The 57374-nt window shown below is 54.5% G+C and carries 51 protein-coding genes and 1 tRNA gene (2 of these 52 running past the window's edge); 21 read left to right on the forward strand and 31 right to left on the reverse strand.

What is annotated here, in order from left to right; translation table 11 throughout:
- Positions 1-1458: the 5' portion of a M14 family metallopeptidase gene (locus tag ACYVC2_RS04165; protein WP_461101036.1), read on the reverse strand. Its footprint begins 1140 nt before the window's first position; only the first 1458 of its 2598 coding nucleotides appear in the window; it begins with the start codon at positions 1456-1458; its stop codon lies off the left edge, out of view.
- 181 nt (positions 1459-1639) lie between these two features.
- Between ACYVC2_RS04165 and ACYVC2_RS04170 the strand changes: the two genes are divergently transcribed.
- The 3 genes from ACYVC2_RS04170 to ACYVC2_RS04180 all read left to right on the forward strand — a co-directional run bounded on the left by ACYVC2_RS04170 (position 1640) and on the right by ACYVC2_RS04180 (position 3730).
- A tRNA-Glu gene (locus ACYVC2_RS04170) sits at positions 1640-1711 on the forward strand.
- A 422-nt stretch (positions 1712-2133) separates the two neighbouring features.
- The gene (locus ACYVC2_RS04175) at positions 2134-2874 is read left to right on the forward strand and encodes an SDR family oxidoreductase (protein ID WP_461101037.1); all 741 of its coding nucleotides are present in this window, start codon (positions 2134-2136) and stop codon (positions 2872-2874) included.
- A gap of 82 nt (positions 2875-2956) precedes the next feature.
- Positions 2957-3730 carry an SDR family NAD(P)-dependent oxidoreductase gene (locus ACYVC2_RS04180; protein WP_461101038.1) on the forward strand — a complete coding sequence of 258 codons (774 nt, stop codon included), beginning with the start codon at positions 2957-2959 and terminating at the stop codon, positions 3728-3730.
- Between the two features lie 106 nt (positions 3731-3836).
- Here ACYVC2_RS04180 and ACYVC2_RS04185 read toward each other — a convergent pair whose 3' ends face one another.
- Positions 3837-4472, reverse strand: coding sequence for a Crp/Fnr family transcriptional regulator (locus ACYVC2_RS04185; protein WP_461101039.1), 636 nt, complete (start codon positions 4470-4472; stop codon positions 3837-3839).
- 260 nt (positions 4473-4732) lie between these two features.
- Here ACYVC2_RS04185 and ACYVC2_RS04190 point away from each other — a divergent pair, with 260 nt between their 5' ends.
- Entirely contained in the window at positions 4733-6382 is a 1650-nt protein-coding gene (locus tag ACYVC2_RS04190; protein ID WP_461101040.1) for a 2,6-beta-D-fructofuranosidase, read from the forward strand.
- Between the two features lie 11 nt (positions 6383-6393).
- Here ACYVC2_RS04190 and ACYVC2_RS04195 read toward each other — a convergent pair whose 3' ends face one another.
- Positions 6394-7884 carry a glycosyltransferase family protein gene (locus ACYVC2_RS04195; protein ID WP_461101041.1) on the reverse strand — a complete coding sequence of 497 codons (1491 nt, stop codon included), beginning with the start codon at positions 7882-7884 and terminating at the stop codon, positions 6394-6396.
- A 355-nt stretch (positions 7885-8239) separates the two neighbouring features.
- Here ACYVC2_RS04195 and ACYVC2_RS04200 point away from each other — a divergent pair, with 355 nt between their 5' ends.
- Together ACYVC2_RS04200 and ACYVC2_RS04205 are read left to right on the forward strand one after the other, a co-directional pair.
- The gene (locus tag ACYVC2_RS04200) at positions 8240-9292 is read left to right on the forward strand and encodes an SDR family oxidoreductase (RefSeq protein WP_461101042.1); all 1053 of its coding nucleotides are present in this window, start codon (positions 8240-8242) and stop codon (positions 9290-9292) included.
- Between the two features lie 65 nt (positions 9293-9357).
- Positions 9358-10173 (forward strand): helix-turn-helix domain-containing protein, encoded by an 816-nt coding sequence (locus ACYVC2_RS04205; RefSeq protein WP_461101043.1) that lies wholly within the window; start codon positions 9358-9360, stop codon positions 10171-10173.
- A gap of 16 nt (positions 10174-10189) precedes the next feature.
- Here the strand turns inward: ACYVC2_RS04205 and ACYVC2_RS04210 are convergent, their stop codons facing one another.
- The 3 genes from ACYVC2_RS04210 to ACYVC2_RS04220 are packed head-to-tail and all read right to left on the reverse strand — an operon-like array spanning position 10190 to position 11571.
- Positions 10190-10765 carry a DUF4256 domain-containing protein gene (locus ACYVC2_RS04210; RefSeq protein ID WP_461101044.1) on the reverse strand — a complete coding sequence of 192 codons (576 nt, stop codon included), beginning with the start codon at positions 10763-10765 and terminating at the stop codon, positions 10190-10192.
- Positions 10766-10777: 12 nt separating this feature from the next.
- Positions 10778-11245, reverse strand: coding sequence for an SRPBCC family protein (locus ACYVC2_RS04215; protein WP_461101045.1), 468 nt, complete (start codon positions 11243-11245; stop codon positions 10778-10780).
- On the reverse strand, positions 11242-11571 hold the full coding sequence (locus ACYVC2_RS04220) for an ArsR/SmtB family transcription factor (RefSeq protein WP_461101046.1): 330 nt from the start codon (positions 11569-11571) through the stop codon (positions 11242-11244). Before ACYVC2_RS04220 ends, ACYVC2_RS04215 begins: the two co-directional genes overlap by 4 nt.
- Positions 11572-11949: 378 nt before the next feature.
- Here ACYVC2_RS04220 and ACYVC2_RS04225 point away from each other — a divergent pair, with 378 nt between their 5' ends.
- Complete coding sequence (locus ACYVC2_RS04225; protein WP_461101047.1) at positions 11950-12705, forward strand: SDR family oxidoreductase; 756 nt, start codon at positions 11950-11952, stop codon at positions 12703-12705.
- A 74-nt stretch (positions 12706-12779) separates the two neighbouring features.
- Here the strand turns inward: ACYVC2_RS04225 and ACYVC2_RS04230 are convergent, their stop codons facing one another.
- The 9 genes from ACYVC2_RS04230 to ACYVC2_RS04270 all read right to left on the reverse strand — a co-directional run bounded on the left by ACYVC2_RS04230 (position 12780) and on the right by ACYVC2_RS04270 (position 20326).
- Entirely contained in the window at positions 12780-14099 is a 1320-nt protein-coding gene (locus ACYVC2_RS04230) for a glycosyltransferase (protein WP_461101048.1), read from the reverse strand.
- Positions 14100-14295: 196 nt separating this feature from the next.
- A complete protein-coding gene (locus tag ACYVC2_RS04235; RefSeq protein WP_461101049.1) occupies positions 14296-15963 on the reverse strand; it encodes a sensor histidine kinase in 1668 nt (555 codons plus the stop codon).
- Positions 15947-16981 carry an ATP-binding protein gene (locus ACYVC2_RS04240; protein ID WP_461101050.1) on the reverse strand — a complete coding sequence of 345 codons (1035 nt, stop codon included), beginning with the start codon at positions 16979-16981 and terminating at the stop codon, positions 15947-15949. Before ACYVC2_RS04240 ends, ACYVC2_RS04235 begins: the two co-directional genes overlap by 17 nt.
- Positions 16974-17387, reverse strand: a complete 414-nt coding sequence (locus ACYVC2_RS04245; RefSeq protein ID WP_461101051.1) for an anti-sigma regulatory factor — start codon at positions 17385-17387, stop codon at positions 16974-16976. Before ACYVC2_RS04245 ends, ACYVC2_RS04240 begins: the two co-directional genes overlap by 8 nt.
- Complete coding sequence (locus ACYVC2_RS04250) at positions 17368-17766, reverse strand: STAS domain-containing protein (RefSeq protein WP_461101052.1); 399 nt, start codon at positions 17764-17766, stop codon at positions 17368-17370. The genes ACYVC2_RS04245 and ACYVC2_RS04250 overlap by 20 nt, the downstream gene beginning before the upstream one ends.
- A gap of 11 nt (positions 17767-17777) precedes the next feature.
- Positions 17778-18641, reverse strand: coding sequence for an STAS domain-containing protein (locus ACYVC2_RS04255; RefSeq protein ID WP_461101053.1), 864 nt, complete (start codon positions 18639-18641; stop codon positions 17778-17780).
- A 275-nt stretch (positions 18642-18916) separates the two neighbouring features.
- Positions 18917-19186 (reverse strand): hypothetical protein, encoded by a 270-nt coding sequence (locus ACYVC2_RS04260; RefSeq protein ID WP_461101054.1) that lies wholly within the window; start codon positions 19184-19186, stop codon positions 18917-18919.
- A gap of 151 nt (positions 19187-19337) precedes the next feature.
- Positions 19338-19598, reverse strand: coding sequence for a hypothetical protein (locus ACYVC2_RS04265; RefSeq protein WP_461101055.1), 261 nt, complete (start codon positions 19596-19598; stop codon positions 19338-19340).
- A 125-nt stretch (positions 19599-19723) separates the two neighbouring features.
- Complete coding sequence (locus ACYVC2_RS04270; RefSeq protein ID WP_461101056.1) at positions 19724-20326, reverse strand: RNA polymerase sigma factor; 603 nt, start codon at positions 20324-20326, stop codon at positions 19724-19726.
- A 200-nt stretch (positions 20327-20526) separates the two neighbouring features.
- Between ACYVC2_RS04270 and ACYVC2_RS04275 the strand changes: the two genes are divergently transcribed.
- Both ACYVC2_RS04275 and ACYVC2_RS04280 read left to right on the forward strand, forming a co-directional pair.
- Positions 20527-21243, forward strand: coding sequence for a LytR/AlgR family response regulator transcription factor (locus ACYVC2_RS04275; protein WP_461101057.1), 717 nt, complete (start codon positions 20527-20529; stop codon positions 21241-21243).
- A 19-nt stretch (positions 21244-21262) separates the two neighbouring features.
- A complete protein-coding gene (locus ACYVC2_RS04280; protein ID WP_461101058.1) occupies positions 21263-23176 on the forward strand; it encodes a sensor histidine kinase in 1914 nt (637 codons plus the stop codon).
- A 41-nt stretch (positions 23177-23217) separates the two neighbouring features.
- Here ACYVC2_RS04280 and ACYVC2_RS04285 read toward each other — a convergent pair whose 3' ends face one another.
- The 3 genes from ACYVC2_RS04285 to ACYVC2_RS04295 form a co-directional block, all read right to left on the reverse strand.
- The gene (locus ACYVC2_RS04285; RefSeq protein WP_461101059.1) at positions 23218-23931 is read right to left on the reverse strand and encodes a pirin family protein; all 714 of its coding nucleotides are present in this window, start codon (positions 23929-23931) and stop codon (positions 23218-23220) included.
- A 26-nt stretch (positions 23932-23957) separates the two neighbouring features.
- Positions 23958-24467, reverse strand: a complete 510-nt coding sequence (locus ACYVC2_RS04290; protein WP_461101060.1) for a hypothetical protein — start codon at positions 24465-24467, stop codon at positions 23958-23960.
- A gap of 120 nt (positions 24468-24587) precedes the next feature.
- Complete coding sequence (locus tag ACYVC2_RS04295) at positions 24588-25343, reverse strand: dioxygenase family protein (RefSeq protein ID WP_461101061.1); 756 nt, start codon at positions 25341-25343, stop codon at positions 24588-24590.
- A 353-nt stretch (positions 25344-25696) separates the two neighbouring features.
- Between ACYVC2_RS04295 and ACYVC2_RS04300 the strand changes: the two genes are divergently transcribed.
- Positions 25697-26125 (forward strand): OmpA family protein, encoded by a 429-nt coding sequence (locus tag ACYVC2_RS04300; protein WP_461101062.1) that lies wholly within the window; start codon positions 25697-25699, stop codon positions 26123-26125.
- Positions 26126-26345: 220 nt separating this feature from the next.
- On the forward strand, positions 26346-27116 hold the full coding sequence (gene xth, locus ACYVC2_RS04305) for an exodeoxyribonuclease III (RefSeq protein WP_461101063.1): 771 nt from the start codon (positions 26346-26348) through the stop codon (positions 27114-27116).
- A 74-nt stretch (positions 27117-27190) separates the two neighbouring features.
- On the opposite strand, the gene ACYVC2_RS04310 is transcribed toward xth, so the two are convergent.
- Positions 27191-27850, reverse strand: coding sequence for a superoxide dismutase family protein (locus tag ACYVC2_RS04310; protein ID WP_461101064.1), 660 nt, complete (start codon positions 27848-27850; stop codon positions 27191-27193).
- Between the two features lie 319 nt (positions 27851-28169).
- On the opposite strand from ACYVC2_RS04310, the gene ACYVC2_RS04315 reads away from it, so the two are divergent.
- Complete coding sequence (locus ACYVC2_RS04315) at positions 28170-28520, forward strand: hypothetical protein (RefSeq protein ID WP_461101065.1); 351 nt, start codon at positions 28170-28172, stop codon at positions 28518-28520.
- 145 nt (positions 28521-28665) lie between these two features.
- On the forward strand, positions 28666-29490 hold the full coding sequence (locus tag ACYVC2_RS04320) for an SGNH/GDSL hydrolase family protein (protein ID WP_461101066.1): 825 nt from the start codon (positions 28666-28668) through the stop codon (positions 29488-29490).
- 48 nt (positions 29491-29538) lie between these two features.
- Here the strand turns inward: ACYVC2_RS04320 and ACYVC2_RS04325 are convergent, their stop codons facing one another.
- From ACYVC2_RS04325 to ACYVC2_RS04350, 6 genes are all read right to left on the reverse strand, one after another.
- Positions 29539-30252: a DUF92 domain-containing protein gene (locus tag ACYVC2_RS04325; protein WP_461101067.1), complete on the reverse strand. Its 714-nt coding sequence runs from the start codon at positions 30250-30252 to the stop codon at positions 29539-29541.
- A gap of 195 nt (positions 30253-30447) precedes the next feature.
- Positions 30448-32022, reverse strand: coding sequence for a M81 family metallopeptidase (locus tag ACYVC2_RS04330; protein WP_461101068.1), 1575 nt, complete (start codon positions 32020-32022; stop codon positions 30448-30450).
- Between the two features lie 88 nt (positions 32023-32110).
- On the reverse strand, positions 32111-33628 hold the full coding sequence (locus ACYVC2_RS04335; RefSeq protein ID WP_461101069.1) for a sulfatase family protein: 1518 nt from the start codon (positions 33626-33628) through the stop codon (positions 32111-32113).
- A gap of 279 nt (positions 33629-33907) precedes the next feature.
- Positions 33908-34870 (reverse strand): quinone oxidoreductase family protein, encoded by a 963-nt coding sequence (locus tag ACYVC2_RS04340; RefSeq protein WP_461101070.1) that lies wholly within the window; start codon positions 34868-34870, stop codon positions 33908-33910.
- 114 nt (positions 34871-34984) lie between these two features.
- The gene (locus tag ACYVC2_RS04345) at positions 34985-36142 is read right to left on the reverse strand and encodes an oxidoreductase (protein WP_461101071.1); all 1158 of its coding nucleotides are present in this window, start codon (positions 36140-36142) and stop codon (positions 34985-34987) included.
- Between the two features lie 86 nt (positions 36143-36228).
- Positions 36229-36807, reverse strand: a complete 579-nt coding sequence (locus ACYVC2_RS04350; protein WP_461101072.1) for a Crp/Fnr family transcriptional regulator — start codon at positions 36805-36807, stop codon at positions 36229-36231.
- Positions 36808-37065: 258 nt separating this feature from the next.
- Between ACYVC2_RS04350 and yiaA the strand changes: the two genes are divergently transcribed.
- The gene (gene yiaA, locus ACYVC2_RS04355) at positions 37066-37464 is read left to right on the forward strand and encodes an inner membrane protein YiaA (protein ID WP_461101073.1); all 399 of its coding nucleotides are present in this window, start codon (positions 37066-37068) and stop codon (positions 37462-37464) included.
- Positions 37465-37589: 125 nt separating this feature from the next.
- Here the strand turns inward: yiaA and ACYVC2_RS04360 are convergent, their stop codons facing one another.
- On the reverse strand, positions 37590-39611 hold the full coding sequence (locus tag ACYVC2_RS04360) for an FAD-dependent oxidoreductase (RefSeq protein WP_461101074.1): 2022 nt from the start codon (positions 39609-39611) through the stop codon (positions 37590-37592).
- Between the two features lie 371 nt (positions 39612-39982).
- Between ACYVC2_RS04360 and ACYVC2_RS04365 the strand changes: the two genes are divergently transcribed.
- A complete protein-coding gene (locus ACYVC2_RS04365; RefSeq protein WP_461101075.1) occupies positions 39983-40573 on the forward strand; it encodes an RNA polymerase sigma-70 factor in 591 nt (196 codons plus the stop codon).
- Positions 40574-40621: 48 nt separating this feature from the next.
- Here the strand turns inward: ACYVC2_RS04365 and ACYVC2_RS04370 are convergent, their stop codons facing one another.
- Positions 40622-40999: a VOC family protein gene (locus ACYVC2_RS04370; RefSeq protein ID WP_461101076.1), complete on the reverse strand. Its 378-nt coding sequence runs from the start codon at positions 40997-40999 to the stop codon at positions 40622-40624.
- Between the two features lie 281 nt (positions 41000-41280).
- Between ACYVC2_RS04370 and ACYVC2_RS04375 the strand changes: the two genes are divergently transcribed.
- From ACYVC2_RS04375 to ACYVC2_RS04395, 5 genes are all read left to right on the forward strand, one after another.
- Complete coding sequence (locus ACYVC2_RS04375; RefSeq protein ID WP_461101077.1) at positions 41281-42315, forward strand: FecR family protein; 1035 nt, start codon at positions 41281-41283, stop codon at positions 42313-42315.
- A gap of 195 nt (positions 42316-42510) precedes the next feature.
- Complete coding sequence (locus tag ACYVC2_RS04380; RefSeq protein WP_461101078.1) at positions 42511-46131, forward strand: TonB-dependent receptor; 3621 nt, start codon at positions 42511-42513, stop codon at positions 46129-46131.
- Between the two features lie 23 nt (positions 46132-46154).
- Positions 46155-47885 carry a RagB/SusD family nutrient uptake outer membrane protein gene (locus ACYVC2_RS04385; RefSeq protein WP_461101079.1) on the forward strand — a complete coding sequence of 577 codons (1731 nt, stop codon included), beginning with the start codon at positions 46155-46157 and terminating at the stop codon, positions 47883-47885.
- A 143-nt stretch (positions 47886-48028) separates the two neighbouring features.
- Positions 48029-49258: a purple acid phosphatase family protein gene (locus tag ACYVC2_RS04390; protein ID WP_461101080.1), complete on the forward strand. Its 1230-nt coding sequence runs from the start codon at positions 48029-48031 to the stop codon at positions 49256-49258.
- Positions 49259-49396: 138 nt separating this feature from the next.
- Positions 49397-50194, forward strand: a complete 798-nt coding sequence (locus ACYVC2_RS04395; RefSeq protein WP_461101081.1) for an endonuclease/exonuclease/phosphatase family protein — start codon at positions 49397-49399, stop codon at positions 50192-50194.
- 95 nt (positions 50195-50289) lie between these two features.
- Here ACYVC2_RS04395 and ACYVC2_RS04400 read toward each other — a convergent pair whose 3' ends face one another.
- The gene (locus tag ACYVC2_RS04400; RefSeq protein WP_461101082.1) at positions 50290-51135 is read right to left on the reverse strand and encodes an alpha/beta hydrolase; all 846 of its coding nucleotides are present in this window, start codon (positions 51133-51135) and stop codon (positions 50290-50292) included.
- Between the two features lie 306 nt (positions 51136-51441).
- Here ACYVC2_RS04400 and ACYVC2_RS04405 point away from each other — a divergent pair, with 306 nt between their 5' ends.
- A complete protein-coding gene (locus ACYVC2_RS04405; protein ID WP_461101083.1) occupies positions 51442-52437 on the forward strand; it encodes a YhdH/YhfP family quinone oxidoreductase in 996 nt (331 codons plus the stop codon).
- A 3-nt stretch (positions 52438-52440) separates the two neighbouring features.
- On the opposite strand, the gene ACYVC2_RS04410 is transcribed toward ACYVC2_RS04405, so the two are convergent.
- From ACYVC2_RS04410 to dinB, 3 genes are all read right to left on the reverse strand, one after another.
- Entirely contained in the window at positions 52441-55806 is a 3366-nt protein-coding gene (locus tag ACYVC2_RS04410; protein ID WP_461101084.1) for a UTP--glucose-1-phosphate uridylyltransferase, read from the reverse strand.
- A gap of 59 nt (positions 55807-55865) precedes the next feature.
- Complete coding sequence (locus ACYVC2_RS04415) at positions 55866-56825, reverse strand: UTP--glucose-1-phosphate uridylyltransferase (RefSeq protein ID WP_461101085.1); 960 nt, start codon at positions 56823-56825, stop codon at positions 55866-55868.
- A gap of 225 nt (positions 56826-57050) precedes the next feature.
- Positions 57051-57374: the end of a DNA polymerase IV gene (gene dinB / locus ACYVC2_RS04420; protein ID WP_461101086.1), read on the reverse strand. It continues 759 nt past the right edge of the window; only the last 324 of its 1083 coding nucleotides appear in the window; the start codon falls outside the window, past its right edge; the stop codon is at positions 57051-57053.

Here is a 57374-nt window from a genome sequence, read left to right on the forward strand (position 1 = left end):
GCCGTAGGTTTGCAGTCCGAAGGCGTAGGGCAGCGACCAGGCCGTTATGTCGTAGGTCGCCGAATCTTCAAGCGCCGAATTTTGCTCGAACAGAATTTTAAGCAAGGTCGATTTGGGCTGATAAGCGCTAATGACCAGGTCTTCGGTGCCGACCGATACGCTTTTGTCGGTCTTCTGGGTCGTGTAATTATACCCCGATACGGTTTGCGTTTTGCCGACGAAGCCGTAGCTGATCCGGTTTCGGTCGAGCAATTGCTCCAGCGCTTTCAGCCGCCCGGCGTCGCCGTTGGATTTGACGACATAGCTTTTGTAAATGCCGATGGGCGAATTTCGGGACTTGTCGAAAAACTGCCCGAACTCCTTTACCAGATCCTGCGGCCGGTCGGCAACCGACTCGAGCGTGGCAATGCTGGCCGTAACGTGGTGGTCGATTCGCTGGCGGAGCGTCAGCGTGTCGCCGTCGGCTTTTTCGATGGCCAGCCCGGCCCGGCCGCTGCCGCCCTGTTCATAGGTCATGCCGATGGCACCGTTGTAGGTCGGATAGGTGTCGCCGTAGCTGGGGTAGAACAGGTCAAAGCGTTCGCGGGTGTAGTAGAGCCAGCCGTTCCGGTCGAAATAGCGGCTGCAGTACTGGCCGATAATTTGTTGAAACTTGCGCTGAAATGCAGTAATGTCTTCGTGGTACGGTTTGGCCGACGGTGCAAAATAGTACGGGCTTTCAACGCTCATCTCGTGGAAATCGCCGTGAAGCTGCGGCATCCACTGCTGATAAAGCGCCATCCGCTGCTGGGTAACTTCCTGTGTTTGCCAGGCCCAGTCGCGGTTTGGGTCGAACAGGTAGTGGGTATAGCGACCTCCGGGCCAGGGCTCCTGGTGTTCACGGGCTGAGGGTGTCGGGTCGGCGTTGCGGCCGAGCATCTGGTTGTACCAGTTGACGTACCGATCGTGACCGTCGGGGTTGAGGCCGGGGTCCAGAATAACCACAGTCGTATTCATAACCTTCTGCGAGACTGCATCCGACGGGTCCAGCAGCCGGTACAGTACTTCCATGAACGCTTCGGAACTGACCGCTTCATTGCCATGCACGTTGTAGCTGAGCCAGGCAATGGGTGGCTGCGCAGCCGTGGTGGGCGCACCGTCCATCAGGCCGATTCGCTTCAGGTTGTTGGTCCGGATTTCTTCCAGGCGGGCCATGTTGGCCTCCGACCCAACGGCAACGACCATCAACTGGCGACCTTCGTGGGTGGTACCGTAGGGGAGGAGTTTGAGCCGGTTTGGAACCTGCCGGGCCAGTTGCTCGGCGTAGGCCAGTACGCGGTGATGGGGAGTAAACCGTTCCCCGATTTTATAACCGAGAAACTGAGGGGGAGAATCGGGAGTCGATGAAGAACGGGTTGTCTGCGCATGGGCGCACAGCGACGCAATGGACAGACCCACCAGCAATAAACGATGTTTCATGAATGTGAAAAAAAGAGACGAGCTAACCTCCTCAAAAATAGCAGTAAAACGATCAGGAAGCCTTTTTTTTGAAAAATTTTGGTGGGTAGTATTGCATTATAAAAACATCCCCTTACCTTTGCACCACGTTTCGCCAACGGGGCAGCTAATCAGCAAAACCGTTGGGTCTTGTACTCAAGACGGCCGATTCGTCTAGCGGTTAGGACATCGCCCTTTCACGGCGGTAACACGGGTTCGATTCCCGTATCGGTCACTAACATTGCAACGGTTGTTGTGCAAAAATCCTGACTAGCATGCTAGTCAGGATTTTTTGTTTTTTGCGGTTTCGATACGCCCAAAAGTATAGGAGGCTGTTTAGGTTTTTAAATTTGATACGTACTCAATTATTGGTGGGAGTCTGAGTTTGTCATTCCGACACAGGAGGAATCTTGAAGCAGATCAATCCTCAAGATTCCTCCTGCGTCGGAATGACAAACTCATTTTACAAAATACTGAACAGTTTCAATACGTACATACTGCCAATCTTTCCTGAACAGATCCTCGGCCACCACGGTGACGACTCAGGCTACTGATCTACGAAGTTTTTCTCCATAAACGTCGACAGCGCTTTTTACCATTTGGTAAACGCCCTGTCGATGGTGGGCCGGAATTTTGTGTTCAAAAACAACCGGTTTTATGGAAACATCTCGTAGGGAAAACACACTGAAAGGTAAACGGGTCATTGTTCTGGGCGGAAGCTCCGGCATTGGCTTTGCCACCGCAAAAGCAGCTGTTGGGGAGGGCGCTACCGTAGTGATCGTGTCAGGCAATCAACAACGAATTGATGAAGCCCTGAAGGAACTACCGGCAGAAAGCAGCGGCTATGCGGTCGATTTGAGCCGCGAGGAAAATATCCAGGCCTTCTTCGCTGGAGTCGGTCGCTTCGACCATCTGGTGTATACCGCAGCAGAAAACATCAATCTGACCACAATTGAGAATACCGATCTGTCGAAAGCCAGCGATTTCTTTATCCTTCGGTATTGGGGGGCTGTGGCCGCAGTGAAATATGGCGCACCGCTGATTAACGAGGGTGGATCAATTGGGCTGATGAGTGGCATTGCCAGTCAGCGGCCGGGTGCGGGCTGGGCGCTGGGTGCCAGCATTTGTGGGGCTATGGAGGGCTTTTGCCGCGCCATGGCGGTCGAGCTGGCTCCTGTTCGGGTCAATGTGGTCATGCCCGGAGTGATCCAGACGAATTTATGGAATAGCATGGAGCCTCAGCAGCGGGAGAATTTCTATAAGTCGATCGGCGATTCGCTGTTGGTGAAGCGTGTGGGGCAAGCCGAAGATATTGCCCAGACGTACGTTTTCCTGATGAAGCAATCGTTTGCAACCGGGCAAACGTTTATCATCGACGGCGGGACTGTATTGGTGTAATGCTTCGTTGGGGCAGACAGACCGTAGGAGGCCGACGGCTTGCGGAATAAGCGGACATTTGTCGAACAAAAAAGATCAGATCATGGCACGAGTTTTTATTACCGGTTCATCGGATGGCCTGGGCCAGATGGCCGCCCGGCTGTTGCTGGAAAAAGGTAACCACGTTGTTCTACACGCCAGAAACGAGCAGCGCGCAGAGGTGGCCCTGAAAGCTAACCCGTCAGCGGAGACCGCGCTTGTGGCCGACCTGGTCAGTATTGCACAAACAAAAGAGTTGGCCCGGCAGGTCAATCAGCTCGGTAATTTTGATGCGGTCATCCATAATGCAGCCGTCGGGTACCGGGAACCCAGGAAAATAAACACACCGGATGGCCTGCCGCATGTATTTGCGATCAATAGCCTTGCGCCCTATTTGCTGACGTCGCTCATCGAAAAGCCGAAACGACTGATTTACCTAAGTTCCGGACTTCATCTTGACGCTGACAGCAGTTTGCGCGACCTGACCTGGTCGCAAAGACCCTGGAATGGCTTCCAGGCGTATGCTGACTCTAAACTGCATGATGTGCTGCTCGCTTTTGCCGTAGCCAGACAATGGAAGAATGTGTGGAGCAATGCCTTAGAACCGGGCTGGGTAGCCACCAAGATGGGGGGAGCCGGTGCGCCGGATAGCCTTCAACAGGCTCCGCTGACCCAGGTGTGGCTGGCATCTAGTCAGGATCCCGGAGCGCAGACCTCAAGCGGTTATTTCTATCATATGAAACCTCAGGCGGTTCACCCAGATGCCCGTCGCGACGATGTGCAGCAACGGTTTCTCGAAAAATGCTATAGCTTATCGGGTGTAAAGTTTCCTGAATAAAAGAGCCTGAAAGGCTAAAAATAATATAGGAATACTTACTACTACAGCGTAGGCCGAACGTATCGGCAACGCGAGCGTTGCCGCCTTTCAATAAATGCTCTGCGGTTCAGGCAAGCTTAGCGGTAGAAATATTCTTCCTGATCCGGCTAAGCGATTGTTGAGTAATACCCAGATACGAGGCTACGTCACTGAGCGGAACCCGCTGGATGATGTCGGGTTGCTGGGCAATGAATTTAAGGTATCGGGTAGTGGCTTCTTCGCCCATCAGGCTATTGCGGATGTGAATCTTATCCAGCAGGGCCTGTTGGGTGATGCCATTCACCAGCTCGCTGAAATAGGGCAGTTTTTCGAACAGATTGTTCAGGCGTTGTTTCGAAAAGGCAAAGACTTCGGCATCAGTGGCGGCAACAATACCTTCTTCCGAAACGACCTCATTCGTAAAGCTATACAGGATGGTACAGAATCGATTCTCTTTCACAAAGAACTGAATCACTTCATTGCCTTTCTCGCTCGTGGAAACAATTTTCAGAATGCCGCTGGCGACAAAAAACAACTCCTTCGCGGTTCGGCCCTGCTCCAGTAAAATCTCTCCCGGTTTAATCTCCCGAACCTGCATGTGCTGACAGATGAGGTCAAAATCGCCAGTTGGAATTTCTTTGAATCGGTTCAGGAACGAATGGAATAAAGAGGGGTCGGCGTTCATGGATGCGGTTTCGGATAGAGTGCGTTTGCTTTCGTTCATAAAATACTTATTGTGTTACGGCATAAACGTCGACGATTTTGTCTGTGTATGCAGGGAGCTAGTAAACAGACATAACAGACCAGTTTAATGTTTCAATGGCCTACCTGGCAAAAGTATAAATACCGTCCTGCTTACTTCAGGCTTGTAATTACATCTATGCCCATCTTGTTTTCCGACAGGATTCACAGGATGAACAAGATATTTTTAGCAAGACAATCCTGTCCATCCTGTGAATCCTGTCGGAAAACATATCCAGTCCGATGAAATCAATTCCAGTGCTTCTAACCCTGACGGCGTTGATGATTGGCAGCAGTCGTTCGCTTCCGGCGCAGAACCGTTCGCTGACGATCACCAAACGCTACCTGAATCTGCCGGTGTCGCAGTCGCAGAGTCGCGGAACCATGCAGTTTCAAATTCAGGGTAAGCCCGAACGCTCGTTCAAAATTCGGCTGGCGGCCGATAAGCCCGACTACTGGGTGTTCTGTGACATGACGGCTTTGCAGGGAAAAACCATTGACATCAGCTACGACGGAAAGCCCGACGGACTGAGCAAGATCTACCAGGACGACCGGTTTGCCGGACAGGATTCGCTCTACAGTGAGAAGAATCGCCCTCAATATCATTTTTCGACCCGCCGGGGCTGGATCAACGACCCGAACGGGATGATCTTCTACGAGGGCGAATACCATCTTTTTTATCAGCACAATCCTTATGAACGCGACTGGGAAAACATGTCGTGGGGGCATGCGGTGAGCAAAGACATGCTCCACTGGCAGGAATTGCCCACGGCCTTGTCGCCCGATAGTATGGGAACGATGTTTTCCGGGTCTACCGTGATCGACTACGCTAACACTGCCGGCTTCAATCGGGGCAACGTGCCCGCTATGGTTGCTTTTTTTACCGTCGATAGTCCGGAAAAACAGGTGCAGTGCATGGCCTACAGTCTGGATAAAGGCCGCACCTGGACAAAATACAGCCGTAACCCGCTGATCGATTCGAAAGCAAAATGGAACAGCAAGGACACCCGTGACCCGCGCGTGTTCTGGTACAAACCCGGCAAGCACTGGGTGTTGGTCCTCAACGAACGGGACGGCCATTCGATCTATACCTCAAAAAACATGAAGGAATGGCATTACGAGAGCCATGTGACGGGGTTCTGGGAATGCCCCGACTTGTTCGAACTACCCATCGACGGCGATAAAAGCCGGACGAAATGGGTCATGTATGGAGCTTCTGCATCGTATATGATCGGCTCTTTCGACGGCAAAACCTTTACGCCCGAGTCAGGCAAGCACTACTACACGACCGGGAGCATCTACGCGGCCCAGACTTTTGCCAACATGCCCGAAAACGATTCCCGCCGGATTCAGATGGGCTGGGGCCGGATTCCGCAACCGGGCATGCCCTTCAACAACATGATGCTGCTACCCACCGAACTGCAACTGCGGACGACAAAAAACGAGCTGCGGCTGCGCAGTGTGCCGGTAAAGGAAACGGAGCAACTGTTCGATCGGACTGGGCAATGGACCGCGCTGAGTGCCACCGATGCGAATGAAACGCTAAAATCCCTGCAATCGCTCGACCGGTTTCGGATCAGAACCACGCTTAAACTGTCGCATGCTACTAGCGCGGGGCTTTCGCTGTTCGGTCAGCGGATTCTGGATTATGACCTTAATTCTAATCTGGTCAATGGGGTCTTTTATTCACCGGAAGACATGACCAGCCTGGAAATTTCCGCCGACATCTACGTCGATCGCACTTCCGTCGAAGTGTTTATCGACGGCGGTGCCTACTCCTATTCGCTGGAGCGGAAGCCGGTTGCGACGGCCAAAGAAGCTCTTCAATTCTGGGGCAACCGAATCGAGGTGAAAAACCTGGAACTGTATACCGCCGAATCGATCTGGAAATAAAAGCCCGGCTTTTAGTCCTCTTTTCTGTACAGGACCCAAATCTCGTTAATGGTCGGAAACTGATTGGCTGCCAGGAACTCGTTGATTTTCCAGAAACCCGTCGACGAATAAAACTGGGGTTTGAAACCCAGGCTGTCGATGTGGGCCAGCTTGTCCTTCGAGTCGTTGTACGTAGTGACGAGCCAGGCGCCCCGTACCTGCCGAACTGAATCGGCGTCGGGCGATTTAATGAACTGAATGTTGGTGGCCGATCTCCGATAAAACGTCAGGGGCAGGCCACTTTCGGTCTGAAAAGGCGTGCGGGTCAGGTAGTAAATCGTTGGCGTGGACTGGTCGAACCGGTTGACCAGTTTACGGCTGAATTCGATGGCCTGCGAATACGGATTGAACAGAAAGAACACCAGTACGAGCGTATTGAGGCCGATACTAAAATACGTAATGCCTTTCAGAAACGTGCGGACGCCTTTCTTCGACTGCTCGTAGTAGGTTACTAAGGCTGGAAAGCCCCAGCCCGCCATCACCGGTAATACGTTGAGCACGGGGAACAGAAACCGCTCTTCCTTATGACCGATCAGGCAGTGACCGAGAATAAAAAATACCACGGCAAACGCCAGTGGCTGGCGGTACTGAGTCAAGGTCGCTTTTGTGGTGTAGTAAAACAGGATGATACTCAACGGTGGGCAGCCAATAACCAGCGCCAGGATGAGGATATACACCAAAAAGCTGGACGTACCGAACTCCGCAGCTTTGCCTTCCAGAATATTGACCCGGAAATAATCGTAGGGTGTAAAGACAAACTGGTGATAAAACTGCTCATCGAGCCAGACATTAAGGGCTACTCCGATGCCAAACCCCAGCGCCATTGGCACCAGATGGGCGTATTTTTTCTCGATAAGCACCATCCACAGCCCGAAACCCAGCAAACCAAAGGCAATCTGAAACCGCAGATAAAAAGCCAGGCTGAAGAGCAGACCGGTTAGCAACACATACAGCGTCGTTTCTTTTTTTTGCTCATACAGCAAAATGGCCCCGAAAAACACAATCGACGAAACGATCTCGGAACTGAACAGGGTGCGGATGTAGGGCAGCGTCCAGGATAAGTTGATCAGCAGCAGTACGAAGTATAACCGTTTGGGATCGTTTTTAAAATAATGGATGCCGATGGCATTGAACAGAAAAAAACCGGCCAGGCCCGTCAGTAGCCGCAGCAGGGTCAATTGCGTATAGGCATCCTGTATGGCGAAGAAGCGGCATAGTTTTACGAATCCGGAAAACAAATACACCTGCAGGGTCGGGCGTATGTGGCTGTTCAGCTCCCAGACACTCGTGGCCCCGGACGGTTCGCCCAGTTGCCAGGAAGAAAACTCGATCAGTTGGAAATGCTGGTCAGGATGCAGGAAACCTACCTGCGTAAGACAGAACAGGACTTGAACCAGCAGAGAAACCAGCAATAGCCTTTGTACGGGTGACGAATGAGTCAGTGTCTGGAAAGTTGCAATCATGGTAAATAAGTTAACCGCTTACTGGCTGCCCCAGGCTGGCTGCTCTTCGTCCGGCAGCTCCGTTCGAGCTGGGCTGGGCTATTCGATTGGCTTTTACGACCTCTGTCAGTAATGGGTTGGCAAATTAAGCATAGCAACGGCCAGAATGACTGCTTTCTGGTAAGTTCGTTTAGTTGTTGGGTAACGGACGCTGGAATAAGGCCTGTTTCTGCCCGGGTCGAACCAGTGCATTCCTAAGAAAAATCCGTTCCGGGAAGCGTCCCGAATGGCCGTTTCAACAAAGTAAAGTACGACGTTTTAACAAAGTGGCTGGTTGATCCTGCGCCGAATTTTGTGGTATGAAAATTTCTGAAAAATGACAACTATCACAAATCAACAACGCGTGTTGGTAACCGGTGGGACGGGCTTCGTAGGCGTCCACTGCATTTTACAATTGCTCCAAAAAGGATACTCGGTCAGTACGACCCTCCGCTCACTCAGGCGAAAAGAAGACGTAATCGCCATGCTCAGATCTAGTGGAATCCATGATTTCAGCCGCCTTACCTTTATCGAAGCAGACCTGACCAGCGATGCCAACTGGCCGGAAGCCGTAGCCCATTGCGATTACGTGCTGCATGTCGCGTCGCCCATCGGGTTGAGCATTCCGAAAGATGAAAACGAGATGATTCGTCCGGCCGTCGAGGGAACGCTTCGGGTGCTGCGGGCCGCCCGCGAGGCTGGTGTAAAACGGGTAGTGATGACTTCTAATTTCGGTGCCGTTGGTTACAGCCATACCGACACCACGAAAGTCATTACCGAAGAAAGCTGGACGGACCCGAACGAACCCGGCTTGTCGGCCTACAACAAATCGAAAGTACTGGCCGAACGCGCGGCCTGGGATTTTATGGCGGCCGAAGGCGGGAACCTGGAACTGTCGGTCGTCAATCCGGTGGGTATTTTCGGGCCATCGTTGGGTCCTGATCTGTCGAGCGGTTTCGAATTACTGAAACGGGTACTGGAAGGTTCCATGAAACGGATTCCGAACATGACCCTGGGCATTGTGGACGTACGGGATGTCGCCGACTTACACATCCGGGCCATGACCAGTCCATCGGCCAACGGCCAGCGGTTTCTGGCCATTGCGGGCGACATCATGAGCTTACCCCAGATTGCCCGATTTCTGAACGACCGACTGGGCGATAAGCTTCGGCACATAGCCACGCAACGCCTGCCTGACTGGATTGTCCGGGTTGCTGCCCTGTTTAGTCCAACGGCCCGGAACGTAGTGCCGCTGTTGGGACGTTACCGTACTGCCAGCAACGAAAAAGCCCGAACGCTGCTTGGCTGGAAGCCCCGCAGCAATGAAGAAGCGTTGCTGGCTACGGCGAACAGCCTGATCCAGTTTGGCTTTCTGAAAACAGAATCGTAACCAACTCAGGGTCTGGTTAGCGAAACGCCAGAAAAGGTTGTCGTTGAAAAAATAATTGATGTACGATGAAGAAAGCCACCACAATCGCTTCCTGCTACATTGGCCCCGAGCTGTCGCCCGAGCAGTTTATTCCGGAACACTTCTTTCTCTACCTGACGGCCGGCACCATGACCGTTTATGATGGGCACAAAGACTATAAAATGAAACCAGGTGATTACGGGCTTGCCCGGCGAAATCACCTGGCTAAATACAACAAGCAATACATTGATGGACAATTTGAGAAGGTCGTTGTTGTCTTCGACCAGGCTTTTCTGAAAGCATTCCACGAAAAATATACGGTTGCCATAGCGGCCATGAAATCGTCCGATGCGATCATTCGTTTCGGCAAAAATCCGCTGGTCGACAATTTTATTCAGTCGCTAGCCGCCTATCTCAATGAACAAGGCGATGTTGACGCCGATTTCTCTGACCTGAAACGAAGCGAACTGCTCCTGATTCTACTCAGGAAAAACCCGGAACTGGCCAGTGTCTTTTTTGATTTTACGACGCCTGAAAAAATAGATCTGGAATCGTTTATGAACCGTAATTTCCGGTTCAATGTCAACCTGGAGCGGTTTGCCTACCTGACGGGCCGCAGCCTGACCGTGTTCAAGCAGGATTTCAAACAGATTTTTCGCGAAACCCCGAATCGCTGGCTGCAGAAAAAGCGGCTTCAGGAAGCGTATTTTCTGCTGGACAAAAAAGGGCGGAAAGCGTCTGAAATCTACCTGGAAGTAGGTTTTGAAAACTTATCTCATTTTTCATTCGCCTTCAAAAAAATGTTTGGATTTGCCCCAACCCAACTAGCCGGAAATCAACACGCCATTCACGCTGGATCTTAATACCGTCCGACAAAATTCAGACCCGCAGGGAGCCGCGGAAGCCTCTGGCGGCATAGTACGATTCGGCTCCGTTATGATACAGAAAAACATGGTTGTACCGGCGGTCACAAAACAGCGCACCGCCTACTTTTCGAATGGCTGCGGGGGTTTTTACCCAGCTCGATGTTTTCGTATCGAACTGGCCGAGTTGTTGCAGCGCCCGGTATTGCTCTTCCGTCAGAAGTTCGATGCCCATGGCAGCCGCCATGTCGATGGCGTTCTGTTCCGGTTTATGTTCTTTCCGCGACTCCAGCGCTTCGCGGTCATAACAAACGCTTCGGCGGGCTTTGGGACTCTCTGCTGCGCAGTCATAAAAAACGTATTCACCGGTCGCCTGATCAAACCCGACTACATCCGGCTCACCGCCCGTCCGTTCCATTTCGTAGAGCGACCATAGCTTTTCTGGGTTAGCCGCCAGCTTGGACTGTACGTTAGCCCAGTCGAGACCGGTATGACGTAGGCTGTTTTTTTTGAAGCGGGTTTTCAATAGTCCGAGCAATTCGTCCTGTTGTTCGGTGGACAGTTCTTTGTCAAGGATCATTTCTGTTTTCATGGGTAAGAGATGTCAGTTTAATTGGCTTACAATATTTTCCAGTCGGTTATGGGCCATGTCGATGCCCTGGGCAAACGGTAATTTCATCATCTGATTCCGGAGCGCAACGGATCGGTACACGATCTGCATGGTGAGTTGGCTGGTATTGTCGGTGAGGGAGTCGAATTCCAGAAACTCAAGCTGGACGTCGAAGGGAGCATTTTCCATTTCGAAGGTTCGGATGATTTTTCGGCCCGGAACAAATTCATGAATCGTTCCATTGGCGCGAAAGGCCACGTTGCCCTGCGCATCGCAGGTTTCGAACTGCCAGCTGCCGTGTTTTTTATTTTCCAGTTTCAGCACTTTCGTACCCATCCACTGCTCAACGAGCTCGGGCTCGGTATACGCTTTGAAGAGTAATGTCAACGGCAAATCGAACACCCGGGTGATCATTACTTCCTGTCGGCCATCTTCGGCGGTCACGTTGGTTTTTCGTTTCATTTTTTACTTTCCGGCTTATAGTTTTTCATGACGGCCTCCAGCTTGTTGAATCGGTCGTCCCACATCTGGCGGAAGGGTTCAATGAAGTCGGCTACCTCTTTCATTTTTTGGGCATTGATATGGTAGTAAATCTCCCGGCCATTCTGCTCCTGGGCCAGCAATTCGCATTCGGTCAGTATCTGCAGGTGCTTGGAAACGGTCGGTCGGGCGGTGTCGAAGTTGGCGGCTATGGCTCCCGCACTCATAGCCTGCGAGGCTACCAGCAGCAATATGGCCCGTCGGGTCGGGTCGGCTATGGCCTGAAATACGTCTCGTCTTAAATTCATTGCGTAGTTATTTGACTACAAATATACGTGTAGTTATTTGACTACGCAAATTGTTTTTGGGAGGGGGTAGGGCAGAGGGTATGGGGCAGAGGGGTAAGGGCAGAGGGCATGGGGTAAGGGCAGAGGACATGGGGTAAGGGCAGAGGACATGGGGGTAAGGGTAAATCCGTTCTCAATCCTTACCCCTTACCCCTCTGCCCTTTCCCCCGCGCCCTCTACCCCTGACATGTATCAGCCTGGCTCCTGTTGCCGGTCAGCAGTCGGCAGGGAAGGGGCTGCTACTTTTGTAAGTGCCTGGAAAGGCTGGTGAAGCGCGTCTATGCCTCGGACCCACCGCCGATGGCATGGCGCTTCACGTCAACGATCGATAATCAGACTATGGAAAAGGACTTACTGGGAAAAACGGCTTTGATAACCGGAGCCGCTTCGGGGATTGGCAAAGCAACCGCTTTGTTGTATGGGCAGCATGGTGCCAGCGTCATGGTTTCGGACATAAACGAAACCGCAGGGCAACTGGTCGTCGATCAGCTCGTTGCCGAAGGGAGTGAGGCTCGTTTTTTCAGAGCCGACGTGGGCGATCCGGAGCAGTGTCGGCAACTGGTTCAGCAAACTGTGGCGGCCTTCGGTCGGCTGGACATCGCTTTCAACAACGCCGGGATCGGTGGCGAACTGAACCAGACGGCCGACTATTCGGTGGCAGGCTGGCAGCAAATCATCAACGTCAACCTCAACAGCGTTTTCTATTGCTTGAAATACGAGCTGGAGGTTATGCTGAGCCAGAGTACACCGGGGGCCATTGTGAACATGGCGTCTATTCTGGGGCAGGTGGGTACAGCCCAGTCGCCGGGGTACGTAGCCGCCAAACACGGCGTGGTTGGACTGACCCAGACGGCCGCCATCGAATACGCGGAGCAGAACATCCGCATCAACGCGGTTGGGCCCGCCTACATCGACACGCCGTTGCTGGGTGTATTACCCAACGAGGTAAAAGAGCAACTGGTGGGTCTCCATCCGATTGGCCGGCTGGGTCGGTCCGAAGAAGTTGCCGAACTGGTCGTCTGGCTATCGTCGGAGAAAGCTTCGTTCGTCACCGGATCGTATTACCCCATCGACGGCGGCTATCTGGCCCGATAGATATACCGCAGATGTACCGCGGCCTTCAGTCCGCTTTTTAGAAAGTCAAAAGCGGACTGAAGGCCGCGGTACATCTACACCGCCATTTCCAGCGTTACAGCTTCTTCGGCCAGTAATTCGTTGATAAATTTCTCAGATAGTTCATGCGGCTGGTACTGGCTGAACTCCACGCTGATTTTCTGAAGCTGCTGCTGATACGTTTTGTCGGTCAGTACCTGATTGACGGCTTTGCGGATCTGGTCGGGTTTGGGCGTTTCGGTCTGCAAATCGACGCCCAGCTTACAATATCCGACGCGGCCGGCAATCTCATTTTTGCCTTCGTGGACCCCCGCAGCCACAACCGGTAATTGGTGCTGCAGCGCCAGCATCACGCCACCGTAGCCCCCATTGGTTACGTAGGCACTCACGTGAGGCATGACAGCCTCGAAGGGAATGAAGTCCTCGATGATGAAGTTTTTCTGAGGGTAGCGTTCCCGCAGTTCTGCCGTCGACGAACCGCCCGTTGTGGCAATGACCATCGTGTCGGGGTCGTTTTTGTACGCTTCGAGGGTCGGCACTATGATTTTTTCAACATTCCGCTCTACGGTGCCCTGGGTAACGAGAAGCACCCGTTTATAATCCCGAAGCTGCTGAACAGACGCAAATTCAACTACTTTGCCCGACTTGTGGGGGAGGAGCGGCCCTATGAAGCGGACGTTCGGGCTAATATGTTTCCGGGGATATTCGAAACCAGGAACGCCAATTTGCAGATACAGATCAGTCTGCCGGACTGCCACGTCGAACACAAAACCGGGTACGGGAGCAAGGCCATACTGATGCCGCACCTGATTGTAAAGAGTGTTGCAGGGCTTGAACAGCACATCGTACACAAGGTAGTTCAGTAGTCGGATTACCGGCTGACCCAGGAAGTTCGAGGTAGGTTTCACACCCATACCAGCTGGGGGCACATACGCATCACTCTCCGCCAGGGGTGTTACGCCCACACATACCGACTTAACCGGCAGTAGTTCGCGGATGAGCGTACCTCCGACAAACCCTATATCGTAGATGAGCAGATCGAACGGCCATTCTTCATAGATGCTTTTCAGGTCCTCGACCTGTTCGGGGGCACGGAGCAGGAATATCTGGTTGATGTCGAAGCGCAGGCGGGCAAGCGAGTTTTTGATGGATGCCCGTTCGGGAAACAGACTCTCCATATTTTCGTGGTTGACCGTCTGGGTTTTTTGAAATGGATAATGAGGCAGGCCAAGCCGGGTAACTTTCTGACCGTAATGACCACCGACAAACCAGCGTACATCGTGACCAAGTTGGCTAAGGTGAACCGCCAGGCTGGTGAGCGGACTAAAATGACCATCGAAGGGTACGGTAGCAAAGAGGATACGTTTGTTGTTCATGTGCGTTTGGGTTTACTGCTAAAGCAAATTTGGCCTGCCGACAGGCCCGCTCAAACCACAGGCCGATGAAATGGAAAAAGCCGCTGATGAAGCGGCTATAATTTTTCATGAATTGCGTAGGCGGCAATCCAAAAAAACAGAAGAAAGGGGGCCGATCGATCCGGCAATGATCGTAAAAGGACCTCGATAACGTAAATCAGACCGGTAAATACACGCTGAACGTCGTTCCATGGCCCGGCTCACTCCTGGCAGTAATCGCTCCGCCGTGGTTGGCGGCTACTTTCTCGCAGATGGCCAGGCCAATGCCGGTTCCCGGAAATTCGTTCTTGCCGTGCAGCCGCTGGAAAACCTGAAAGATCCGATCCAGGTATTTTTCATCGAATCCGATGCCGTTGTCGGCTACGTCGATGCGGTAGTACGCAGCCGCCTGCCGGGCTGGTTTCAGCGAAGCGGGCAAAGCGGTCCCCCGGATTTCGTGGGCGTCGATGTGGATAATGGGCGGAGACTCGGGCTGACGAAATTTCAGCGCGTTGCTTACTAAGTTCTGGAAAAGCTGAATCAACTGGGTGATGTCCCCCTGAATCGTCGGTAGGTCACTCACCTGAACCTGCGCCTTTGTTTCTTCGACGGGAACGGATAAATTCTCCAATACGCTGACAACGACCTGCCCCAGTGGCACCGTACCGACGGTTTCCTGCCGGGTAGACAGACGCGAGTAGACCAGCAGATCTTTGATCAGGGCCGACATGCGGGCTGCCGCCGATAGGATTCGGTCCAGATACAGAAGTTCGTCGTCGGCCAGGGTTGTCGAGCGGGTTTTCAGCAGGTCGCCAAACTGCTGAATTTTTCGGAGCGGTTCCTGCAGATCATGGGAGGCAATGTAAGCAAACTGGGTTAGCTTGGCGTTGCTCTGGTTCAGTTCCGTCACCAGCGCTTCCAGATCCTGCTGCGACTGTTCGAGTTTCGCTTTGGCCAGGGCCAGGTCTTCGTTTTGCTGAAGCGTCTGCCCGATGATTTTCTGAGCGTCGATGTTGACCACGAATCCTGTCCAGGCCGTTATCGTTGCTTGATCGGCCGAGACGGGTTGCGCAGAAAACAAATGCCACCGGTACGTTTGAGTACGTTTTTCCTTCAGTCGACATTCAAACTGGAAAAGCTGCCCCAGGGTAGCCTGCTGCGTCCACAACGCCCAGAAGGGGGCGTAGTCATCCGGATGAAGTACGTCTGCCCACCTGCTCTGATTCAGGTGTTGAATCGACCGGCCCGTAAATTCCGTCACCCAGGCATTGGCGTACAGAAGCTGCCCCAGCTGGTTGGCCGTGAAGATCATCAATGGCAGGGAGTTAGTGACCTGCTGATAGTGCTGCTCACTGGCCTGGAGCCGAAGGGATAACTCCTGCAACTGCTCATTTTTTCGCTTGATTTCATCATAAGCCGATATGGGCTGATCGGTTGCAAACTGATCACGCCAGTCGCGTAAGCGTTCGTCGCTGATTTTACGGGAGGACGGCAGGTGGCAATACAGGCTAATCCGACTTTCTTTGCCCGTATTGGCTATTTCCAGCCTGTTGACCAGCCGCTGGGCCGACTGCAGACCCTGATGAAGTGGGTTGGCAATCGGCAGGTCCACGTCTTCGACCACCGCCACCAGCGCCTGGTAGCGCAGATCGTCATCGGTTCCTAGTTTTAATACGGGGATGCTGCCCTGCTCCATGGCATACCGGGCCACTTCCGAAACGGCCGTCGCGAATGTAGTCTGGGCCGAGAGCGACAACCCCGCCAGTTCGGCCAGTTTCATCGCTCGTTTGTGGGCCAGAATCAGGTCCATCTCGTTGTCGAGCCCGATTTTAGCTAACTCCTTCATAAGTTCGTTGCATGCGTCCTACCAGCACCGAGGTGTCATCTGTCTGGCGGGCGTAATCTTTGTAAATAGCAGCTGCCAGTATGGATAAGTCATACCGGTGAATGAACGGATACTTGGCGGGGTCCCAGCGCGATTGCAGGCCATCTGAACCCATCAGCAACAATTGGCCGGGCTCGAAAGCCAGCAGGTGGTTGTGCATGGTATTGGGCAGGTTCATCCCGATAATACCGTTGTAGGCCAGCAGATTTTTGGTTATCAGTCCCCCGCTGATCCTGGTTGCGATGTTGCCTACCCCACACCAGTCCCAGTGTTGCTGCTGGCGGTCGTAGACGACGACTGAGCCCACCAGGCCACGGGTTTTGTTGACCGATCGGTGCATATACCGAATGATCTCGGCGGGGCGATGATCCGGACACAGGCGGAAGGCATCGATAGCCGCCTGAACAGCCTTCGAAGCCTCCGGACCGTGGCCCAGGCCATCGCCTAAAAACAGTTTGATGTGATTGGCGGTCAGCTTGACGTAAGCGCCGTCTCCGCAAGCTGTTTCACCGGGTTTGGAAACCAGCACCGAGCGGTACTCGAACGCGGGTTTTGCCTCCGGCTGATGAAGGGGATTTAGGAAAATCCGGGCCAGTAAAATCGTACCCCAGCCTTTGAGCGAATAAAGCTGAGCCTGGTCGGCCAGCCGCTTGATGGAACCCAGGCCGTGGCCCAGCGTGCTGGTTGTCGAAACGCCGTCCTGCATCATGCGGGTCGGATCGCTCATGCCGGGCCCCCGGTCGATGCTGATCAGCTCGAGCCCGGCGTTGGTCGAGCTACGAACCTGCCGCACCAGCAGTTCGCCCCCGCCCGCGTGTTTGATGAGGTTGGACGTCATCTCGGCCACGATCAGGTCGATTTCGCCCAGCCGCTGCTTGTCGAATGCTAACTCCGCAGCCAGATGGCTCACGCTCTTTTTGATACTGGCCAGATAACTCCGGTCAATCGCCTGAAATCGCACATGCGGAGAGTTATCCATTCTTCCATTTTAAAATTGTCACGGTCGTACCCTGGCCGACTGTACTCTGGATATTGAATTCATTGACCAGACGCTTGCTACCGGGTAAACCCAGGCCCAGACTTTTTCCCGTGGAATAGCCATCCTGCATGGCCAGGGGGATATCGGCAATGCCCGGCCCTTTGTCGCTAAACGTTAAGCGAATGCCCGTTTCCCGCCCCCGGCTGACGACTTCGATACGCACCTCGCCCCCGCCCCCGTACCGGAGCATATTACGCCCTAGTTCGCTGGCTGCTGTAATCAGCTTCGTTTGGTTGACGAGGCCCATTCCGATTTTCACCGCAACTTCTTTGACCCGGTTCCGAAACGGAACCACGTCCTGTTCGCGGGAGATGGTAAGGCTATCCTTACTCAGCGTTATCAGCATCGTCGTCGGTCAGAGAGTCGTCGGGCCCGAGTCGGGCTTGCAGCAGGGCCATCCCCCGTTCCACGTCGAGCGCCGTATATACGCCCGTTAAAGACAAGCCGAGTTCGATAAGGGTAATGGCCACGGCGGGTTGCATACCGACCACCACGGTCTCGGCGTCGAGCACGCGGGTCATGCTGGCAATGTTTCCGAGAATGCGGCCCATAAAGGAATCGACGATGGAAACGGCCGAAATGTCGATCAGTACCCCCCGCGCCCCGGTCTTATGCACCATGGTCACCAGATCCGTTTCCAGGTTCAGGGCCAGCCGGTCGTACAGATCGACCTGAATCGTGACCAGCAGAAAGGCCCCCATTCGGAGAATAGGAATTTTGTCCATAGGTTACGAGGCTAAACGGATTTCTTTTCTGGGTCTACCCGTTTGACGACCAGCCTGTTCATGGAGAAGGCATGCTTGAGGGCGCTGGCCAGGGAGGCTTTCGTGATGATGTTGGATAAGTCGATACCCAGGTGAACCACCGTCTGGGCAATCTCAGGTCGGATGCCGCTGATGATGCAGTCGGCCCCCATCAGGCGGGTGGCGCTCACGGTTTTGATCAGGTGCTGCGCTACCAGTGAGTCGACGGCGGGCACGCCCGAAATATCCAGGATGGCAATCGCACTGCCCGTATCGACAATTTTCTGAAGCAGGTTTTCCATCACGATCTGCGTGCGTGAGCTGTCGAGCGTACCAATGATGGGCAGCGCCAGAATGCCGTCCCAGATTTGGATCACCGGGGTCGAAATATCGCTGATCTCATCGGTTTGCCGGAGAATGACGTCTTCCCGGCCTTTGATAAAGGTTTCGAAGGTGGCTACCCCGAAACTATCCAGCAGGCGGTTGATCTGTAGACTTGCCTGAAAAAGCTGGGTAGGGTCGGCTTCCATTTCCTGCTGGAACAGCTCGAAAATCGCTTCCTTCAGGCTAAAGATGTAAATGCCTGTTTCGCGGGGAGTGTAGCCTTGCCGGGCTCTGGACATCGAAATGCTGCCCAGCAGCTCATACACCTCGTCAAAGTCGACTGATTCTACCTGGCTGATGTTGTCTTCGGTGATCGATCGGGTCAGAAGTTCTACTAATTCCGCCGACTGCACCCTTAACTCATCGTTGGTCATTAAATCCTCGCGAAGATTCTCACTTTGTAGTTGTTTCTGTATCCAGGAGTCGAGGAGTTTGGCTTTGTTTTTTCTGAGGACTTGGGCAATGCTGCTCATAAGGTAAGCAAAATGTTAAAAGTCGATATAGGGTGATTACAAACGAAGAGCAGGCGTTGATTTGCTTTATGCGTACTGGCTGGATGACGGCCGGAAGTTGGAAAATCGTGTCAGATGCCCATGTCTTCATACCTCGAACAAGCCGATACCGGAAGCCGAAGCGCTCGATACGTTTTGACGACTCTAAAGTAGGGATTATTTCAGGTTAATCTAGTATGACTCCAGACAATCCAGACAATAAGGTCCGTGAAACAGGTCTGCCCGGCGCACCGGCATTACATACCCGGCTCTACATCGGTCGAATCGGGACTAAAATAAATATTGGGGGCGGGGTGTTGTTTATACTGCGCCCACTCGGTCAGCCCGTCGGGCAGGTGTTGACTGATCTGCTCGAGCAGATCTTCGAGAAAGCGCCGTTCCTGCTGGTAAAGGCTATGCCTGTATTCGTGCTGGCTTTCGTTGGCTTTCCGGCTCTCGGCGATTACCAGTTTCCAGCGCTCCAGCAGTTTATGCGCGATATCGTTTAAAATCAGTTGCTCATTCATTGGATTAGGGAGAAATTGATCGGTGAACCATAACCACTGGAAGCTGGGGAGAAAGCGGCTGTCCGGCGCTCAGCCATCTGCTGAAAAAAGCGAGGCAGCCGCTCGCTCACCCAACCAAAAAGACCGGAGCTAGGCTATAGAACTTGTGAGCCTAGCTTGCCTTATACAGACCACCGCCTACCAGAGCACTATCGCCGTTGCCCCATCCGTAAAGGTTGTTGCTTTTGATCAGGCCGCTGCCAATGTAGCCGTCGAACAGTTTGCCAATGCGATTGCCGCTACCCGCCGACGAACCTGTCTGGCTACTTTCTTTTGATTTTTTGCTGAAGTATTTATAAAGGCCGTATCCGGCACCCGCTAGCAACGAAGCCCCCAGGGCAATGCCTGCGATGGTGGTTACTTTCTTATCCATGATCGTTTGTAAGGTTGTTTGCAGAAGTAACCTGACGCGGATCAAATGGTTTTGGCCGGGAGAAACAGACCCCTATCCACAGATGACGGTGTTCGGTCGATCGGCTCGTCGATTCCTGCCTGAAATCAGTCGGCCAGGGTCAGTTGCTGGTAGTAAGCCTGGCGTAGTCGATCCCGGGCCCGCATGATGCGCATCTTTACCGCACTGCCGCTAATCTGATGCTGACCGGCCAGCTCGCGCAGGGGTTTATCTTTCTGGTAAAAATCGGTGAGCAACTGTCGATCGGCATAGTTGAGCTGTTGCAGAGCCGTATCGAGTTGGGCGAAGTAGATTTCCTGACTGTCGGCTATATCGATCTGGTTGAGGTGCAGCAGCAGGTCCGGATCATAGTATTCCATCCGGCGGTTGCCCTGTCGCCGAAGGTGCATCAGGCAGTAGTTTCGGGTGACGGTCAGCAGCCACGTTTTCAGGCTGGACTGCCCGGCGTAGCTGTCGATCCGGTGCAGGAGCCGGGCAAACAGTTCCTGGGTCAGATCTTCGGCATCTTCGCCGTTGCGGAGGTAGTGCAGGCAGCACTTGTATACGGTGGGGTAGTGGCGCGAATAAAGCACAGCATAATAAGTAGACTGGCGGGTCAGGACAAATCGGCGGGCGAGTTCTTCATCGGTCAGGGTACGCATTTTCAGGTAGGTCAGTACGGTCAACAAGCGATTAAATAAGTCGCCCACCACGGCGTAAAGTGGGCAAACTGAGTTTCTTTTTTAGTTTTGTTGAGTAGTTCAAGTATGTATATATACCTAAAACTATCATGATTAGTCAGGATTGCCAAGCCCGAGCCGGAGCTGTTGACGAACGCCCTTGTTTTGTATAGCAACCCTTTGATTTCGTCCATTAAAATCCACCGATTGTCGCTTAATCGTCTGTTTATATGAAAATAAATTGTCTCCTTGTCGATGACGATGCTCATTGGCGCACCATTCTGACCAAGTTGGTGCACATGAATGCGATACTAAATCTGGTGGGCACCTGCTCTTCGGCTATGGAGGCCTATACCGTAATGGCCCAGCAGGAAGTCGACTTGCTGATCAGCGATATCGAAATGCCCGACATGTCGGGGCTGGCTTTTGTTCGGAGCATGCGCCAGCCCCCACTGGTGATTTTTATCACGTCTCACCGCGACTACGCGCTGGACTCTTACGAGGTGTCGCCGGTCGATTTTCTGCTCAAGCCCATCGATCCGGCCCGGTTTCTGAACAGTATCGAGAAAGTCCGCCAACGGCTCTGGCACCAGCCCGATCCGGCCCAGACAGCCCCCTACTTTTTCGTCAGGGAGAACCAGCAGTTCGTGCAGATTGCTTACGAAGATGTGCTTTACATGCAGGCGCAGGAGAATTTTCTGCACATCGTCACGACTACGCAGACCGTGATGCCGACCCTGTCGATTGCCCGGATGGAGGAGCAGCTAAAGAGTGATCAGTTTGTGCGGGTTCATCGGTCTTTCATTGTCTACCGGCCAGCCATCAGTCGGATCGGCAAGAACGAGCTGGAGCTCACTTCGGGGCAGATCATACCCATTGGCGATCAGTACCGGGCGCTGCTCCATCGCAAACACATCGACGGAAACCTGTTTAGCCGGGTTAAGTAATATGCGATATGGCACAGTAATGGGCATTATAATCCGAGTTGGGTTCCTGCTGAGCGTCGGCAAAACGACCCTGCAGGCTCAACCAACAAATTCTATTCTCTTACTAAAGCGCCGGCTTGCGCTGGCCACCGCCGACACCAGCCGCAGCCGGTTAGCCTGGGAACTGGGCAATCAGTACCAGTCAGTCCATATCGATTCCTGCCTGCATTACCTGCACCAGTCGCTGGCACTGGCCCGGCAAAGCCATGATTCGTTCGCAACCGCCCGGGCTATGTACCAGCTCGGCTATGTTTATCTGTACGCGCTGAAGGACGAAGCCCGGGTGGTGAGCTGGCTGAACCAGGCCAAAGCCGTTGCCAGTCGGCAGGGTGATAATCTGCACCTGACCCGCTGCTACCAGTTGCTGACCATCGTGGCCATGCATCAGCGCATTGGCGATCCCTTCGAATTATTCGCTCTGGCCCACCAATACGCGCAGAAAACAGGTAGCTATGTAGAGTTGTCGGATGTGTACGCCCTTGGGGTAGAGCTGTATGGGTGGTATAGAAAGTACCATCAGGCCGAACGCTATTGCTTACAGGCAATGGCCATTTATCGTCGGTACAACCTGGATCGCTGGTTTACAGCGGGTCTGGATTACTGCGATTTACTGAAGGAGCAGGGCAAAACGACGCAGGCACTGGCGGTCGCGCATCGACTGGCGTCGGTAAGGCATTTGTTGCCCCAGACCGACGGGGTATTTGTATACTTCAATGATATGGCCCGCCTGTGTGTATATCTGCGGCAATTCGCCCAGGCGGAAGCTTACCTGCTCCGGGGGCTGACTGACGAACAAAAACGATCCAGGCCCGATACGATTCATCTGTCGCATTATTACCAGAACCTCGCAGACCTGTACGTTGCCAAAGGCGATTACCAGAAAGCTTACCTGGCCAGTGAGAATCTGGCCGAAGTTCGGTTGTGGTTGCAGCGCACCCGCCAGACCCGCGACGTGAAACTTCAGATGACCCAGTTGAAGGCCGCTCTGGATCTGGAGAAAAAAGAGCGTCAGATTTCGGTTCTTCAGGCCCGGCAGCAACGGCAGTGGTTCTACCTGGTAGGTACGCTGACGGCTACGGTATTGCTGATCGGGTTTCTGCTGATGCTCCAGCGCAACAAGCAGCGCCTGGAACGGCAACGTGCGCAACTGGCGCAACTAAACGCCACAAAAGATAAACTATTTGCGGTGCTGTCGCACGATCTACGTTCACCCGTCGCCAGTCTTCAAAACTTCCTGCTGCTACACGACTGGGGCATGCTGAGCAAGGAAGAGTTTGCCGAATCGACCCAGAGCCTGTCTGAGCGGCTGACGCAGGTACATACCATGCTGGAAAACGTACTGAACTGGGCTATCGGGCAATTGGGCGGCTACCGGGCCCGCCAGGTGAATGTCCGGGTAGCCCCCCTTATCGAGCAGGAAATTCGCCTGCTGCAGACCGTTGCCGATACCAAACGCATCGACATACGGTGTGAACTGGCCGCCGAGCTAAGTCTGTTGGGCGATCCGGACCATCTGGCGATCATTGTCCGTAATCTGCTGCAGAATGCACTCAAGTTTACGCCAGCCGGGGGGCGCATTTGGGTGCGGGCGGAGCCACAGGGTGTGATGAGCTGTCTGACCATCCGGGATACGGGCATCGGGATGCCGACGACCCAACTGACAACCCTTTTTCAGATGGATCAGAGTTCGTCGCAACCCGGAACGGCGAACGAACCAGGGGTAGGGCTAGGGTTGCCGCTGGTCAAGGAACTCGTTACACTCAACAAAGGAATTGTTCGGGTCGAAAGCCGGGAAAATGAAGGGACTACGTTCTTTCTTTACTTCAGACAAACGACTGCGGCACATAGCCAGATGGATAAGGTGCCGTTTAGCCCTGCTACGGCTGGCGAGTAAGGCGGGCTGACAACGGACCTCTAGCGCCGTGAAGCGGCAATCTATACCGTCAGCAGTATCAGAACGGCCTCGTTGGATAAAGCTTCGAACTCTACCCGGCCGTCCTGAACCTGCCGCAGCGAAAGGCCGTCCCGTTCGTGCAGGAGCCGATCGGCGACTTCAAATGCTCCCTGAATCACGAACACATAAATGCCCTGGCTGGCCGATTCGAGGAGAAATGCGCCTTCCTGCCGGCCGGCAAACTGACCGATATACCCCCGTCGGGCGGGGGATGTTTCTGCCAATTCGAAAAGCGGCAACAGCGTATTCTTCTGGCTAAGGTCGATGTCGGTGATAACTAAATCCGATCCCGAAGCACCCATGGAGCTGGTTAGCCAGCCTTGCAGAAGATCGATGTGTTCGGTCTCGTAGGGGTTGCTGATGGTGTAGTACATACCGGCCGATAACGTTAATAAACCCGCTTGCCCAGGCTCCACAAACCCGGTGTGTGATGGGCCGGCAGGGTTCCCGAACTGGTATTCCAGCCCCCCGTTTACCGGCAGCAGCAGCACGTGCGTGTGCTCTGCAACCTGTAGCGACAGACTGGCACCGGCCCGCAGGGTATCGTCGTTCAACAGTTGTAAACTACCAAAGGGCATCCGACTATCCTGCTGATAGGCCCCGAAATTAAAACTGTGGTAGCTTCGCACAGACGGCGTTTGCGAGCAACCCCGCTGGTCGGCCAGGTAGATCTGCGCCTGAATTTGGGTATCCATTTTTTCTAATTCGTCGGGACAATCATTTAGGGCTGCCAGGTAGCAATGCTTAGATACGGCTGTAGGGCAATCAGATCCGTTTCGACCTCTTTTTCTTCGCTGATGGCGGTCCGTTGGTCGCCGTAGGCTACGAGCAGGTGATTACCCACCGTGTCGATCCAGGTAATCGGGTCGCTGTAAAAGAGAATCGCCACGCGGTGCGCCTGCTTGTTTTCGACGTGTGACTGAATGATCTCGAAGTTGAACTGCGAAAAAGGCAGACACAATTTGCCCGACACGTTGGCCATATCCGGCATCAGGTTGTTGAGTTGCCGGATGTAGCCGATCGCGGCTGCGCTGGTCAGGGCATGCAACCGTTCGGCCTGGGGTACGTGCGTTACCAACTCCTGAAAGGTTGCGTACCGGTTGCCAGGATCGAAGGTTTGCGCCTGCATGAAAAACTCCATGTAGGTATCGTCGAATACGTACTTGTCCCACAATTTCTGGGAATTGGCGTCGATGATTTTTCGGTACGTCAGGCGAATCAGACCTTTCACGGGTTCGATGGATAACAGAAATTAGCAGCGTACGGAGCGTAGTGGCTCTCCGTACCCTCAATGGATGAAAACCTAAGCTGTGCTGGCAAAATCCGCTTTAACCTTTGCCAGCACAAGCCGTCAGGCGCTGACGACAATGGTATGGGTCAGGGTGTAACCCGCTGAAATACTGCCCGAAACAGTCGCTAACTCGTTGGTATAGCCGTCGCCAAAGACGTTGTCTTTTTCGTTGAGCGTATCCTGCGTTCCTTTCGTGTAGCCATATGATTGCGCCGTCGAATAAACGGTGTTCGTAATGTCGTAGGGAAAAGCAATCTGGGTGACCAGCAGCGATTTACCCGAGGCATTGTAGATGTGCACGTGAACGTGGGGTGCCCGACCCGAATACCAGCCCGGAAAGATGGAAGTGAAACTAACCAGCCCATTGCTGTCGGTTGTCTGACGGCCCCGCAGAAAGTGTACACTCGTATAATTAGTGCTCTGCATGCCCGTGCCGCCGTACTCGGAGTAGTTACCGGCCTTATCGCAATGCCAGACATCGACCAGGGCACCGGCCAGTGCTGCGCAACTGGCGTTGGCATTTTTGATGGTGATGTTCATGGTAAGAGCTACCCCGGTCTGACCGTCGGTAATGTCTTTTCGCACGTAACTGGCTGGGGTTTTGGTCGGAAACGGACCTTCGGTCTCGCTGTTGGTAACCGTACAGTTGCCCGACGAACTACCGTTGGTCGAACCCGTGGACGTACTGGTGCCTGTATCGGTACCGCTGGTCGTCGGATCGATTTCGGTTTTGTTGCACCCGCCCACGACCGGAGCGATGGCGGCTATGCCTAATAAACTACTGAATCCGCGTTTCAAAAATTCTTTGCGTTCCATGTGGTAAACGATTGAAAGGAGTCTGGAAAAATGTTGGATAACAGATCGCTGGTTGGCGGCAACTGGATTCGCCCCGGGTCCGGACCAGGACGATGTCTATACTGCCTAAACCAAACATAATTTTGTTTTTTCGGATGCGAGAAGGATCTGATAAGTCCTTTCAGTATCTATTAGCGCAGAACCCCCCTGTTTCGTTGCATCGGCTTGGGCATTAGCGGTAAATGCCCGATTTTTATCGGTGAATGGGCGTCGCTTTTCAGACTATTCGGGTTGCTCGTTGTAGATAAACACAGAGCGGAAGCGTGGCGGCCTTTGGTCGCTGTGTCTCCACTGTCGTTCCAAAAAATTGCTGTATGCTCCTGTCGAGATGGATTGGTTATGCCCTGCTTTTTTGCCTGAGTCTGCCGGTGAAGGCGCAACCTTCAGACCAGGTCGGAACGCTTCCGTTAAGCATCCATATCCTGTATTTCGATCAAAGCAGCGATCGACTGCGGCCAGGCGTCAAAATAGCGTTGGATTCGGTGGCCAGACAATTGGTCAGTCAACCCCGGTTGATGGCGATAATCACGGGCTATACGGATGTCATTGGCAAGCGCGAATTGAACCTGGCGCTGTCGGAACGCCGGGCCCGAATGGTTGAACACTACCTCAACCAGCGCGGAGTGTCGACCGATCGGATGAACGTGCAGTGGCAGGGACCTGACACCAACGTGTCGGCGGAGGATTCGAAAGCGGTAAAAACCATCCGCCGACGAGTGGCAATTCTGCTGGTGCCCAGGTAATTTATTCGAAAGCTCTTCTGCTAGTACATGGCTTTCCTTACCTAATCAGGCATGGCCCAGCTCGAACAGATTTGTCATTTTACTGTTTGACTAACCGAACTGCGGGCGGGACGACTCCCGAAAGCGTCTGCCAATAAATACCGGCCAACCGCTACCGGAGGGTATCTGACTGAACAGAAACGGATCTCAATCGCTGAAGGCGAATGGAAAAATCGATATCATGAGAATCGCAACGTACAACATAAACGGAGTCAACGGTCATCTGGCTATCCTGCTGCGCTGGCTTGAAGAAACCCGGCCCGATGTAGTGTGTCTGCAGGAGTTGAAAGCTCCTCAGGAAAAGTTTCCCGAACAGGCCCTTCAGGAAACGGGTTACCAGGCGATTTGGCAGGGACAGAAAAGCTGGAACGGGGTGGCTATTCTGTCGAAAGTTGGTACCCCTGTAGAACTTCGTCGATCACTGCCCGGCGACGACGAGGATAGCCACAGCCGTTATCTTGAAGCCTCGGTCAATGGGCTCCTCGTCGGCTGTCTGTACCTGCCCAACGGGAACCCGGCCCCCGGTCCTAAACTGGATTATAAACTGGCCTGGCTGAAGCGATTACAAGCTCATGCCCAGGACTTACTGATTCAGCAGGTGCCGGTTGTACTGGCCGGGGATTTCAACATCATTCCTACGGAGCAGGATGTGTACAAGCCCGCGAGCTGGGTCGCCGATGCGCTGTTTCTGCCCGAGGTTCGGGAGGCTTATCGGCAGTTGCTCGCCCAGGGATGGACGGATGCTATCCGAAAGCTATACCCCGATGAGACCGTTTATACATTCTGGGATTACTTCCGGTACTCCTTCAGCCGGAACGCCGGGCTACGCATCGATCACTTGCTGGTAAGTCCGGAGCTGGAAAAACGCCTGCAAGCGGGCGGTGTCGACCGCCAGGTTAGAGGCTGGGAAAAAGCCAGCGATCATGCGCCCGTATGGATCGAGGTCGATTAATACGGGCGCATGATGTTGGGAGTGGAGCCAGTTTCAGCTGGTAACCAGCCAGGAAACCCTGTCTTGTCGATGGCTTATTTGCGAACCACCACCCCGCCGGCTATTCGGGCACCGCTGTTGCCGGTAGGATCTGTCATCTGATCGTCTTCACCGGCATGAATGATCAGTGCGGACCCGTCTTTGTCGAACAAAGTCAGGGGACCGTCCGATAGAGTAATGCGGTTGGTTGTCGTGATCAACGTGCCATTGCCCTGGCTGTCTACCACCAGATTCGGCAGATCGCCCGCGTGTGCCCCCATTGGATTGTTCAGCCCATGTTGATGGCTGGCCGGATTATAATGGGACCCTGACGAGTTGAAAGCGGGCACGTCCTGAGGTTGCGCTACACCGATCGCATGAAAATGGATACCGTGCTTGCCCGCCGGTAATCCGCTAACGGTTACCGTCAGACTTACGAGCCCGTCGCTATCTTCGGCCAGCTGAGCTACCCCCACACTGCCGCTGCTGTTGATTAGGGTTGCCGTGGCGGCTGCCCGGGGCACATTCTGGTGGTCGGTGCAGCCCGCCAGTAGACCGGCTATCGCCAGCCCCACGCCATACCACCTGGCCAGCGCCTGGCACTGATGGAGGAGGGTTTTCCGCTGAGAAGCCAATGGCTGGCTCTGGTGACTGGTCTGGCGTTGCGCTCCGTATTTTTTGTTCGGGTTGAGGGGCAAAGAAAAACTTGCTGACATAGTGGTTGGAACGAGGCTTGGTTTATGGAGCTGATAAGCTGTTAGTGGTCAGACAGCTAGTGCCCGATCGAAGCTAAGGTAAGTAAAGCGGACGGAGACCAGTCAGAAAAGGCTATCAACTCCCGTCTATTGGGGGTAAACGACCGAGTTAGGGTTGTAAAGACTGTCCTGGGGATTCGGAGTGAACTGCAAAGTCATATTGGCGCTCACCGGCCGGATCGGTTTCGTTTATCACGCGTATTGGCCGCTGATGTAGTTTATATGTCAGACTTGTCAAGCTACCTTATATTGCATAGTTCCTTGTTAAACAACTATCCTTATGAAGTATTTCTGTTTCGGTTTGCTGACGCTAACCCTGCTGGCCTGCGATACGGCTGACCGCAAAATTTCAGTTACGGACTCCGACGATACCTACACGTTCTTTGCCCGATACGACCCGGACAAAGACCAGGAGGTTAAGGAATATATCAACCGTAAAATGGCCAGTACCACCGTGACCGGCGAGCAGGTGGATGTTACAACCAGGCTGGACGACAATACTGAATTTAAACTGGAAGAATGGCCGGGGGAGGTACGGATAAGCCTGGACAAAAGGGCTAACTCCGATGCGTCTTATCGCCGGATCAAGGCTATGTGTGAGGGCGTAAAGAACGTCGTTGCGGATGAATAAAAATCGAAGCGCGCCATAATTGGGGAAGGGGGCAGCAGTAAACCGATTCCTGACTTAGCTTTTCAGCCTACACCATCCGAAAGCCGAAACGGGCTGTGGTCGCCTGGAGGTCAGCTTTTATCTTCACTGCCGTTGTCTTACCATCATGAAACAGTTTCTTCTTCTGGCCGGGTTGGTTATTCTGCTTAGTTCATTCGATCATAAAGAGCTGAGCTGGGTGGCCATCGGCGATTCGATTACGTATTTGAATGAACACCGCAACGAAACCGGCGATCGCATTAGTAAGGGCTACATGAGCCGGGTGATTGAAAAATTGCCGTACATCCATTACACCAACCAGGGCCACAATGGCTGGACGGCGGGCCGGATTGCCGAGCAGATCGAGACCCTGGGGTTAACCAAAGCGGATGTGTATTCGGTCTTCCTGGGTACCAACGACTGGTGGGCGGGCCGACCCCTGGGCCGCCTGACGGACTACCAGACCAATACGGGAAACGCGACCGTGTATGGCTCTTTTCGGCTGATCATCGATAAACTTCGCCGGCTCAATCCCGACGCGCCGATTATCCTGATTACGCCCATGCAGCGGGTCGATTTTGTGTACCTGGGGAATTTCAAAAACAACGCCTTCGGGTCTTACAAAGCGAAGAATGGCCAGTTTCTCGAAGCCTTTGCCCAGGCAATCGATTCTATCGGTCACTACGAGCACCTGCCCGTGGTCGACCTATATCACCTGAAAAAGCTGCGTATGAAGAAACTGGTCAAATACAAACGGCTGAAAGATCCGCAGACCGGCGCGTACCGCAACTATCCCTACCCAAAGTTTATCGACGTTCCGTTCAATCCTGAATCAGACGAGTATCCATACCCAGTAGAAGCCATCGATCAGACATACGATGGCCTGCATCCGTCCGACAAAGGCTACGAATTAATCAGCCGCCAGTTGATCAAAATCCTGAAAAACTATTGAACATCAGTTCGGAGAAGCTCCATCGGGATTGACGCGCCTTTACCTCTCTTAGCGCGCCAGATAGAGCGCCAGCGCGACTAGGGCCCCCACCAGCGTATTGAGAAAATTGACGGCATCATTCGGAAGGGTGCCCCGTCGCTCCAGGGTTGCACCCAGTAGCGAATCGGACAGATTACCGATGGTGCCCGCAATCAAAAGCCATAAAACGGGCCAGCCCCAGCCAAACCCGATCCCGTACAGAACAGCGATGAGGCTGCTTCCCAGCAAACCCAGTAATGTTCCTTCCAGGCTGATCACCCCGTCCAGACCTCTCGTGTCGGGCCGGAGCGTGAGGATATTGTAGAACCGACGACCGTAGACAGTCCCGAGTTCGGAGGAGCAGGTGTCGGCCGTGGCCGACGAAAAGCTGGCGGCCAGCATGATCTGGAACAGCTCGGCTTTAGCGGGGTACAGCCAGGCCAGCAGGCCCAAAATGCCCGCCATACCCGCGTTGGCGATGGCCTGCGAGGCCGTTCGACGTCCTTTGTTGGCTTCGGCTACGCCTATCTTTACTTTATCCTGTAACCTCCAGGATGTAGCCAGCGAACCCAGAACAAAGAACACGCCCAGCATGGCCAGCCCTGTTAGTCCGGCTCCCAGGAAAATGGCAAAACCCAGCAGCCCACCGGTCAGGGCACCTACGGGCGTGAGTTTATTCGCTTTTACACTCAGCAGCATTCCGATCAGGAGAATGCCCAGAACAACCCAGTACGGCACTTGCATAGTTGACTAGTTATACGAACGGATTAGCCGCTATACCCAAACGCTTTACCAAACTAAATGGCTGATTTGGTTCTGATATATTGGAAATCAGCCATTTAATTGAGGGGTTTTTGTCATCCTGACGACAGGAAGGATCTCAAAGCCCCTAATACATAAACGAGAATGCGTTAAGGTCCTTCCTGTCGTCGCTTCGGGTTATCTGGCCGTGCCGGACACCGGTACTAGTTTCGCCGATAAGTCCGGGTCTTTCATGTTGGCGTCGAACGGGAACATGGGGCGCTGAATCCGTTTGTAGGGCAAACGGGCCAGGTCCTGATCGACTCCGCCGGGTGTCAGAGCCATGATCCAGCCGGCCTGCATGGCATACAGTTCGGGTTCGAGGTAGCCGATCTTAACCACCACGATGTCTGATTGACGGGGTGCCAGGCCCAGACGGGTAAAGTCGGCTTCTTTGTGGTAGGGCTTCCGCTTCTGGGTAACGATCACGTGCACATTGCCTACCTTCACGACCACCTCCACTTCGGCATCCCGGTCGCCTTTGACAATCGATTCGACCGTGCCATTCAACGGAACAGGTGGCGCAAACCGAGCATCGACCCGGGCACCGGCCCCACCGGATACCTGTCCGCCAACCCCGACCGCCATTGCCTTTTTCACCAACTCCGGGTCAGGAATGGATGCGTAGATGAGTGAAGGCCCATCGGCCCGCTTAAACGCCGGATGGGCCAGAATCTGCGTGATTGTCCAGGTCACATCCCCAGCGCCCCCGGCCGTTGGGTTGTCGCCGGTATCGCTGATGAAAAACGGATGCCGGGGGCTCGACAGGGCTTTCGCCAGCGACTCGTCCAGGGTGCCCGTGGGAGCTACAAACCCGAATTTTGAGCGGACGTTCCAGAAATCGTGCGCCAGTTTCTCCGCCACCCGGGTCACTTTGGCTTTATCGTCGCCGGTCACCATCACGGCCGCATGGTTGCGCGGTTCGTCGGCCCAGGCGTAGCCGATCCAGATCCCGGCGTCGACAATCCCGTCCTGATGGTCGGCCAGTGGGGCGACTTCCTGATACAAACTTTTGCCGGGCTCGATGCGGGTGCTGGTTTTTTCGCCGGGCAGCAGGATCGGGACGGTAATCAGGGCTTTGTAAGCCGGCTTGCCTTTTCCACTTTTGATCCGCTCCAACAGGTTGACCACCGCCCGCTCTTTGGTTTGCATGGCATCTTCGTGGGGAGCCATGCGGTAACAGGTCATCAGGTCGGTATGCTGGGCCAGCCGCCAGGATACGTTGCCGTGCAGGTCCATGGAGGTCGAGACAATAGTTTTGTAACCAATCACGCCCCGGATTCGGGCCAGCAAATCCCCTTCCGGATCGTCGAGGCCCTGCACACTCATGGCGCCGTGAATATCGAAATACAAGCCGTCGTAAGGCATGTATTTTTTGAGCGAATCCAGGGTTTTATTCACCAGCGATTCGTACGCTTCCCGCGTAACGGCTCCGCCGGGCAGCGATTTGCCTACGATGGCGGGTAACCAGATCGCCTGTTTGCGCAGGGGCGATACGGCCATCATGAACGGATAAGCGTTGAACACATCGCCACTGTAACGGGCGTGAAAGGCTTCTTCGTGGGTAACAGCGGGCGAAAACGTGCTGGATTCGATCCCTAAACCGGCAATGGCAATTCGGGGCAATGCGTTTCCGGATGACGTGGTTCCCTGAGCGATTCCGGCGCTGGTAACGGTCAGCCAGGTCAGAAGGCATAGATACATCTGTTTCATGCGCACAAGTTAAGGCGCATCCGCCTGACTTCACCGGAAATCCGGTCCGATTCGTGTTTTTGACTGAAAAATGTAGTACCGGCCTGACTTACCTGCTGCTCCCCCTTTCCTGAACCTGTTTCAGTAAGGCCGCTAACTCGGTTACGACCTGTGGATGTTGAGCCGCTACGTTTTGCTGTTCGCCGACGTCTGCCGTCAGATCGTATAACTGCGGGTTCGGATCATAGCCGGTTTCGATGTTTACTTCCGGCATTCGTCTTTGGCCGGTGCTGGGCGCTATGTATTTCCACTTATCTTTCAGGATAGACAGCGTCCCGTTCAAGGCGTGCTCGACCACGTATGGCCGGTTCGTGGTGGTTTTCCCCAGCAACACGCCCAGGTTGTCGAAGCTGTCGGGAGCTTCCGTTGGGCGGGGCTTCTGACCGGTCAGCCCCGCCAGCGAGACCAGCAAATCTACCTGACTGAACAAGGTATTCGAAACGCCTGCCTTGACACGACCGGGCCAGTGGACCACAAAAGGCACCCGCGTACCCGCATCGAAAGCGCTGTATTTGCCACCCCGCAGCGGTCCGGCTGGCGTGTGCCCGTTCAGTTTCGTAACGGCTTCGTCCTGATAGCCATCATCGACGACCGGGCCGTTGTCGCTGGTGATGATGACCAGGGTATTGTCGGTCAGCTTAAGCCGGTCCAGGGTTTTCATCACTTCGCCAACGCTCCAGTCCAGTTGCAGAATAGCATCGCCCCGCGGCCCCATGCCGCTTTTACCCACGAACCGGGAATGGGGCATGCGCGGCACGTGAATGTCGTGGGTAGCGAAATAAACAAAAAACGGGTTGCTTTTATGGTCTTCCATAAACCGGGTAACCTTGTCCGTGAGCACGTCGGCTATGTCTTCGTCGACCCACCAGGCCGACTTTCCCCCGCTCATGTAGCCAATCCGGCTAACCCCATTGACGATGGTCTGGTCGTGACCGTGAGAGTACTTCATTTTGAGCAGTTCGGGGTGGGCTTTTCCCGTCGGCTCGGTTCCGATCGGTTCTTTATAACTCACCTGAACGGGGTCTTTCGGGTCGAGGCCGACAATCCGGTGATTTTCGACGTACACACAGGGAACCCGGTCGGCGGTAGCGGGAAGCAGAAACGAGTAGGTGAAACCGATTTCCAGCGGTCCGGGCTTGATATCTCCGTTCCAGTCGGGGCCCCCTTTCGGACCGAGCCCCAGGTGCCACTTTCCGATGGCCGCTGTCGCGTAGCCAGCTTTCTGGAGAACGCCCGGCAGCGTAATGCGATCAGTCGGGATGAGCAGGGCCGCGTCGCCGGGAGCAATGCCCGTTCCGGTTTTACGCCACGCGTACTGCCCAGTCATGAGCGTAAACCGGGAAGGCGTACAGGTGGCCGAGCTGGCGTGGGCATTGGTAAACCGAAGTCCCTCAGCCGCCACGCGGTCGATATTTGGGGTTTTGATCCGGGTAGCCCCGTAGCAGCTGACATCGCCATACCCCAGGTCATCGGCATAAATCAGAATGATGTTCGGCTTCGACTGCGCGATGATCACAATCGGAGCGAGGAAGAACGAAACGATAAGGCCCAGAATACGGTGTTGCATGCTACGATCGAATGAGAAGGCTAAAGGTAAAAACTACGCTGATAGTTTCTGTAACGTAGGCCATCTAGAGGCTTAAAATTAAGGCTCTGGTCAACGATACGAAGCAATAGAAGGGGGTGCGCACAAAAAAGCCCCGCCGGAATGACCAGCGGGGCAGGACTTTAGAAGAAAGGTAACAAACTAAAAACGCCTGCCCAACTGGTTTATTGTATAACCTGAAACAGATTTGTGTTTATTTTTCACTTTTTTCGCCAATCTTATTATCCGGACGGGACACATTTAGATCGTGATCACAATCCGCTCGCTGGATTTGGTGGCTTGCTGCCAGGCCTGTGCGACATCGCTGAGCGGAACGGTCCTGAAGGGCAACGTCAGCTTGCCTGTTGCGGCCAGACTCAACATCTCGGGCAACTCGTGCTGCATGTAGTGGCCGATGGCCTGAAGCGACAGACTGCCGATTCCCGACCCGATAAACTCGATGTCGCGGCTGCGGAGCAAACCAGAGTCCAGAGAAATCGACGCGCCAGCCATTTCGCCCACTGTTACGATTCGGGTGTGCTGGTGATTCGGAATCGTTTTCAGGGCGGCTAGAATCAACTCTATGGGATGACCCCACAAGTAGTCCTGAACGATGTCGATGGGTGTTCGGGCGTAAATTTCCTGGAGTTGCTGAATAACGGCTTCGTCGGCCTGTTGCAAGGAAACCACTTCGTCGGCCCCCAACTCGGTCAGGGTTTGCAGGGTGGCCGGGTTTCGCCCCGTGGCAATGACCGTTTTCGCTCCGTGAAACTTAGCAACTTGCACGGCCACCAGGCCGGTAATCCCCGTAGCACCATTGATCAGCACGACATCGCCTTTTTTGATCTGCGCCCGGTGGCGCAGGGCTGCATCCGAACCGAGTAGCGCATTAGGGAGAGCGGCCGCCAGGGTGTCGTCAAGGCCATCCGGCACGGCGGTCCAGCGGTTCGTTGCAACCAATGCCTGTTCGGCCATCATGCCCGATAAGCCCATGGCGTAGATTCGCTGCCCATCGGCCAGCACGCCGACGCCATCGACGCCAACCACCGCCGGAAACGATGGGTAATGGGTGTAATGGTTGCCACTGGCTTTCAGCAGATCCAGTTGCTTGATAGCCGCTGCTTTTACCGAAATCAGGGTCTGCTGGTCATTGTCGGGAATAGGCGGCTGGATATCGCCGTAGCTGGGAAGTGTTCCTTCCTCCTGTAAAATGGCTGCTTTCACGAGGTTCGTTTGGGATGAGTTACGATTGAGTAACCCATCCGGAAGGGCCGACGTTCCAGCCAGGGGCTGAGGAGAAGAGGCTCGTATTTATTCCTGAAAAAACAGTGACGTTTGTTACCAGCTGCCCGCGGAGCGTTCATACGGATCGGCTTCGGCAGACGGATAGGTGTACGTCTCAAAATAGTGAGCGGTGTTGGCCAGCGAAACCGATGGGTCGATCATGGCCCGCTGAAAGGGTCGAAGCGGCTCCCGGCGTAACACTTTTTGAGGAAAGTCGGGATTGGCAATGGCAGAGCGCCCGATCGCCAGTAAATCGCCATGCCCCTGTTGCAGGATACGCTGTGCGAGGTCGAGGTCGTGTAAGCCACCGTTGGCAATAACTGGGCAGGTAAGAATGGACCGGGCAATCCCCGTTGAGGACCGGCCATCCGGATACGAACATTCCCGTTGCCAGCCGCCCCCTTCGGCCGCGATGTGCAGGTAATCGGGCGAGATTGTCTTGACTTCATCGAAAATCAGTTCCGCCATTTGTGCCCCTTCTTCCCAGCGATAAGCCAGGTTGTTCACTTTGCCTTCCGACAGCCGCAATCCGACGATAAAATCGGCGGGCACTGCCGACCGAATGGCAGTATGCAGTTCTGCAATGAACCGAAATCGATTCGCGACCGAGCCGCCATACTGGTCGGTGCGCTGGTTGGTATACGAGGTCAGAAACTGGTCGGGTAAGTAGCCGTTGGCCGCGTGAATTTCGATGCCGTCGAAACCGGCTTCCACCGCCTGCCGGGCGGCCCTGACGTACCCATCAATGACCCGACTGATAGCTGCCAGACTCATGCCCACCGGTACCGAAAACTCGCTTACTCCGCCTAACGACGCGACGGGTTTGCCCAGTGGTTTTATCGCCGAGGGAGCCAGGGTGGTTGGTAACGCCTGCGAGAGGGCACCCGCGTGCATAAGCTGGCAAAGAAACAGGGTGGGGTACGCCCGCACCCGCCGGGTAATTGGTGCCCAGCCGCGAACCTGTTGGGCGGTGGCGATGCCGGGCTGATTCAGATTACAGATCGACGCTTCGGTATCCGTATAAACGCCTTCGGTAATGATGGCTGCGAAACCACCGCGGGCGAATGCTTCGTAGTAATCACCCATGGCTGGCGTCGGCACTCCCTGTCCGCTTGCGCTGACGCGGGTCATGGGGGCTACGATAAATCGGTTAGCCAGCGTTCGGCTGGCGAGTCGGATCGGATCGAAAAAGGAAGAATTGGGCTGGCTCATCACAGTTGGAATTGATGTGCACAAAACTCCGGCTCAGCGGCCTTTTTCCACTAAACCTAGATTAAGAAATGCGCCCGGTCTGGCCGTTACTGACCCGTGGGCTTTCGGCGAAGTTTGCTCAGGAAAACGGGAGTGATGCCCAGGTAAGCTGCGAGGTCTTTCAGCGGAATTCGCCGGGCAATCTGGGGGTAGGCGTTTAAAAACAGCGCGTACCGTTCGCTGGCCGGTAAACTCAGGTTGTGCATCAGCCGCTGCGAGGTGGCAATGAGGGCGTTTTCGTTAAGTACTTTAAAAAACGTCTGAACATTGGGTAGCTGCTGGTACAGCTTTTCGAGCGAGGGCTTATCGATGACCAGCAGGGTAGTGGGCTCCAGCGCTTCGATGGTCAGCGCCGACGGGGTATTGTGTAAAAAGCTGCCCAGATCGCCCGCCCACCAGTTTTCAATGGAAAACCGCAGGATATGGTCGACGGCGTTTTCGTCGGTATGGTAGGTTTTCAGGCATCCGCTCACGACGAACGATTCGTATCGGCATACGTCACCCTGTTGCAGCAGGGCTTCTTTTCGCGTCAGCCGACGCGGGCTGAAATGGGAAGACAGCCGGGCAAACTCGTCATCGGAGAGTTCAATTTTCGTTTCGATATGCCTGCGGAATGCTTCGAACATGAGGTATGGTGGGTGGCCGGGCGGGCGTTTTGCCCTACTCCGCACTTGACAAACTAACTGAAATGCACAGTAAAATAAAAACGCCCGCCTGGCCACGATCTACCGACCTACCAGATAACGCCTGAAAGAAACCCGATGTGACCTCAAAACACCTCGTTAAAAGTTTGGGCTGGTCATCGGGAAACGACAAAAGTATTTTTGTTGGCAGTTATCAACACCTTCCTTGGGTTGAAGCTAGGGAAACACCAAACAACTACTATGAATCAAAAAACATCGGCCGCTTTCGTGGCGGCCTCCTGGTTGGCGCTCGGCGCCGGTATGATCGGTTATTTAATAGGACTGTGGCGGTCTCAGATGCAACTGAACGAAAAAGGGTTCTATTTCACGGTCCTCATGTTAGGCCTGTTTTCGGTGGTTTCGGTGCAAAAAAGCGTCCGGGACCGACTCGAAGGATTTCCAGTGACGGATCTGTACTACGGCATCTGCTGGTTTTCGACCCTGCTGTCCATTGTGCTCCTGACCATCGGGCTGTGGAATGCGACGCTGCTGCCCAGCGAGAAAGGATTCTATGCCTTCGCTTTTCTGCTCGGTTTGTTCGGAGCCATTGCCGTGCAGAAAAATACCCGCGATAATCAGGAGTTCACGAAAAAAGTTTAAGGCCGAACCGACATCCAATCAGGTAGCACGGACTGACTTATTGGCTACTCTACCCTCACTGTATTTTGTCCTGCCGCACCGGCGGACCGGTCAGCAGGACAAAATACAGTGCTAATTTCCACAACTCACCTCGCACTTGGTACAAACAGCACGGCGTCGGCCGCCACCGGACCATCGGTTTGGGTTGCCACCAGCTCGACGTAGCTGGTTTTGCCGACCGGAAGCACATAACTACCCAGGGCTACCCACTCGCCGGAGGTCTGGCCCAGCACCACCACGTCTGCCGGTTTGAGCGGAATCGATTTGCTGGTTTTTCCGGTAAACACCCTGATCTCTAGTTGCGAAGCCGCTTTTTCCAGCCGGGGCAAATAAGCATAGATCTGGTAGGTGCCTGCTTTGGTCAGGGTGGGCGTAAACCGCACCCGGTCGTTGAGCTGGCCACCCCCTAGGAGGTACGACGGACCGTATCCTCCTTTACATTTCCGGTCGGTCGTCCAGGTACCCGTCGTCGTAACGGCTTCCTGGTTGTCGTTATCGACCAGCACTTCGGGTGTGCTACCATCCGCGAGGGGGTTGCGCGTCAGTTCCCGCTGCAGGCTGGCTACATCGACCTGCTGTACGCTGGTTTTGGCGTCGATGGCCATTACGGCCGCCAGCCCCGACGACTGACCGAGCACCATAAAAACCGGCTCCATCCGGATCGACCCGTAGGCGATGTGCGAAGCGGACAGGCAAACCGGCACGAGCAGGTTCTGGCATTCCGATTCTTTCGGGATCAGTGCCCGGTACGAAATGGGGTAAGGCCCAAAGCCGCCTACCTCGACATTCCCTTCGTTCTTAGCCATGTGTCGTCCGTCTTTTTCGATAACAATCCGTTGGATATTGTGCGAATCCATGGTATAGGCGGCCATGCCAACTCCGTCCTGCACAACCTGCTGACCCTGGCAGTTGGCCTGTGTCATAACGTAACTGCCCACCATCCGCCGGGCCTCGCGCACATACAACTGGGGCGACCAGTGATCCGAATCGGCGTATTCGTCTTTCGGGTACCCCCATTTCAGCATTTCCTGCCGCAGCTCCGTTGGAACCCGGGAGTCGTGCCCAAAAAAGTAAAGCAGGCCTTTGGTGTAGCGCGCGTGTCGGTCGATGATGTCCGTTCGGGTAGCGTAGTCGGCCTCGGGGTAATCCCAGTTCATGCCGATCATGTCGGTCGAAAAGCCGCCCCGGTTGTTGATGTCCGTTTTGTTGTTGGGCATCCGGCTCCAGATAAAATAATCGTTGAGGGTACGTTTCTGCGGCTGGGCCTCAAACAGCCGGAGCAAGAGGTCGTAACGGGTGGAATCGTAGCCGGCAGGGCGCGTGATCGGCACCTGATTCGCCGGATCGGCACTCAGACAAATGCGGTAGTTATAGGCCTGCACTTTACGGTCGCCCGTACCGTTGGGTACCAGTTTTTCGGTGCTGACGCCCCAGAGCAGGCCTGATTCGGGCTTACCCGGTATGCGAAACGGGTCGATGCCGTCCGGTAGCTGGTGGCCGGTCATCAGCTGAACTCCGTCGATGGTTTCGTTGTATTGCTTGTTATCCTCCCGACCGACGCTGTACGAAACTCCCGCTCTCGCCATCAGGTCGCCTTCGTAGGAGCAGTCGATAAACATTTTGGCGCGAATCGTCTGCTTCGTGGTGGGTTTGTCGGCATTTTCAACCACAATTTCCTGAATCCGGCTGCCCATTTTCCGGACCTCGTCGAGCCGGTGCGAAAACAGGACGTTTACCTGGCCCCGGTTCACGTAGTCGCTGAAAAGATTTTCGGCCACGTGCGGCTCGAATATCCACTGTTCGAATTTTCCGTAATGCTGCCCAATCCGGCGGTAATAGTCGCGGGCCAGTCCGGTGATGGCGTATTTATTGCCGATATCGGTGAGGCCCAGCCCGCCCGTCGTCATACCGCCCAGGTGCCGGCCAGGTTCGATGAGCAGAACCGATTTTCCGTATTTTTTGGCGGTATAGGCCGCTATGACCCCGCCCGAGGTGCCGCCGTAAATGCAGATATCGACTTCTTTAACTGACTGAGCCAGTAAGGGCAGAGGAAGAACTAAACCGAAAAGAGCCAGTAGGACGAACCGGTAGAGTGGGATGGTGCGCATGGAGAAAAAAGCAGGACGAATGAACAAACACCTGAAAAACAGCGAATGGGCCTTTTTCTACCATACTTCCAATGCGTGGGTGTCGATAATCGACAGGCTACTGCCACATTCTTTCATGCTTCCTTCGTCAGCCTGACAAAAGAGTTAGTTGGTTATGCATCGCAATTCCACCCAAACACTAGCCGGTTCGCTGCCTGAATCGGCAAACTATATTCGGACGGGAAGATCGGTGCTGTATTAAATATTTGTTAATATTGGAATAAAAAAGTGTACGAATACTTAATCGCCGACGACAGGATTAACCGTAAAAACGGGCAGAACTTTGTAAAAAAGTAGCTTCATCAACTATACGGACTTAGGAAAATCAGGTTATGAACCCAACTTTTACGACCTATTCCGACGAATATACGCTGCCGTCAGTTCAGGAAGATCAGGACGAAAAAGCGTTTGCCGAGCTGTACGATGCCTACTTCCGGGTGCTGTTCAACTACACATTCAGTAAAGTAAACGATCGGTTTGCGGCTCAGGAAATCGTACAGGAGTTGTTTATCGGTATCTGGAAACAACGCCATACGACCGCTATCCAGTCCGACCGCGCTTATCTGTTCGCCAGCGTTAAAAACCTGATCATTTCGTACTACCGGAAAGAGTATACCCGCCAGCATCATTACGACCAGTGGGAAATTCAGCGGGAGCACTCCACGACCCCGACCGACCAGCCGCTGCTGACCACCGATCTGCAGGAGCGCTACGAAAAAGGGCTTCGGTTACTGCCACCCAAATGCCGGGAAATTTTTCTCGCCAGCCGCAGTGGTCAGTCGAACCGGGAGATCGCCCGGCACCAGGCGATTTCGGAAAAAACGGTTGAGCAGCATATCACCAAAGCCCTGCGGATACTCAAGCAATACCTCAGAGATTACTACGCTTACGCCCTTATGGGGTTTCTGCACTTTCTGGACTAGCCCCACTGTATAGGCGTATAAGCGTTCAGGACAACCAGGGCAGAAGGTTTAACTAACATCCTCCCAAAGCTCTATGCTATTGCCTTCAGGATCGAGAATATGGACGAACTTGCCGTAGTCATAGACGGCTATTTCGTCAAGGATGGTTACGCCATCGGCCCTTAACTGCTCTACCAGTTCCTCCAGCTGCTCGACGCGATAACTGATCATGAAGTCTTTTTTGGACGGCTCAAAGTAGCTGGTGTTTTTGTCAAAAGCGGCCCAAACGGTGGTCCCTTCTTTGCTGGGGTCATCGGCATGGCGCCAGCTGAACGTTGTGCCATACGCATCCATAGGTAATCCCAGATGTTGAGCGTACCAGTCTTTCATTTTCTGGGGGTCATCGCATTTAAAGAAGATGCCACCTAATCCGGTTACTTTTTTCATAGAGCTAAGGTAAGCCAAACAGGAGAGCAATAGCGCGGTTCTCCTTTTCTATTAGCTAATAATCGACACTATTTTTGTCATTGGGTGGCCGGAATGACAAGTGAGTTGTTGTAAACAGCCTCTAAACTGCCGACAGCATAAACACGAGGATTCTCGAAATGCCGGGGAGCGTCTGTCGGACCTCACTCAAAGCGTTCCGGGATCGGTGTAAAAAAAATCTCATGCCCAACTAAGGGTCAGCCCTTCGGCGTGCGACTTAGGTGTTAGAAAGCCCCTGAGCCATGAAGCCACCGCCGATTTCTCCGCAGTTACTGGACAAATACCTTCAGAATGCGTGTACCCCGCCGGAGAAGGAGCAGGTAGAGGCCTGGTATGCGTCGCTCGAGGGAGAAACCGATTTCCTGGATACGCTGCCAGAATCGGCGCAGCGGCAGTTGCAGGAAGAAACGTTTCGGAATATTCAGGAGGAAAAAGATCGCCCCGAACCATCGGTGGTCAGAACCCTGCCACTGGTCCGGATCGCCTGGCTAGCCGCGTCTATTGCTCTGGTCCTGGGCACCTATTTTACTTACCGCTATTCGACATCCACGGTTCGTCCCGTGGTGCAGGCCCCTATGCTGGCTTCCGGGAGCACCCGGCCCCTGGCTGGCAGTTCAGTGCATTTCGTGAACCGGGCGTCGCGACCCGTGCGGCATCGTTTGCCCGACGGCAGCACAGTCTGGATGCAGGCCGGAGCCGCCATTACTTACCCGGCTCAGTTTGCCCGCCGGCAACGGCTGGTCGATTTTTCGGGGGAAGGGTTCTTCGATGTCAAAAAAGATAAATCCTGCCCTTTCTACATTCAGAGCGGGGAAATGACCATCAAAGTGCTGGGAACCAGTTTCAACGTCAAAGCCCTGGCCGCGCGTAAGTTCTTTCAGGTGGCCGTTGTGACGGGACGCGTGCAGGTCACCGCGCCCGACCGGCAGCAGCAGGCGCAGCAGGTCGTGCTGACGCCCCAGCAGCAGGCCGTTTTCGAAACCGACTCCAAACGGCTGGTTGCGTCGCTGATGCCGGTGCAGAGCCGAAAGGAACTTTACGAAGCCATTACCGTCGTGTTCGACGAAACCCCCCTGAATCAGGTCGTCGACAGGTTACAGAAGCGGTTCAATATCCAGATTCGGCTAGCCAATCCGAAGCTGGCCCTCTGCCGGGTCAGCGCCGATTTCGAGCAGCAGTCGTTGCCCCTGATTCTGGAAATGCTCTGTACCACGCTGGATGCCACCTATACCATGACCGATAAGTCTGTAACCATCGACGGTGCGCCCTGCGAATAAGCCCAGTGACTATGTATTCGTCAAAACCTGCTGATGTACCGATGAGAAACCGTTACCCCAACTTCCCCTGACTGCAGAAAAACCGGGAGTGTACCACCACCCCCGGCTCAGGCTTACCATCCGTACGTGGCTCCGTACCACCGAAGCCACCGGATGATGTATCAAATAGCGATCAACTATCAGACAATCAAAATTATGCAGATTTCTTTCCTTAACAAGCCTGTCGACTGGCGAAAAACGATGCGAATCGGATTATTACACTGCCTACTGGCGGTTGTCCTGGTCAGTATGGCGGATGCCCGTGAACTGTCGGCGCAGTCCATCCTGAGCAAAGACATTACACTTCAGCTCACAAACGTGCCGCTCCGGGAAGCCCTCGACCAGATTCAGGAAAAGGCCAGTACGCATTTTGTTTACAGCAGCCGGATTCCGCTCAACGATCCGGTAACGATCAATGAACGGAACCAGAAACTGGCTAAAGTGCTCGATCAGCTGCTGGCTCCGCGGGGGATTACCTACAAACTGATCAACGAACAGATCGTACTGGTGCGGGATAAAAGCCGGAAACAGGCCCTGGTCCTTCCAGTCGATGAAAATCAGCCCGAAACAGAAAAGGCTCCGCAGGATATCCGTGTGAAAGGAACCGTGACGGCTTCGGATGGGCAGGGGGCTCTGGCGGGCGTCAGCGTGGTGCTCAAAGGAACGACGCGCGGAACGACTACCGACGGCGACGGCAAATACGAATTCGTAGTGCCCAGTGCGTCGTCGGTGCTGGTGTTCAGCTTTGTCGGCTACACCTCGCAGGAACTGGCGGTGGGCAACCGCTCGACGGTGGATGTGACCCTGAGCGCCGACAACAAGACCCTCGACGAACTGGTAGTGGTCGGCTACGGTACCCAGCGCAAAGTGAACCTGACCGGCGCGGTGACGCAGGTGCAGGCGAAAGAACTCGAAAACCGGCCGCTGAACAACCTGTCGCAGATCCTGCAGGGGATGGTGCCGAACCTGAACATTACCTTCAGTACGGGCCAGCCGGGGCAGGGCGGTAGCCTGAACGTACGCGGAGAAACTTCCATCAACGGGGGCGGCCCGCTGGTGCTGATCGACGGGGTGCCGGGGGATATCAACCGCATCAACCCGAACGACGTCGAATCGATATCGGTGCTGAAAGATGCTGCGGCTTCGGCTATTTACGGCGCCCGCGGGGCCTTCGGTGTGGTGCTCGTGACGACCAAGACGGCTAAGAACGGCAAAACGACCATCTCGTACAGCAACAACTTCGGCTGGTCGACGCCCACCGTCAGCACGAAGTTTCTGACCAACGGCTACGAGTACGTGAAGATGAACGACGAAGCATTTACCCGCGCGACCGGCAACAGCTACACCCGCTATTCGCAGGAAGATTACCAGGAACTGGAAGCACGTCGGTACGACAAGGTCGAAAATCCGGCCCGGCCCTGGACGGTCGTCAAGAACGTAAACGGGAAGGATATTTATAACTATTACGGGAATTACGACTGGTGGAATACCCTGTTCAACATGACGGAACCCTCCCGGCAGCACAATCTGAACCTGTCTGGCGGTACCGATAAGGTCAATTATTTTCTGTCGGGGTCGGTATTTGAAAAGGACGGGATCATGCGCATCAACACGGACAAGTTCACGTCTTACACCCTGCGCAGCAAGATCAATGCCCAGTTGACACCCTGGCTGAAAGTCAGCAACAATACCCAGTATTTCGACTCCAGATACAAATATCCAGGTCTGGAAGGGGGCGCCAATGCCAACTTTGTCGGTATTACGGTACACGCGCTACCCGTTTACGCTCCGCTCAATCCGGACGGTACGGCTACGTACAACACCTTGAAAAACAACTACTCCATCGGCGACGGGCTATTTGCCAACCTGCTGAAAGGGGTGGCCGGCGGGGAGAAAAAAGTGCACGAGCTAACCACCATCAACTCGGTTACCCTCGACTTTACCAAAAACTGGAATCTGGTCGGGAATTACACATACTCGTTCTACATTGCCGACGACTGGTACCGCTCGGCCGTGGCGCAATACTCCATCCAGCCGGGAATTCTGGCAACCGTGCCCAATTACAACGTCGATCAGTATAAGCAGACGCTGTGGTTCGATCCGATGAGTGCGACCAACCTCTACACCTCCTATAATCAGACGTTCGGCAAACATTACTTTGGCGCTACGGCCGGGCTGAACTACGAAACCCGCAAACACCAGCGCTTATTCGGGGCTCGCAAAAACCTGCTTTCCGAAAGCCTCAACGACCTGAACCTGGGAACCGGCGAGCAGTTGTCCGGGGGCGATTCGTTTCAGTACGCGCTGTTTGGGGCTTTCTTTCGCATGAATTACGACTACGTTGGCAAATACCTGCTGGAAGTCAATGGCCGCTACGATGGCACCTCCCGCTTTGGCGTTGGCCGGCGGTTTGGCTTCTTCCCGTCGGTGTCGGCGGGCTGGCGGATCAGCGAAGAGCCTTTCTTCGCCGAAGCCCGGAACGTCGTCAACAACCTCAAAATCAGAGCTTCGTACGGAACCCTGGGTAATCAGCTGCCGCCGGGTTCGAACCAGGTGCCCTACAACACGACCTCGGCCAACTATTACCCGTACGTACCCATCATGCCCACGGCGCAGTCGGGCTGGATCACCAACGGGCAGAAGCTTTTCTACGTAAACAGCCCGAACCCCATTTCGGAAAACCTGACCTGGGAAAAAGCCACGACCTCCAACCTGGGCGTCGACGCTACGTTGCTGACCAACCGGCTGAACCTGTCCTTCGATGCCTACATCCGCAATACCACCGACATGCTGGTGCCGGGCCGGGTACTGCCGTCGGTCTACGGCGCTTCGGTACCGACCCAGAACGCGGGCGATCTGCAAACCAAAGGATTCGAGTTGGCCATTGCCTGGCGCGATCAGTTTAAAGCGGGCGGCAAGCCGTTGTCGTATAATGTCTCGTTCATGCTCTCCGATTCAAAGTCGACGATTACCCGCTACGACAACCCGAACAAGATTCTGTCGAGCCGCTACGAAGGGCAGACCATCGGCGACATCTGGGGCTATTCGATCGATGGGTATTTCAAAACGACCGACGAAGCGCAGGCCTATGCGGTCGATCAGACGATCGTGAACAAGCAGCGGCTGAGCGCCCCCGGCGACTGGAGCAAGCTGCAGGCGGGTGATCTGAAGTTTATCGACCTGGACGGCAACGGAAAAATCGACCAGGGCGCCAATACGCTGGCCAGCCACGGCGACCTGAAAATCATTGGCAACGACCGGGCCCGCTACCGCTACGGGGTGAACCTCGGCGCCAACTGGAATGGCTTCGACATCTCGGTGCTGGCGCAGGGGATTCTGCGTAAGAACTGGTATCCCGGCAATAACGCCGACAAGTTCTGGGGACCGTATTCCCGACCGTATTATTCGTTTATTCCCGAGCATTTCGAAGACGACGTCTGGACTCCCGAGAACCCCAATGCCTACTTCCCGATCCTGCGGGGCTATACAGCACTCAACGGCGGGGGCGATCTGAACGCTGCCAATGACCGCTACATCCAGAACGTGGGCTATCTGCGGCTGAAAAATGTAGTAGTGGGATATACCGTTCCGGAAACGATCACCAAAAAGATCCGGATTTCGCGGGCGCGGGTGTACCTGAGTGGCGAGAACCTGTTGACTTTCAGTCCCCTGCGCTCGAAATACATCGACCCCGAGCAGTTAGACGGCGACGGCACCAACGGGCGGACCTACCCGTTGTCCAAAACCTTTTCGGCTGGCCTAAACCTGACGTTCTAATCGGCTTTCAACCTGTATCAATCATGAAGAAAATACTCGCTTTTCTAGCTGTTGCCCTGGGGTTGACGGCATGCAACCTGGATCTGCTACCCCAGGATGCCATCTCGCCCGAAACCTTTTTCAAAACCGAGAACGATCTGCTGCTGTATACCAATTCGTTTTATAACGCGCTCCCCTCGGCCGAAGACGTCTATAATGAAGATGTCGATAACGTCGTGAAAAATAGCCTCCGTGATGAGCTGCAGGGAACGCGGGTCGTACCGACCAGCGGGGGCGGATGGGGCTGGGGAACCCTGCGCAACATCAATTATTTCCTGGCCAATTCAGGGAAGTGTCCGGATAAAAAAGCGGTTGCCAGATACAATGGCCTGGCGCGGTTCTTCCGGGCGTACTTTTACTTCGGTATGGTCAAACGCTTTGGCGATGTGCCCTGGTACAGCGGCACGGTCGAGGTGTCGGACGAAGCGCTGTTGACCAAAGCGCGCGACCCGCGCACGATGGTCATGGATTCGGTAATGGCCGATCTGGATTTTGCCATTGCCAACCTGGATGCGTCGCGGCAACTGAACACGATCACCAAATGGACGGCGCTGGCGCTGAAGTCGCGGGTGGGGCTCTACGAAGGAACATTCCGGAAATACCATACGGAGTTTAACCTGCCGGGCGGGGATAAATTTCTGGATGCCTGCATCGACGCGTCGGACAACCTGATGAAAAACAGCGGATATACGATTTATAAAGCCACCCCTTCGACGGCTTATCTGAAGTTGTTTTCGTCGGATAATGCCATCCCGGATGAGATCATTCTGGCGCGGGATTTCAGCGACGAGCTGCAGGTGTACCACAACCTGAATTATTACACGATGACCGCTTCGTACGGCAAACCGGGTCTGGAAAAGAAGCTGGTCAACAGCTACCTGATGGCCGACGGATCGCGGTTTACGGACATCAAAGGCTACGAAACCTTGCAGTTTGCCGACGAGGTGCAGAACCGCGATCCGCGCCTGGCACAGACCATCCGCACACCGGGCTACACCCGCATCGGCGAAACGACCCCGCTGGTGCCGGAATTTGGTGCGACGGTGACGGGCTACCAGCTGATCAAGTTTGTGTCGGCACCCAAATGGGATACCTTCAACAAAGATATTACCGACATGCCCATCTTCCGGTATGCCGAAGTGCTGCTGAACTTTGCCGAAGCCAAAGCCGAACGTGGTACCCTGACCCAGGACGATCTGGACCGCTCGACGAAGCTCACCCGCGATCGGGTGGGCATGCCCAACATCAACCTGGCCAGTGCCAATGCCAAACCCGATCCATATCAGGCCCAGCAATACTCCCAGCTGAGTGGGAACAATGCGGGAGTCATTCTGGAAATTCGCCGGGAGCGCCGGATCGAGCTGGTTATGGAAAACTTCTTCCGCTGGGACGATATCATTCGCTGGAAAGAAGGGCAACTGCTAACGAAGACTTTCAAGGGGATGTATTTTCCGGGACCGGGCAGCTACGATCTGGATAAAAATGGCAAAGTCGATCTGGTCATTTACGAAGGAACCAAGCCGACTGTAGCGGGCGCGCAGGTGCTTAAGCTGGGTAGCGAAATCCTGCTCGAAAACGGAAATAAAGGCGGCAACATCGTGGTCAACGGGCACATTACCAAAAAATTCAACGAATCCCGCGATTACCTGTACCCCATTCCGACCCAGGAACGGCTTTTAAACACAAACCTCACGCAAAATCCAAACTGGGAGTAAATCGGCGTTTCCTGCACTGGAATTACCCCGTGAATGCTGAGTGATAAGCCGTGCTACGATTCCCAACCGTGGCACGGCTTATCACTCAGCATTCACGGCAAGAGTTTGACTAACAACGTATTCTATTCCTAAAGACTATCAGTATGACCCTTCCTGACCGACGATCGTTTCTTCAAAAAATTGCGCAAGCAGGGACGCTGAGCCTGTTGCCGGCTACAGCGCCCCTCGCTGAACCGGTTTCCGATGCTCCTGCCGAAGAGGCTAACCACTTCATTGCGGGCCCTTACCTGCAGAATATGGGCGCCAACGAGGTCACCATCATGTGGATTACCCACAAAAACAGCTTCAGTTGGGTCGAATATGGCGCGGGGGCGTATACCAGCCTGCGCGCATTCGGGTATGTCGGTGGGTTGATCGAAGCCAATAACCGGATCAATAAAATAACCCTGTCGGGACTCAAGCCGGGTACGGATCATAAATACCGGATCGTTTCGACGGAAGTGCTGGGTTACAAAGGATCGAAGGTGGAGTTTGGCGAAACGATCAGCAGTCCGATGTACGGTTTCAGAACGCCGGCCGAGCATGAGGAAGAAGTCAGGACCGTCATCTTCAACGACATTCACGATCGCCCCCAGATTATTCCGCAGTTGCTGTACCGGCATGGGTATACGGGCAACAGGCGCGACTACGATTTTGTCGTTTTCAACGGCGACTGCTTCGACTGGGTGACCTCGGAAAGCCAGATGGTCGATCACCTGATTAAACCGGCCGTCGATATTTTTGCCGGTGAACTTCCCTTCATCCTGACCCAGGGAAACCACGAATGCCGGGGCAGCTTCTCCCGACACATTCCGGCTTATTGCGCGTATCCGGATCAGAAATACTACTACGCCTTTACGCGCGGTCCGGTCCGGTTTGTCATTCTCGATTCGGGCGAAGATAAGACCGACGACAGCGTCGAATACGGCGGTTTGTCGGCGTTTGACCGCTACCGCGAAACCCAGAAAGAGTGGCTGGAAAAAGAAATCGAAAGCCCGGAGTTTAAAAAAGCGCCGTTTCGGGTTGTGCTGATTCACATCTCGCCCTACCACTCCGGCGACTGGCATGGCACGTTGCATTGCCGTGAGGTATTCGGCCCGTTGCTCAACAAGGCAAAAATTGATCTGCAGATCTCGGGCCATACGCACCGCTACGCCACCCACGATGCCGACGCCACGCACAATTACCCCATCGTCATTGGCGGTGGGCCGCTGGAAGGTCAGCGGACGCTGATAAAACTACATGCCACTCCGAAAGAGCTGAACCTGAAAATGGTCCGCGACGACGGCGAACTGGTCGGTAAATACACGATTCCTAAAAAGGCACGCACCTAGTTTTTGAACGGTATTACCGCGGGGTCGACCTACTCTGGCGCATTGACAATGTAGGCTGAAACTGGAACGCCAGCCCGGTGGAACGCCAGCCCGGTGGAACGCCAGCCCATCCGCAATATTTATTTACTTGCTTCTGATATGAAAAATTTACTTTCCTGCTTTCTGTTTATTATCTCGACCGTTTCGTATGCTAACGACAGGGAAGAGCCCGCGAAGAAACAAAAAACGATTCGGGTAATGACCTACAATATTCACCACTGCAATCCGCCTTCGGCAGGAGCGAAGATCGACGTGGAAGCCGTGGCGCGGGTCATTACGGTCGAAAAGCCAGATTTGGTGGCCTTGCAGGAGGTGGATGTCAACACGGAACGGTCGGGAAAGGGGCTGAATCAGGCGAAAGAACTGGCCCGGCTCACGGGCATGCACTTCTTCTTTTCCAAAGCCATCGATCACCAGGGAGGAGATTACGGCGTGGCGGTTCTGTCCCGCTTCCCAATCCTCGACTCGACCCGGTTCATTCTGCCCATTGACCCGGCCATCGGTGGCGAAACCCGGACCATCGCAGCCATCACGGTCGAGGTTGATAAAGGGAAAAAGCTCATCTTTGCCTGTACGCATCTGGACTTGAAAGAACCGAATCGGGTCAGTCAGGCCGAACGGATCGTGAAGGAGTTCGGCGCGTCTGGCTTACCAATGATTCTGGGGGGCGATTTCAATGCGTTGGCGGACAGCAAGGTTATCCAGTTTCTGGATCAGACATTTATCCGAAGCTGCCAGCACTGCGCCCCCACCATTCCGGTCGAAAAACCCAACCGGGCCATCGATTTCATCATGTACAAACCCGGCTCTATGTTTAAACCGGCATCGACCCGGGTCATCGACGAACAATATGCATCCGATCATCTGCCCGTCGTGGCCGAACTGGAGTTGAAATGAGGCTGCTTTGCCAGCGTTTCAAGGCGAATGAGAGGTCGCGTCGATCGTCCTGGCCGGATGGATACGAAGACCTCGCCCGACTGTCCCGGTCGGTATTACAGCGGCTTGCTGAACCGCTCGAAGGCTTTGTAGACGGCCTGATGAAAAATGGTCGCGTGGTTTTCGTCGCCAAAGTAGTCGAAACTCACCTGCATGGCTGAATGTGGCGCTTTTTTTAGCCGGTCTACCAATTGACGGGCATCGCCTTCCATCACTGCGCCTTCTTTCCCGACGGCAATATAAACCCTGGTCCGCTGGGTAAACGACGAGTCTAAACACGCTGCGCGGCCCTTCAATAGCGATTCGTTATCCCACCACAGGCTGGGGCTGACGATAATGTAGCTGTTAAATAAAGTGGGTTTTTCGAATAGGATTTCGGTTGCCAGCAGTCCACCCAGCGATTGGCCGATCAGGGTTCTGGCCGGATGAGCGCTATAATTTTTCTGGATGTAGGGCTGGAGTTCTTTTTCGAGAAAAGCAATAAACGCCTGTGAATGGCCGGTAGTGGGAAAGTCGGTTTTATCCTTTGCGATGGTGGTGGGGAAGGTGAAATCGTGCCGCCGGTCGATGTTGGCAATGCCGACCACGATGGATTTTGGCAGCAGATTAACCCAGGGGAAATTCGCGAATTGAACCAGGCCGGCAATATGAATGAAGTCTTCGTCGGCAGAGCCATCCAGCAGATAAATAACCGGATACCTGTTCATCGAATCTTTCGAATAACCCGGTGGGAGGTAAATATTCAGGGTTCTGGTCTGGCCCAGCGCTTTCGATTCAATTGCATCGATAATGCCCAGCACGAAAGGCTTTTTTGTGGACTCTGTCTGTCCAAACGATGGCTGGGCTACGAGCATCGACACCCACAACCCTATTGAAAAAATAATCCGTACGATTTCGCTCATAAGCCAGCCTAAATAGAATTCCTAACGAGTTGGCGCACCTGGAGAGCAGGAATTTTGCCGACCGAAATTTAGACTTTTCGTGGCAATAATGTTCTGTTTTGCCCGTCGCAAAAGAAACGACTAGCCGCGGCTAGTCGTACCCTGACTCAGGCAAGTTTACGCAATGATGTAGGTTCTTTCCGGACTCAATTCTCCAAACAAACACGCGCTCTGCCGGAAAACCCATCAGCTGAACCCGATTCATCTCATATCTTTGCCCAACGTAGGTAATAGTCGTAAATTAATGGAGCTGTTACCTCATTCGACATGGACAAATCCTTTCAGTGTCTTCTCGTTTCCGAACAGCAAGCGGGCGGTTATACCGCAGCCCTCACCACCAAACCCCTGCACGACTTACCCGCGGGCGATGTACTGATTCGGGTCAGGTATTCTTCACTCAACTACAAAGATGCCCTGTCGGCTTCGGGCAATAAGGGCGTTACCCGCCACTTCCCGCATACTCCCGGCATCGACGCGGCCGGCGTAGTCGAAACTTCATCTAGTGCCGACTGGCAACCGGGCGATGAAGTAATCGTCACGGGTTTCGACCTGGGCATGAACACCAGTGGCGGCTTTGCGCAATACATTCGGGTGCCTGCGGGCTGGCTCGTGAAGCGGCCGGAAAACCTGAGCCTTCGGGAAAGCATGATGTACGGTACGGCCGGGTTTACAGCCGCGCTGAGCGTTGCCGCTCTCTTGAAAAATGGGCTGCAACCGAGCCAGGGAACCGTTCTGGTGACGGGGGCAACCGGGGGCGTCGGTTCCGTGTCGGTCGGAATTCTGCACCGGCTGGGCTATACCGTAGCGGCCCTGAGCGGTAAAGCAACGGCGCAGGATTTTCTAAGATCGCTGGGGGCCACCGACATCATTCCCCGCGCCGAACTCGACGATATGTCCGGCAAAGCGCTGCTGAAGCCTCGCTTTGCCGGTGCGATCGATACCGTGGGCGGAAATGTGCTGGCGACGGCGTTGAAAAGCACCCAATACGGTGGTACCGTGACCTGTTGCGGCAACGTCAACGGCGGAGATGTATCGCTCACGGTTTTTCCCTTCATTCTGCGGGGAGTTCAATTAGCCGGAATCGATTCAGTGCAGGTGCCGATTGAGCAGCGGGCGGCCATCTGGCAACACCTGGCCGACGACTGGAAACCCGCTGCGCTCGAATCGCTGACGCACGAAATCGGTTTGGCCGAACTGCCCGATGCTATTCAAACCATTCTGCACGGCCAGATGCAGGGTCGCGCCCTGGTCCGCATCGACTGAGTCTTATTCCACTTCTACCGGAGTGGAATTGACCGTCGGGAACGAACACAGCGAGGTGACGTAGTCTTTGCTGCCGTCGGTGACCCAGGCGTCCAACTGGGCCGGGTCTTTTAACTGCTGCCCCCGGAAGCGAGGCACCACTACGTATCCACTCTGCACATCGCTGAGGGCCGACATGTCGCTCCACAACTTCTCGATCTGCGCCACCGGGTAAATATCCTCCTGACCGTGTCCCCAGCGATATTTCACGTCCTTGATGGTCACGTAGGTCGGAATCCGGTGTGCCACACTCCGGACGGCTTTGGCCAGTTGCGCTTCGTCGCCGGTTTGCAGGTCGGCGCGGGTCAGACCAAAGAGCTGAAGCAGCGGGTCGATCTGAATCCAGGTCGTGTTGGTGTTGTAATAGCTCAGGTTCAGCTCGTCTTCTTCGCGGGGCTGGGCCAGCCCTTCCAGCAGGCGAATATGGCCGTTTACCCGGGCCAGACCACCCCCGCGGTCTTCGATGCGACGGGGTACCACTTCGAACGTGAGTACATTGCCCGATTCGAGGTGGTAACCCAGAAGAGCCGGATCCACGTCGGCCCCCAGCGTATCGATGTTATGCAGCATCAGGGTCTCAACCTGCGGCTGCTCGGCCAGTAGCCGGGCCAGGGTGCCGTTGCGCAGCAGATTCGACACTTCGTACCAGTGGCCCAGGGGCGAGAACCGCTGGGCAGCAATGTTATCGACATAGTCGGTGCCTTCGCCCTTCGACTTGGCCCAACTGATCATCGACTGCCGCACGGCATCGCGTACTTTCTGCTTGTTCTCGTCGAGGGTTTCCTGCGGCATTTCTTCCCACATAAACCGCAAATCGCGTTCCATCGGCACAAACCGCTGCCCGATGGAGCGGCCCGGCGACAGGAAAGTTGACCCCGCATATCCGAAATTCCCCGTTTGCGCGAGTTTTTTCCGGATGGGCTCGTGCGTCAGGTAGCTCGTCGCCACCAGGTGTGGAATCAGCGAGTCGTATTGTTCGGCGACTTTGCGGGTCTTCGCCAGGTGAATTTCCAGAAAACTGCGGTGTACACCCCCAATTTCGACGAACGGATTGATGGTCTTGATTACCCCGGCTCCTTTGGTCCAGCGGCTACCGACACCTGCGCCCAGGCTCAACACGGCGACTTTGCCCGCCCGAATAGCGGCTTCGCCCGGCTGAACGCTGGCCGATAAGGCTTCCCGTTGCGCTATTTCTTCCGGCAGTACATCCTCGATTGTGGTTTCGGCCAGCAGGCGGTTGCGCGCCAGACCGATCCGTCCTTTTTGCAGCTCTTCACGAATTTCTTCGTGCTGGATGTAATCGAACCCGTTTTCTTTTTTGATCCGGTCGGCTTTTTCGTTCTCGACGCTCCGGTTGCTCTGCGATGCCGGGTCCGATACGTTGAACAGGTTGCTGACGATGGTCCGCAGCAGCGGATACGCCAGGTTATTCTGCTCGCAGTAGGTCGTGAAAAAATCCATCTCGGCCCGGCGCCCATACGGGATCGACGCCGGATCTTTGCGGACGAGTTCCGACATGTGAATGCCGTAGTACGGTTCCGGCATCAGTGCTTCCTGGCCTTCGTGCAGGCTGGCCCAGGTGCCTCGGGGGTTGATGCTCCAGTTATAAACCACCGGTTCCATCGCAAAGGGCAGCGAGTCGGACAGCTCCTGTTTGGTATTCCGCAGGATCTCCAGCACCTGCATCTTGTAATCTTCGTAATGAGCCGGGTTGACGAACATGCCCATGCCCCCGCCCGACATCCCGCCGAGCATCAGGAAACCGTAATAATCGTCGCCAAACTGCTTTTTGGCTTTCTGGATGATCTGCTCGGTGAAATGCGTAGACGCCCAGGGAATAATCGTTTTGATCGGATACTCCCAGTTATGAGCCGTGTTGGCTCCCAGCTTCCTGATATCACCTTCTTTGATGGCGGCCAGGATGTTGTCGAAGATCTGGTTGGTTTGCTGGCGGGCGGCCCATTCGCGGTTGCCGCGTAGCAGGTATTTTTCGGATACCATTTCCAGGATCGGTCCGACGTTGGAGGCCATGCCGCCGTGCATCAGCACCAGCGAGTTCATGATCTTTTCCTGAATGTCGGGGTGTACGTCCTCGCCCTGCAGCACCCGGTGGCGGGGGAGCAACGTACCCCGGCTGATGCCGTATTCGGGGTCACCTTCCTGAGCAAACGTACCCTGAATGGCTTTGATACCGGGCCAGACACCGCCGGAATCCTGCCAGCCACCGCCGGAACCTCCGATCCATTCGCCCAGAATGGCCCGCGAAGCCACCAGCCGCCGTTCGCTTTCGTCCAGACCACCTTCCAGACTGCGGGTTTGTCCCGTAGCGCGCATCAGCAGACTAATGATCGAGCCCAGCAGGTTGGTAGACACGGCAAAGCGCGAACCCTTGGGAATGTCGTTGACTTTAGTGACCAGCTCGATGCCCATACCCGGCGCTACTATCCGGGCCAGAATAGCTTCCAGCGATTGATTCGTGCCTTCGAACGAGGGCGGAATCAGTCCCGATGCGATGACCCCGGCTTTCACCAGACTCAGGTAATCGTTGCCGAAGTTGAACAGATCGGCCAGGTCGTGGACGTCTTTGGTGGTGTTCAGGTCGATGCTGGTCAGGCGAAGGACCGGCTCCGAAATAACCCGCACGTAGCAGTGCAGGGGCGGGCGAATGGTTTTGTCGCGCCCGAAAACCCCCAGGTCGATGGAGATGTTGATGACGCGGGCGCCCTCGGGGTAATCCATTCCGAGGAAGAAAATATCGGACCAGCCGCTGTGGGTGAGGTCCATCCGCACGGAGGTTTGCTCATGCAGAATCGGGTAGAAGAGCGAGCTATCGGGGCGTTGCAGCAGTTTCGGATGGATGCGGATGGGGTGTTCGGCCTGATGCCCCACGCGAAACATCCACTGATTGCCCTTGCTGGAGCGTACGCTTTTTCGTACCTGATCGGCCAGTATCTGGAAGGATAAGTGGTGATAGCTGTCGGCCAGCGCGCTGAACAGCATGGCGTTGGGTCCGTGGCGATCCAGATCCTGCAGAAACGTAGCAATGGCCTGTTCGAACCGGCGGGACAGTAGATCCTCGAAACCGGTATACGGAATTTTACCGGTGCTCGGGGTTTCCTTAGCCTCCATCAGGAAAAAGCGGTAGCCGGCATGCAGGAAAAGCAGCGCCCGGACTTTATCGTACAGGTTGGGCGTCGACTTTCGGAAATCGTCCAGCTCACGCAGGGAGTTGAGTAGAGTGGAGGCAGGTACGCCCCGGCTCAGGTCAAAAAAGGATCGATTGCGTAGGGTGGGATCCGCAGACGTAATCGTTTCAATAAACACATTCATGGTACCTTGTCGGTGATAGGGTGAGAAGCCTGGACTTCGTTCAGAACGATCGAGGGAAATTACTGAACCAGTTGGGTCTTCCGTGTATTGGCTTCCGCCAGCAACTCCACCATCGAGGTCAGGGTTTCATCGTGGGCTACGCCCGCCAGGCCCAGCGCCATCTGCGCCCGCAGGAGCCCGTTTCGGCCGCTCAGGTCATATCGATTGCCTTTCACTTCCAACGCCAGATACGGTTCGGTATCGGCCAGTTCCTGCAGGGTGGGTGTCAGTAAGGTGTTGGGGCTGCCCTGCGCTACCTGCTTCTGCAGGATGTCGAACACGGTCGGGGTAAACACGTGCATCCCGAAAAAGCAGAGGTAATAGCCTACCCGCAGGCCGGGGGTCTGGAGTTCCAGCTCAGCGAGGCTCAGGGATGGCTTCTCGATGATTTTTTCGATCTGATATACCCCCGTCATGTTAGGAACGTGCTTACCCGTCAGGGTCCCGTACCGGCCGATCTGGTGTTCGAGGGTGGGGTTGACGGCCGACACCGAGCAGTTTTCCTGGGTAGCCAGTTCGATGAGCTGGGCAGCACAGCGCTTGCGGGTGAGGTTCGATACGTAGAGGTAATCGCCCAGCAGGAGCAGAAACGGCTCCTTGTTGACGAAGTCTTTGGCGCAGTAGACCGCGTGGCCGTAGCCCAGCGGCTCGGGCTGTTCGACAAACTGAACCCGGTTCAGGAGGTGATCGATTTTGTCGGCTTCTTCGCGGGCCCAGTCCACATTTTTGTAGGATCTGACCAGATTGTCGCGCAGAGACGTGAAGGCACTGATGTAGCGTTCGCCATCGCCGGGAGCACATACGACGCAGATCTCCTCGATGCCACTCAGGAAAGCTTCTTCGGCAATAGCCTGGATCACGGGTTTGTATAATCCATCGATATCGACAACGGGCAGCATGGCTTTCTGGATCGTATCGGCTACCGGATATAATCGTTCTCCGCGAGCGGCCGCGGTAATCACTGCTTTTCTTACTTTCATTTGTTTAGCGTATCAGCCGTCGAATATAGCGGACCCCGTCTTATTTAACCAAATCCACTTCAGTATATTGATTTTTAGGTTAAAATAGTAACATTCTAAATGGCGCTGTCAGCTAGCGGTCAGCAATTGAAAGTAGTTAGCCATGCGTGGTCATTTAGAGGTATAGGAGCTGACCTGAAACTGACTACAGCTGCCAACGCATGACTGTTTACCATTCACTCTCTTTTATAACTCCAGCCGCAATTGCCCATTGGATGGGTTGTCTTTCTCCTGCAGACTCGACAAGGATACCCCCAGCAGTCGTATTCCCTGCTGTACAGGCAAAATGGAATCCAGCAACTCGATGGCAATTCGTTGTAGTACAGACGGCTCCGCAATCCAGCTCACCACGCTCCGGCTGCGGGTAATCTGGGTAAAGTCTGCGTATTTGACTTTCAGCGTAACGGTTCTCCCCAGGATGCCAGTGCGGCTACAGTAGGTCCAGACGCTGTCGATGAGGGGTGTCAAGGACTCGACCAGCACAGGGTACTCCCACAAGTCCTGTTCGAA

It is taken from the genome of Spirosoma koreense, assembly GCF_054777875.1.

Bases quoted from the DNA above. Each gene is read 5' to 3' on its own strand.
- ACYVC2_RS04330 (WP_461101068.1), bottom strand. From the start codon at position 32,022: ATGAAACAGATGTATCTATGCCTTCTGACCTGGCTGACCGTTACCAGC.
- ACYVC2_RS04225 (WP_461101047.1), top strand. From the start codon at position 11,950: ATGGAAAAGGACTTACTGGGAAAAACGGCTTTGATAACCGGAGCCGCT.
- ACYVC2_RS04395 (WP_461101081.1), top strand. From the start codon at position 49,397: ATGAAAAATTTACTTTCCTGCTTTCTGTTTATTATCTCGACCGTTTCG.
- ACYVC2_RS04350 (WP_461101072.1), bottom strand. From the start codon at position 36,807: ATGTTCGAAGCATTCCGCAGGCATATCGAAACGAAAATTGAACTCTCC.
- ACYVC2_RS04175 (WP_461101037.1), top strand. From the start codon at position 2,134: ATGGAAACATCTCGTAGGGAAAACACACTGAAAGGTAAACGGGTCATT.
- ACYVC2_RS04285 (WP_461101059.1), bottom strand. From the start codon at position 23,931: ATGGATACCCAAATTCAGGCGCAGATCTACCTGGCCGACCAGCGGGGT.
- ACYVC2_RS04280 (WP_461101058.1), top strand. From the start codon at position 21,263: ATGGGCATTATAATCCGAGTTGGGTTCCTGCTGAGCGTCGGCAAAACG.
- ACYVC2_RS04230 (WP_461101048.1), bottom strand. From the start codon at position 14,099: ATGAACAACAAACGTATCCTCTTTGCTACCGTACCCTTCGATGGTCAT.
- ACYVC2_RS04255 (WP_461101053.1), bottom strand. From the start codon at position 18,641: ATGAGCAGCATTGCCCAAGTCCTCAGAAAAAACAAAGCCAAACTCCTC.
- ACYVC2_RS04320 (WP_461101066.1), top strand. From the start codon at position 28,666: ATGAAACAGTTTCTTCTTCTGGCCGGGTTGGTTATTCTGCTTAGTTCA.
- ACYVC2_RS04180 (WP_461101038.1), top strand. From the start codon at position 2,957: ATGGCACGAGTTTTTATTACCGGTTCATCGGATGGCCTGGGCCAGATG.
- ACYVC2_RS04265 (WP_461101055.1), bottom strand. From the start codon at position 19,598: ATGGATAAGAAAGTAACCACCATCGCAGGCATTGCCCTGGGGGCTTCG.
- ACYVC2_RS04380 (WP_461101078.1), top strand. From the start codon at position 42,511: ATGCAGATTTCTTTCCTTAACAAGCCTGTCGACTGGCGAAAAACGATG.
- ACYVC2_RS04240 (WP_461101050.1), bottom strand. From the start codon at position 16,981: ATGGATAACTCTCCGCATGTGCGATTTCAGGCGATTGACCGGAGTTAT.
- xth (WP_461101063.1), top strand. From the start codon at position 26,346: ATGAGAATCGCAACGTACAACATAAACGGAGTCAACGGTCATCTGGCT.
- ACYVC2_RS04220 (WP_461101046.1), bottom strand. From the start codon at position 11,571: ATGAATTTAAGACGAGACGTATTTCAGGCCATAGCCGACCCGACCCGA.
- ACYVC2_RS04365 (WP_461101075.1), top strand. From the start codon at position 39,983: ATGAACCCAACTTTTACGACCTATTCCGACGAATATACGCTGCCGTCA.
- ACYVC2_RS04375 (WP_461101077.1), top strand. From the start codon at position 41,281: ATGAAGCCACCGCCGATTTCTCCGCAGTTACTGGACAAATACCTTCAG.
- ACYVC2_RS04410 (WP_461101084.1), bottom strand. From the start codon at position 55,806: ATGAATGTGTTTATTGAAACGATTACGTCTGCGGATCCCACCCTACGC.
- ACYVC2_RS04245 (WP_461101051.1), bottom strand. From the start codon at position 17,387: ATGCTGATAACGCTGAGTAAGGATAGCCTTACCATCTCCCGCGAACAG.
- ACYVC2_RS04385 (WP_461101079.1), top strand. From the start codon at position 46,155: ATGAAGAAAATACTCGCTTTTCTAGCTGTTGCCCTGGGGTTGACGGCA.
- ACYVC2_RS04295 (WP_461101061.1), bottom strand. From the start codon at position 25,343: ATGGAACGCAAAGAATTTTTGAAACGCGGATTCAGTAGTTTATTAGGC.
- ACYVC2_RS04195 (WP_461101041.1), bottom strand. From the start codon at position 7,884: ATGATTGCAACTTTCCAGACACTGACTCATTCGTCACCCGTACAAAGG.
- ACYVC2_RS04190 (WP_461101040.1), top strand. From the start codon at position 4,733: ATGAAATCAATTCCAGTGCTTCTAACCCTGACGGCGTTGATGATTGGC.
- ACYVC2_RS04250 (WP_461101052.1), bottom strand. From the start codon at position 17,766: ATGGACAAAATTCCTATTCTCCGAATGGGGGCCTTTCTGCTGGTCACG.
- ACYVC2_RS04200 (WP_461101042.1), top strand. From the start codon at position 8,240: ATGACAACTATCACAAATCAACAACGCGTGTTGGTAACCGGTGGGACG.
- ACYVC2_RS04185 (WP_461101039.1), bottom strand. From the start codon at position 4,472: ATGAACGAAAGCAAACGCACTCTATCCGAAACCGCATCCATGAACGCC.
- yiaA (WP_461101073.1), top strand. From the start codon at position 37,066: ATGAATCAAAAAACATCGGCCGCTTTCGTGGCGGCCTCCTGGTTGGCG.
- ACYVC2_RS04205 (WP_461101043.1), top strand. From the start codon at position 9,358: ATGAAGAAAGCCACCACAATCGCTTCCTGCTACATTGGCCCCGAGCTG.
- ACYVC2_RS04275 (WP_461101057.1), top strand. From the start codon at position 20,527: ATGAAAATAAATTGTCTCCTTGTCGATGACGATGCTCATTGGCGCACC.
- ACYVC2_RS04260 (WP_461101054.1), bottom strand. From the start codon at position 19,186: ATGAATGAGCAACTGATTTTAAACGATATCGCGCATAAACTGCTGGAG.
- ACYVC2_RS04345 (WP_461101071.1), bottom strand. From the start codon at position 36,142: ATGAGCCAGCCCAATTCTTCCTTTTTCGATCCGATCCGACTCGCCAGC.
- ACYVC2_RS04235 (WP_461101049.1), bottom strand. From the start codon at position 15,963: ATGAAGGAGTTAGCTAAAATCGGGCTCGACAACGAGATGGACCTGATT.
- ACYVC2_RS04315 (WP_461101065.1), top strand. From the start codon at position 28,170: ATGAAGTATTTCTGTTTCGGTTTGCTGACGCTAACCCTGCTGGCCTGC.
- ACYVC2_RS04405 (WP_461101083.1), top strand. From the start codon at position 51,442: ATGGACAAATCCTTTCAGTGTCTTCTCGTTTCCGAACAGCAAGCGGGC.
- ACYVC2_RS04210 (WP_461101044.1), bottom strand. From the start codon at position 10,765: ATGAAAACAGAAATGATCCTTGACAAAGAACTGTCCACCGAACAACAG.
- ACYVC2_RS04360 (WP_461101074.1), bottom strand. From the start codon at position 39,611: ATGCGCACCATCCCACTCTACCGGTTCGTCCTACTGGCTCTTTTCGGT.
- ACYVC2_RS04215 (WP_461101045.1), bottom strand. From the start codon at position 11,245: ATGAAACGAAAAACCAACGTGACCGCCGAAGATGGCCGACAGGAAGTA.
- ACYVC2_RS04390 (WP_461101080.1), top strand. From the start codon at position 48,029: ATGACCCTTCCTGACCGACGATCGTTTCTTCAAAAAATTGCGCAAGCA.
- ACYVC2_RS04370 (WP_461101076.1), bottom strand. From the start codon at position 40,999: ATGAAAAAAGTAACCGGATTAGGTGGCATCTTCTTTAAATGCGATGAC.
- ACYVC2_RS04300 (WP_461101062.1), top strand. From the start codon at position 25,697: ATGCTCCTGTCGAGATGGATTGGTTATGCCCTGCTTTTTTGCCTGAGT.
- ACYVC2_RS04400 (WP_461101082.1), bottom strand. From the start codon at position 51,135: ATGAGCGAAATCGTACGGATTATTTTTTCAATAGGGTTGTGGGTGTCG.
- ACYVC2_RS04335 (WP_461101069.1), bottom strand. From the start codon at position 33,628: ATGCAACACCGTATTCTGGGCCTTATCGTTTCGTTCTTCCTCGCTCCG.
- ACYVC2_RS04415 (WP_461101085.1), bottom strand. From the start codon at position 56,825: ATGAAAGTAAGAAAAGCAGTGATTACCGCGGCCGCTCGCGGAGAACGA.
- ACYVC2_RS04310 (WP_461101064.1), bottom strand. From the start codon at position 27,850: ATGTCAGCAAGTTTTTCTTTGCCCCTCAACCCGAACAAAAAATACGGA.
- ACYVC2_RS04325 (WP_461101067.1), bottom strand. From the start codon at position 30,252: ATGCAAGTGCCGTACTGGGTTGTTCTGGGCATTCTCCTGATCGGAATG.